The sequence below is a fragment of the Castellaniella denitrificans genome, from assembly GCF_042653765.1.
Lineage (GTDB): Bacteria > Pseudomonadota > Gammaproteobacteria > Burkholderiales > Burkholderiaceae_B > Castellaniella > Castellaniella denitrificans.
In genome coordinates this window covers 135,338-190,145 of the sequence record NZ_JBHSEZ010000029.1, presented here as the reverse complement: position 1 = coordinate 190,145, position 54,808 = coordinate 135,338, and the positions used below count along the sequence as shown (strand labels likewise).

Here is a 54,808-nt window from a genome sequence, read left to right as displayed (position 1 = left end):
CGGCGCGGCGATGGCGGCGGCGCTGAAAGCCGTCGAGCAAGGAGCGCGCGTCACCTTGATCGAGCGAGGCACCCTCGGCGGTACCTGCATCAATGTCGGCTGCGTACCGTCCAAGATCATGATCCGTGCCGCGCATATCGCCCATGTACGGCGCGAGAGTCCGTTCGACGACGGCATTGCGGCCGCTTCGCCGGCGATCCTGCGCGAGCGTTTGCTGGCGCAGCAGCAGGAGCGCGTCGACGAACTGCGTCACGCCAAGTACGAAGGTATTCTGGCCAGCACTCCCGCCATCACCGTGCTACGCGGCGACGCCCGCTTCCTGGACGACCGCCATCTGAACGTGCAACTGGCAGAAGGCGGCGAATGCGCAGTCGCCTTCGACCGCTGCCTGATCGCCACCGGCGCCAGCCCGGCGATTCCGCCGATCCCCGGCTTGCAGGGCACCCCCTACTGGACCTCCACCGAGGCGCTGGTCAGCGACCGTATTCCCGAGCGGCTGGCGGTGATAGGTTCGTCGGTGGTGGCGGTCGAACTCGCGCAGGCCTTTGCCCGACTCGGCAGCAAGGTGACTCTCCTGGCGCGCAACACGCTGTTCTTCCGCGAAGATCCCACTATAGGTGAAGCCGTCACGGCCGCGTTCCGCAACGAAGGCATCGAAGTGCTGGAGCACACGCAGGCCAGTGAGGTGGCCTTTGCAAGCGGAGCATTCGTGCTCACGACCGGGCGCGGCGAACTGCGCGCTGACCGACTGCTGGTCGCCACCGGCCGCACACCGAACACCCGCGCCTTGGATCTCGACGCGGCAGGTGTCGCGGTCAACGCGCAGGGCGCCATCATCATCGACAATGGGATGCGCACCGCCACACCGCACATCTACGCCGCGGGCGACTGCACCGACCAGCCGCAGTTCGTCTACGTCGCAGCGGCGGCCGGTACCCGCGCCGCGGTCAACATGACCGGCGGCGACACGGCGCTGGACCTGACGGCGATGCCGGCGGTCGTGTTCACCGATCCCCAGGTCGCCACCGTGGGCTATAGCGAAGCCGAAGCACACCATGCCGGCATCGAGACCGACAGCCGCACGCTGACACTCGACAACGTGCCCCGGGCGCTCGTCAACTTCGACACACGTGGCTTCATCAAGCTGGTCGCGGAAGCCGGCACTGGCCGGTTGCTCGGTGTGCAGGCGGTGACCCCCGAGGCGGGCGAACTGATTCAGACGGCCGCGCTCGCCATCCGGGCACGGATGACGGTGCAGGAGCTGGCCGACCAGTTGTTCCCTTACCTGACCATGGTCGAGGGACTGAAGCTCGCAGCGCAGACTTTCACCACGGATGTGAAGCAACTGTCCTGCTGCGCGGGGTAGTGCTGTGCTGAGCGTTCAGGCCCAAATGCTCAGCTTCATCCGTTGAGCCAAACACCCAGGTTGAAGCTTCGGGGCTTGTGCGATGGGTCAAGGTTTACTCGAAATACCCCTCTTCGAGCAGCCGCACCAACGTCGGAATGTAAGGTCCATATTCGACCACGCGTCTGACCTGCTTCTTGCGGATCGATGCCATCGTCATTCGCTGGAACTCGAAGTTCGTTGATACCTGGTCATCATCGACATCTACGGTCTCGACTACGGCCCCGTCCTTGCGCGCCTTCTCGTTGTAGAGCATCCGCGCCCGAATCACCTCGAAGCTGTAGCCCCTGCCCATGCGGTTCATGTCTTTGGCCAGTCGGTTGACGGATTCAGTATAGGCATTGGTAATGGGTTGTTCGAAGTAAGAGAAGATTTCGTCGTGCCAGTTGTGCACGGCGGTGGTCAGATCCTTGAACGTGGCCGCCAGCTCCGGCGGAATGTTGCCTAACCACGTCGCGCATGCCGCTTCAGCCTCCGGACGGCTCTTGTGATCCCAGATCGACAAGAAGCCTTCCTTGAGGGCGTGCGCCTCCCCGAGCTGGGGAAACTGGCGGAACCATTCCAGGGCCCGTGTCATGTCTGCGCCCTTCAGATCGTGCTGCCGCTTGAGCAACAGGAAGCGCTCATCCTTGAGCTTGAGGCGCTGCCGAGCCGGCAGATCCTTGCGAATGCGCTTGCGCAGCTTCTCCAGCGCGTCATTGGCCATCCGCTGGATATGGAAACGATCGACCACAATCCGCGCCTGCGGCAGCGTGGCACGCACCACCTGCTTGTAAACGTGGTACATGTCCATCGCCACCCACTCGATGGTGTCCTTGTCCCGCAGGTTGCGGAAATAGGGCAACAGGTCGGCCTTGGCCCGGCTCGGCCGGAGGTCGAATACCGTCTTGCGTTCGATGTTGGTGATCATCGCCCGGTACTGGCCGATGATCTTGAGCTCGTCGATCCCCAGGATGCGGGGCGTCCGGAACCGGACCTTGGCCTCGAACTCCTCGATGAAGTCGTCAAAGACGTGGCGGACCGTCTTCTCGTCCAAGTCCACTTCGCGCGCCAGCGCCGCGAAGGTCTTGGTGAAGCTCTCTTTACGGATATAACGCACCAGGCGGGCCGTGGCTTGACGCTTGCTGTCGAGATCGGCGACAGGCTCGAAGAGCGTCTTATTGCACGAGATGCAGCGATATCGCCTGCGCTGGATGAACACCACGACCGGCTTGCCGTGCGTCGGCGTATCCTGAAACGACTGCTCTTGTGAGCCGTGACCGTGCAAACGTCCGACCTTGCACAGCGGGCAGGTTGCCACTGGCGCAACGCCTTCAGCCTTGACGACATAGCGCTCGTCATCGCCTACGACTTCAAGTGTATTGAGGCTACGCAACTGCAGAAAATCGGTCACTCAACACCTGGGCGAGCCCACACTGAAATCCGGTTTCTAGCTTAGCATGCTCGTTCTCGGTTCCAACACTAGAATCCGTCTTTTGAAATGAGAGCTACAACAGCCATAAACCCTGAAACCCACACCAGATTCCGGATACCCATCAAATTGCAGTCGGTATCGACATCTCCAAGAAGACCATGGATGTAGCCATCGGGCATGAGCAGCCCACGGCCATATTCAGCAACGATGGTGCCGGGCACCAAGCGTTGATCGAAGAGCTGAAAAACCATCCGGTCTCGCTGATCGTGATGGAGGCGACCGGGCAGTACCAACTGGCCTGTGCCTGCGCGCTCCAGGCTGCGGGATTCGCTGTCGTCGTCATCAACCCTCGGCAGGCGCGGGACTTCGCCAAGGCCATGGGGCGCTTGGTCAAGACCGACAGCGTGGATGCCCGCATGCTGGCTGAACTGGCCCAGGTGCTGAATCTGCGGCCGGATCGAGATCGCTTCATCAAGCCGATGCCAGACCAGGCTCAGCAATACCTGCATGCGCTGGTGCTTCGGCGTCGGCAACTGGTGCGCCTGCTGGTCAGTGAACGCCAGCGCAAGCACATGGCGCATGCGGAGGTGGCGCAGGACATTGCACAACTGATGGATGTGCTGTCAAGGCAGCTTGAAGCGCTGGATCGGAGGATTGCGGAACACCTGGCGCAACATCAACCCAATCTGGCCGCCTTGCTCAAGAGCGTCAAAGGGGTTGGTCCGGCAACGGCTGCGACGCTGATGTCCGAGCTGCCAGAGCTTGGTCAGCTCAAGGCCAGGCAGATCTGTGCGCTGGTGGGCGTTGCTCCAATGAACCGGGACTCGGGCCAGGCCCGCGGCAAACGCTTCATCTGCGGCGGACGTGCCACGGTCAGGAGCGCCTTGTACATGGCCGCTATCGTCGCCATGCGTCACAACGCCGTGATACGGCGTTGCTACGAGCGCCTGCTGGCGGCAGGTAAGCCGAAGAAGGTCGCCATCGTGGCCTGCATGCGCAAGCTGCTGATCATCATGAATGCCATGGTCAAAAGCGGGCGGCCATGGAGTGATCAACTGGCACAGGCATGAAATGGTGATTCAGAATGCCCAATCGCCTGCGCGGGAGGAGTTCAGACCCTGCGGCCCTCAGAGTCCACGACCGCCTCGCCATCCTCTTTGTTGAACGCGCCGCGCTGAGGCTGCGGCAGGATGTCCAGCACGGCCTCTGAGGGCCGGCACAGGCGCGTGCCCAGCGGGGTCACCACGATGGGCCGGTTGATGAGGATGGGGTGCTGGAGCATGAAGTCGATCAACTGTTCGTCGCCCCACTTCGGGTCATCGAGGCCGAGTTCGGCATAGGGTGTGCCTTTCTCGCGCAGCACGGCGCGCACCGGCACGCCCATTGCTGCGATCAGCGCTTTCAGCGTCTCGCGGTCAGGCGGCGTCTTCAGGTACTCGATGACCGTGGGCTCTTCGCCGCTGTTGCGGATCAGAGCCAGCACATTGCGCGACGTGCCGCAGGCGGGGTTGTGATAGATCGTGATATTGCTCATGGGAAATGCTTTGCCTATCTCTGGCGGGGGTTCGGGCCGCACTCGTACCAGCCCTTGCTTTGGTTGACGATCCGCACGACCAGCAGCATCACCGGCACCTCGATCAGCACACCGACCACGGTGGCCAGCGCCGCGCCGGATTGGAAGCCGAACAGGCTGATGGCGGCGGCCACGGCCAGCTCGAAGAAGTTGCTGGCGCCGATCAGTGCCGAAGGACAGGCGATGCTGTGCTGCTCGCCCGCCTTGCGGTTGAGCCAATAGGCCAGGCCGGAGTTGAAGAACACCTGGATCAGGATCGGAACGGCCAGCATGGCGATGACCAGTGGCTGGCGGATGATGGCCTCGCCCTGGAAGGCGAACAGCAGCACCAGCGTGAGCAGCAGCGCCGCGATGGACAGCGGCCCGATGCGCTCCAGCGCCCGGTCGAAGGCGGCTTGGCCCTTGCTCAGCAGCGCGCGGCGCCAGAGCTGGGCCAGGATGACCGGAATCACGATGTACAGGCCGACCGATACCAGCAGCGTGGCCCACGGCACGGTGATGGCCGACAGGCCCAGCAGCAGGCCGACAATGGGCGCGAAGGCAAACACCATGATGGTGTCGTTCAGCGCCACCTGCGACAGCGTGAACACAGGATCGCCCCCGGTCAGCCGACTCCAGACGAAGACCATGGCCGTGCAGGGCGCTGCGGCCAGCAGGATCAGGCCAGCGACATAGCTGTCGAGCTGGTCGGCCGGCAGCCACTGCGCGAAGACCTGGCGGATGAAGATCCAGGCCAGCAGCGCCATTGAGAACGGCTTGACTGCCCAGTTGATGAACAGCGTCACGCCGATGCCGCGCCAGTGCTGCTTGACCTGCCCGAGCGCCCCGAAGTCCACCTTCAGTAGCATGGGAATGATCATCACCCAGATCAGCAGGCCCACGGGCAGGTTGACCTGAGCCACTTCCATGCGGCCGATGGCCTGGAAGACGCCCGGCGCGAACTGGCCGAGCGCGATACCGGCAACGATGCACAGCAGTACCCACACGCTCAGGTAGCGCTCGAAGACGCTCATGGTGGGGGCGGCCGGCACGCGGCCGGCCGTTTGGGTTCCAATACTCATCGCGCCAACCTCACTTTGTACCGATGCTGCGCAGCTCGTGCTGCAGCGACATGGCATCGAGCCGCTGCAATGGCAGCGACAGGAACAGCTCAATGCGTCGGCGCAAGGTCAGCGCCGCATCCGTGAATGCCTTGCGCTTTTGCTCGTCGGTGCCTTCAACGGCTGCAGGATCAGGCACACCCCAATGCGCTGACATCGGGCGCCCCGGCCACACCGGGCAGACCTCGCCGGCGGCGTTGTCGCAGACCGTGAAGATGAAATCCAGCTCCGGTGCACCGGGCGCCGCGAACTCATCCCAGTTCTTGCTGCGGTAGCCGGCGGTCGGCATATGCAGCCGTTCCAGCGTGGCAAGCGCCAGCGGGTGGACTTCGCCCTTGGGGTGGCTGCCCGCCGAGTAGGCGCGAAAGCGCCCCTGGCCCAATTCATTGAGGATGCCTTCGGCCAGGATGGAGCGGGCCGAGTTACCCGTGCAGATGAACAGGGCGTTGTAGGTCTTGTTGGTGGTCATGGATGTCTCACATCAGCAGCAGGACGAAGCCGGCTTCACCGCAACGCCCACCGGCTTGCCGCGCGCCGGGGCGCAGCAGGCTGCGGCAGAACCCGTTGCGGGCGCCGCTTCGTTGAAGACCGGGATGCTGCCCAGCGTATGAAAGTGTTCCCAGGCCACGCCCTGCGGATCGGTGATCCAGTGCTTCTCGCTGCGCGCGTAGCAGCAGGTGGTGGCGCCCTCGTCGAGCAGCGCCATGTCGGCCGCCTCGGCGCGTGCCTTCAGCACGGCTAATTCCTCCGCATCGTCGGTCTGGATGCCCAGATGGTCGATGCCCGGTTTGTTACCGCGTGTGGAGATGGCGAAATTGACCGGCGGATCGTCGAGCATCCACTTCGCGTAGTCGCCTTCGACGCGCGCGGGCTGGGCGGCGAACAACTGGGAATAGAAGTCGATGCTGCGGTTCAGGTCATCGACGTGTAGGTGGACGTGAAAGCGCTTCATGGGGAGATCCTTTCAGCAGGAGGTACAGGCAGAGGAGGATTCGGTGACCTCGCACGCGCCGCCCTGGCAGCAGTGCTCGGTCAGGTAGCCGAGCAGTCCGTTCATCTGGGTGAAGTCGGCGCGGTAGATCAGGTTTCGGCCCTGCTGCTCGATGGTGACCAGGCCCGCATGGGCCAGTTCCTTCAGGTGGAAGGACAGGGAGTTGCGGGCCACGTCGAGCTGGTCGGCCAGGACGCTGGGCGTCAGCCCTTCGGGCCCGGCGACCACCAGGGCGCGGAACACGCGCAGCCGCTGGGTATGGGCCAGGGCGCCGAGGGCGGAAACGGCTTGGGTCTCATTCATTGTTCGATAGTACAACATTTATTGAATCACTGACAAGACGCCTTCAATTGAATGGAGCCTGCGCACTTGCGAGGCTTGACTTTCAAGACAGTTGCTCACGCCTTCGCGCCTACGGCGCTGCGCGCTTCGCTTGCCTCCAGGGGAAAGCCCTGCGGGCTATCCCCGCCGCGCGCAGCTTGGCGCCCCTCGATGCGGCCGAACCGGCTACACCGGATCGGCCCGGCCAGCGCCCCGCCGCAATAGGCGGGGCGCTGGCGAACACGCTGGCGCTTGCTGCGGCAGGTTGTGCAGATACCAGCCGTCCTCAACGCTGGTGGTTCCTGCCCGTCACGTCACGAAGGACGGTTCACGGACAACCCGCCCGGCATCGCTATGGAGCTTCCACGTCACGCCTCAAGACCGGCGCCGCAAGGTGCGGCAGGGGCGTTCTGGCCTGTCGTCGGGTGGTTGACCTGGCCCGCGTCAGTGGGCGAGCCGGAGAAGCCTTCGAGCGGGGATGCCGAGCCGGCCCCATCTCCTTTCGGAGCGGTTCGGCCCAAGGCGTCCTTGTCTCGTTGTGAATCCTGGCGGGGGCACGGCTGCGCCTCGGGCTTCATGGCTGCAACCGTCCGGCGAAAACAATTTCCCCGCCGCTGCACGGCTTCCTCGCGCAGCAAATTCTTTTCGCCTCCCGGCTCTCCACTGCGTTTCGACCGCAAGCGGTGCAGCCAGCCCGTCCCCCGCCGGCCGGATCACAACAAGGACGCGATGGGCGCGAACCTTGTTCAACCGAAAGGAGAAAACATCATGGCCAACATCGGCACCTTCACCGCAGACAAAGACGGCTTCACCGGCACGCTTCGCACCCTGACACTCAACGTCAAGGTCAAGCTGGTTCCCAACGACAAGGGCAGCAGCGAGAACGCCCCCGACTTCCGCCTCCAGGCCGCCGGCCACGACATCGGCGCGGCGTGGAAGAAGACAAGCGAGGCCGGGCGCGATTACCTGTCCGTGACCCTCGACGATCCTTCGTTCCCGGCTCCGGTCTATGCCCGCCTGATCGAAGGTGAGGACGGCACGCACGACCTGATCTGGTCGCGCAGCAAGCCCCAGGCGGCGTGACCGCCGCAGCGCTCCGCCTATTGCGGCGGGGCGCTCCCTTTCCGGCCTACTTCTCGGCGACCGCGAGTTGGCCTTCCGTCGCGGTCATCAGCACTGCCGTACTGCAATCGAGCGCGCTTGCGATCTTGAAAATGATCGCAAGCGTGGGCATGTGCTCGCCGCGCTCGATCTTGCCCATGTGTGAACGCTCGATGCCGGCGAGGTTCGCCAGTGATTCCTGTGCGATCCCGCGCTCCGTCCGCAACGCGCGCACCGCTGCGCCGAAGGCTTGCGCCAGCTCGGCGTCGAAGGTGGTGGCGCCCGCTGGTCGGCCGCGCTGGATGGATCGCTTCTGCATAGACAGAAGCGTCAAGTCGCAACACAATTAAAACCACGTTATCTTTAACTCAATATCGCCTCCGACCCTTGTTTGTTCTTTTACGGAAATCCGCTTTCTCGGATTCCGTCAGACCCGGAGAATCGCCTTCGTGCCTTTCCTGACTTCCCCCATTGCGCTTCCGGGCTTTTACGCTTCTGCGGGTTCGTGGGCTTGCGCTTTCACGTCTATACGCAGAAGCGAGGATGCGGTTCGGCGGCATTGGACAGCGACGACGGGATTGCGGCCATGAACGCACTCACCACCGAGGGCGAGCGCGAGCAACTGCTCGCCAACGGCGAGGCCCGTGCCGCTGGCCGGGTCATCGACCCGGTGCCCGTGGTGCGGCTGTTCACGCCGGACGCGCATGTGACCTGGCTGTTGGCCGCACTCGATCCCGCCGATGGCGACACCGCCTGGGGACTCATCGACCTGGGAATCGGAATGCCGACGCCGGGAACCGTCAAGCTGTCCGAGCTAGCCGGCATCGTCGGGCCGCGCCAGCAGCCCGTGATGCGCGACCTCTATTTCCGCCCCACGCGCACGCTGTCGGAATACACCCGGCTGGCCGAGCGTGACGGAGCAATCCCGGACTGAATACGGCCTACTGTGACTTTTTCAGTCTGATGTCATACCGGATAGGTCTCAATCGAGATTCTTGCGGCGTAGCCGCACCAATCTGATCCAAATAGAGATGATGCCCGGCGCGGGCTGCGGCAGGCTGGCTTGTATGGCACCCCACATTGGGGCGCTGCCGCCGCAGCATTGAGACGAATACCGCAACGCATCGGAGCCAATCGGTCTTGACAGCCCCCATCCACTTTTTGACCCATGACGTTCTGACGATGGCGATGTAGCGCGTAGCCCTGCCGTGGCGGCGAGTCCTGTTCGCGGGAGGTTGCGTCATGGTCGATCCCCATCACGTCACGCATTGGTATCCAACTGCGGCATACCTCTACGTCTTGTGGCTGGATGCGCTCGCACTGGCCTGGGAATACCTGCGCAGGCATCCCGACTACCGGCTCGACTGGCTGCGCCGTCACCGCCGACCTGAAGCGCATCGCTGGGGTTTGCGCCTGCTGGAAGACCCCGCCCTGGATGCGCGCGACGCGCATCCGGCCTGGCTGCCCGGCCATGCCGCCGTGGTGCAGCTCTACCCCGATACTGATCCGCCGCAGGATGCCACCGCCTTCGCGTTCTGGCACATCCCAGGCCACAAACAGCTATTCCACGACGGCAAGAAGCTGGCGCTGATCGCACGCAGCCCAGGCCATTGCCTGCGCTTTGCCCTGGCGCCCGGTCTGGAAGACGGCATGGCCGTGGCCTATGCCCGGCGGGGCGGCACTGCCGCGGCTGTGCGCGGTCATGCGTCCGGCACGGCCTTCGCTGCCACCACGCCCAGGCCAACACCCTCCGCGCTGTTGGAGCTGCACACCTTGCAGGCGCTCGACGCGACTCTGGCGGGCGCGTCCTTGCGCGATGTGGGCGAAGGACTGTTCGGTGCCGACGCTGTGGCCGACTGGTACAGCGACGGTGGCCTGCGCTCGAAGGTGCGCCGCCTGGTGCGGCGCGGCGATGCGCTGATGCGCGGCGGCTATCGCCACCTAGCACAGCTTCCGCCGCTTGAGAAGGGTCGTTTTGAGGACGACGCAAAACGGCCCTGAGCAGGACAGCTTGGTTTTCTGAGACTGCCTCCATCCGGTCGCGCTGTGTGACCGGGCGCTTTCAACCGATGGAGGTTCACACCATGCGTCCCGCTCCCTTGCGGCCTGCCGCCACTGTCTCGACCGCTGCCGCACAGCCCCAACGCTACCTCACCAACGATGAAGCCGCCGAGTACCTGCGGCTGTCGCCGCGCACGCTGGAAAAGCAGCGCGTGATCGGCGGCGGCCCGCGCTTTCGCAAGTTCGGCCGGCGCGTCATGTACGCCGTGGCCGACCTCGATGCCTGGGCCGCCGACCGCAGCTTCGAGACGACCTCCGATCCCGAATACGCCGAGCACCACTCGGCTGACAGCCGTGCGCGCTGATCGGCGGTGCGCAGCAGGCCATCGCCATGTCCAGCACCGCGCTGCCGTCCCGGCAGCGGCCGTTGCAGGAGCGCGAACAGCTCGACCTGTTCCGCGCCCTGCCCGGCGACATGGCGCCGCGCGACAGCCAGGATTTGATGGCCTATCCGTTCTTCTCGCTCGGCAAGTCCAAGCGGGTCAAGCCCATCGACTTCCGCGCGGGCAATGTGACGATCCGCGTAGAGGGCACGCAGGAGCACGGCATCGCCACGATTTGGGATGCGGACGTGCTGATATGGGCGGCCTCGCAGATCGTGGAAGCGAAGGACGCGGGCTTGCGGCCGTCGCGGCTGATGCGCGCCACGCCCTACGAGATCCTGCGCTTCATCGGACGCGGCAAGTCGCTGCGCGACTACCAGCGCCTCAAGGCTGCGCTGGATCGCCTGCAATCGACCACGGTGGCCACGTCCATCCGCGAGACGACCGGGCGGCGCCTGCACCGTTTCTCGTGGATCAACGAATGGAAGGAACTGGCCGACGCCAGCGGCACACCGCTGGGCATCGAGCTGATTCTGCCGGACTGGTTCTATGCGGGCGTGCTCGACGCCGCCCTGGTGCTGACCATCGACCCGGCGTACTTCCGGCTCACGGGCGGCATCGAGCGGTGGCTGTACCGGCTGGTACGCAAGCACGGCGGCAAGCAGGAATACGGCTGGCAATTCGACTTCCGCTACCTGCACCAGAAGTCCGGCAGCACTGCGAAGCCCTACGACTTCGCCTGCGACCTGCGCGCGCTGGTCGCGCGGCAGTCGCTGCCCGGTTACGTCCTGGGCATCGAGAGGATGCCGGACAACGGCATGGAACTGCTGACGTTCCGGCCCGTGCCGCAGACGGCACGGGGATAACTCGGGGAAAACCTGTGAATGGTGTCGTGCTATCAGGCGTGCGGGGTATCGTGCTATCAGGCGTGGGACTATCGTGCTATCAGGCGTGCCGATCGGCCGCGAACCCGCGCCAGCACTGGGTTTGCGCGTCCTCTAACTTCCCTAACTTCATTTCTCTAACTTTTAGTAGGGAAGCGCCGCTGCGGTGGACAACCGCCACGCGGCCACAAACGCAGCAGCAACAGCCCGGCTTTCCAACACGGAGGGCCAGGCCATGATCGTCGCTCTGCTCAACCAGAAAGGCGGCGTGGGCAAGACCACGCTCGCCACCCACATCGCCGGCGAGCTGGCGATGCGCGGCCAACACGTCGTTCTGCTGGACGCCGACCCGCAGGGTTCATCGCTGGACTGGACACAGCGCAGAAGCCAGCAAGGCTTGCCACGGCTGTTCAGCGCCGTGGGTCTTGCGCGTGAAACGCTGCATCAGGAAGCGCCAGAACTCGCCAGGCGGGCCGATCACGTCGTCATCGACGGGCCGCCGCGCATCGCCGCCTTGGCACGCTCCGCGCTGCTGGCGGCTGAGCACGTGCTGATCCCCGTGCAGCCCAGCCCCTACGACCTGTGGGCCAGCGCCGAGATGGTGGCGCTGATTCGCGAGGCGCAGGTGTTCCGGCCTGCGCTGCGCGCGGCCTTCGTCATCAATCGGCGCGTCAGTACCACCGTGATCGGGCGCGAAGCGCGCCAGGCGCTGGCCGACCAGCCGCTTCCTGCGCTGCACGCGGAAGTGCATCAGCGCATCGTGTTCGCCGACAGCGTTGCCGCTGGCCGGCTTGCACGCGAGACGGCGCCGGACAGCGCCGCCGCGCGCGAAATCACCGCGCTGGTGGACGAACTGCTGTGGTGGCCGGCATGACAACGAAGCCGCCACCGAACAGCAAACGCACGGCCAAGCGCGTCGGCATCGGCGCGCGTCCGCCCGCGAATCCGCACGCCGAGGCGTGGATTCGCCAAGGCGACGCCGATGCGCTGGGCAAGGGCGACCTCTACACGGCTCGCCTGACCCTCGACATCACGCCCGCCATGCGGGCGCGCATCAAGGTGTCGGCCTTCACGCAAGGCGTGACCGTGGCCGATCTGCTGCGCGGCCTGCTGGAGCGCGAGTTTCCAGAACACCGCAGGGAGAACACTCCATGACCGCATCCGCTTCGCCTGCCGCTGGCGCGGCCACGGCTGCGCTCGCAGCACCTTCCGGCCGGCCGGCCAGCGCGCCGCTGACGCGCGTGGCGCTGGCCTACATCGAACCACGCTTCAAGCTCTACTTGCGCTTCGGCGAACCTGCGCGCACGCACCAGCTCGACCGCTGGCGGCGCTGCGCCGTGTTCCTGCCGGGCGCCATGTTCTGCCGCATCCGCTGGCAGGCCAACGACTACGGCACCGTGCGCTGGCAGCTCATGGTGATGCAGGCATGCACGCCGCTGGACGCGGCGCAGCGCATCCCCGGCGTCCAGCCGGGCGCGCGCCTGCTGCTGCACGCCGAGGGCGAGAACCAGGTGCGCGCCGTGCTGGAGCGCATCGACGCCATCGAGGTGCTGGGCATCGCACCCGCCGCTGTCTCGCCCGCGTACTGGCGCACGCTCGCCAACCGGCTCGCTGCGCGCTTGTCTCTGCCCGAATACACGGCCGAACGGCACGCCGCCTGGCTGACCGGGAGGGCGATGCCATGACCGCTGTTTCGACTGCCGGCACCGCGCCGCGTCCTCGCTCGCGCCTGCGCGCCCGCCTCGTACTGGCGGGTCTGTCCGCCTGTGGCCTCGCGGCGCTGGCCTGGGCGTCCTTCGTGCATCCGATGCCGCGTCTGATCTACAACCCGTCCGACAGCGTGGCGGTAGGCTGGTATCGCGTCGATCCACAGGAGCACGGCACCGGCTCGCTGCCACGTCCTTTGTCCGTAGGCAGCATCGTCCTGACCACGCTGCCGCCAGATGCCGCCGCGCTGGCTGCGCAGCGCGGCTACCTGCCGGCGCGCGTGCCGCTGCTCAAGCGTGTGGGCGCCGTCGCGCCGCAGGAGGTGTGCATCACTGGCCGCGTTGTCCGCATCGACAGCGTGCCTTCGGCCGCCGTGCTGCCCGCTGACCGCTGGCGCCGGCCGCTGCCATCCTGGCAGCAATGCCGCCGCCTTGAACCCGGCGAACTGTTCCTCTTGAGTGTGACCAACCCGGCGTCGTTCGACAGCCGGTATTTCGGGCCGGTCAGCGCATCCGCCGTGATCGGCGTGGCGCATCCGGTCTGGCTGGAGTCACGCCCATGATGGCCGCCGACTCGCTGCACGTTGCCGTGCATCTTGTCGTGCCATCGGGCGTGACGTTCTGCTGTTCGTCGGCGTGTCGTCGCGCGTGCAGTGCGGGTGCATTCTTACCGCACTTCACGCTGCCTCCGGCGCAGCCGTCCCATGTGCAGGCGTCTTGCCTCGAACGCGCCCGGCCTGCGGCCCTCATCGCGCTTGTTCGCGCGTTCGCCGGCGCGCTGGCTGCTCGCGCAGCGCCGCCGGGCCGCCGCTGCCCGGAGCGCCAGCGAAGGGCAAAAGCGGAAGGCAAGACAAAAGGACGCGGCACCGGGCCGCGTCGAAAGCCTGTCTGCACATGGGGGTGGCGCGGCACGGAGCGGCTTCGCCACCGTGCCGTGTGGGGCGCGAGGCCCGCGCCAATGCAGGCATATCCGCGTGCTTCGCACGACCGGGCGCGCCAGAGCTTGCAGGGAGCGCAGCCATGACCGACCGCCGCGACGACGATTTCCGCATCCGCCCCAATGCCCCGAAGAACCGAGGCCAGGGCTTCGTTTCCAAGGTGCTCCAGCAGGCAGGCAAGGCCAGCAGCGGCAAGTCCTCGGTGCGCCGTCCTGGGACGGCTGGGGGCACCGGGAGGGGCACTGGCCAGCGGCCCGGCTCGCGCCTGGGGCGCGGCCACACGGCGGCGCGCTTCGCCGGGGCGAAGCTGACGCCCATGTCGCGGCGCGTGACCATCAAGACCCTGCTGGTCAACCAGCGCCAGGTCAGCCCGCAGTCGCTCGCCAAGCACCTGCGCTACATCGAGCGCGATGGCGTGGGCCGCGATGGCGAGCCGGGCCAAGCCTACGGGCCGCAGACCGATGCCGCCGACCTCGACACCTTCAAGGAACGCTGCGCCGATGACCGACACCATTTCCGCTTCATCCTCTCGGCCGAGGATGGCGCGGAGCTGGAAGACCTGCGCACCTATACGCGGCACCTCATGGGCCGCATGGAGGCCGACTTGGGTACGGGCCTCGATTGGGTGGCCGTCAACCACTGGAACACCGACAACCCGCACACGCACATCGTCGTGCGCGGGCGCGACGACACCGGCAAAGACCTCATCATCGCGGGCGACTACATCGCCGATGGCTTCCGCCATCGCGCCGCCGAGCTGGCGACCGAATGGCTGGGGCCGCGTACCGAGCTGGAGATCCAGCAGACCTTGCAGCGCGAGGTAGAGCAGGAGCGATGGACAAGCCTGGATCGCACGCTGCAACGCGAAGCCGGCGAGGATGTCCGAGTGCAGATCGAACGGTTCAACGAACCGCGGCTGCAACGCCAGCGCCTGCTGCTGATCGGCCGGCTGCAACGCTTGCAGCGCCTGGGTCTGGCCGACGAGATGCAGCCCGGCACCTGGGCTGTCCATTCCGATGCCGAAAAGACGCTGCGCGCCCTGGGCGAGCGTGGCGACATCATCCGCACCATGCAGCGGGCCATGCGCGGCGAGCCGCGCGAGCTGGCGGTGTTCGAGCCGGGAGACGATGGCCGAACCATTCTCGGTCGCGTGGTCGCGAAGGGGCTGGCCGACGAGCTGCGCGACCGGGGCTATCTGGTCATCGACGGCGTGGACGGCAAGGCCCATTACGTTGCACTCAACGCCCGCGACGAGCTGGCGAACTATCCAACCGGTGCCGTGGTGGAGGTGAAGGGATCGGCTGACGTGCGCGCGGCCGACAAGAACATCACCGCACTGGCAAGCGATGGCCTGTACCGCACCGACCATCACCTCGCCATCGCGCAGGGGCAGGCCGCGCCGGGCCGCGACCCGCAGGAAGTCGTCGCAGCCCACGTCCGCCGGCTGGAAGCCCTGCGCCGGGCGGGCATCGTCGAGCGCGTGGCCGAAGGGCTATGGAAAGTGCCGGACGACCTGCCCGAGCAGGGCCGCCGCTACGACGCGCAGCGCCTGGGCGGCGTGGCTGTGGAGCTGAAATCGCACCTGCCCATCGAGCGGCAGGCCCGCGTCATCGGCGCGACCTGGCTGGATCAGCAGTTGATCGACGGCGGCTCGGGCTTGGGCGACCTGGGCTTTGGTGGTGAGGCCAAGCAGGCGATGCAGCAGCGCGCCGACTTCCTGGCCGAACAGGGGCTGGCCGAGCGGCGCGGGCAGCGCGTGATCCTGGCGCGCAACCTGCTGGGCACGCTGCGCAACCGGGAGCTGGCGCAGGCCGCGAAGGACATTGCCGCCGACACCGGCCTGGAGCATCGGCCCGTGTCCGACGGCCAGCGCGTGGCTGGCATCTACCGGCGCTCCGTCATGCTCGCCAGCGGACGCTACGCCATGCTCGATGACGGCATGGGGTTCAGCCTGGTGCCGTGGAAACCAATAATCGAACAAAGGCTGGGACAGCAACTCACCGCCACCGTGCGCAACGGTGGAGTGTCTTGGGGATTTGGCCGGGAGCGTGGTTTAGCGTGACGTAAGCATCAATCAGCATCTTCGCGCAGCGGATTTCTGATGGATCTAAGGGAGAACTGCTTCGGTGTGACGCCGAAAGTTGCACTGAATTTATCTATGAATCTGCTTGCTCCATCGTATCCGAGCGTATACGCGATGCTGGTCACGCTATGCCCCGCTGCCAACAATTGCACAGCCCGCTGCATGCGAGCGGCATCACGCCACTCCACGATTGACATCCCAGTCTCCGCCCGAAACTGGCGCGTGAGACTTCGCCTGGACATGAATGCTAGCGCGGCCATGTCGTCAAGAGAATTTGCTACTGCCAAGTCATCAATAATTTTTCTTGCGATATCCGCGAGCCTAGAAGTCTTAGGGTACGGCAAGCACATAGGCTGGGGCGGGAGCAAACCCAACTCATCGACGAGGGCCTCTAGCAGACGAAGCTCACGTTTGTCGCTCGCGGTGGACACTCCGCTCCCAGGCAATCTTTCAAGGATTGCGGCTGATAAGGCACTTTGCCTGAAGGCCGTCGGCCGGCCAGGGAGGTCCAAAGATAGCTCAGGGGCAAGATGGCCCACCCAGCCTGACATTGTCCCGTGAACACGTGCGCTGTGTGTCACCTCGGGTGGTATCCACCCAATTTGCCCAGGCGCTACTAGCCACGTTTCATGGGCTGTTGCGACAATCATTGAGCCTTCTGCCACCACGTAGAGTTGACCTTCGCGGTGAGTGTGCGGGGGCATCTCCACATCGGAGACCTGTGTTTGATGGCTTAGGGAAAACAAGACGTCCTCGCCAACGCGTGAACCACCAGTGGATAGCATCTTTTGGCCCGATACGCATACTTATTGACCCAGTGAGTGTATCAGGCAACATCGTTCGGAGCGATCATGGACGTCCTGCGAATAGTTGGAAAATGCTATGCAACTGGATATGGATTTGTGCAGCCAGCACCTAAAAACGGTTACTCAACTACTAAGAGAAAATCCAGCAGAAAGAAACCTTCGAGATGCAGGGGGAATGATTTCCTACGTCAAAGAAGCCAACTCTCGGGCGTGCTCTTTACTCAAGACCGCACTGGCAGAGGCATACCCGGATATTTCTTGGGGATATTCTGAGCGCACAGGTGCGTCGTTCAGCAACGGCTCGGGTTCCGGGGCGTCCTGGATCTATGATCCAATTGACGGCGCATACCATTATCTTATGGGTCTCCCGTTGTGGTCGTCGTCTCTCGCGCTGGTAGTGAATGGAGAAACCAGGGCTGCTTTTGTCTACGATCCTGTCCTGGACGAAATGTTCACAGCGGTCAAAGGCGAACAGGCGTCACTGAATGGAAGAGAAATTAGATCGTCAGATCGAAAGCTGCTTGAAGCCGCAGTTGTCGCTACGACGATGCCATCTTTTAAATTCGACGGAAGGGATGCAACCGACGCGACCATTGCGTCTATACAGAAGGTCGTCCCGGCTGTGTTTTCCTTACGGATTATGGCGTCGTCATCACTTCAGCTTGCATATGTTGCGGCGGGAAGACTCGACGCCTACTGGTCTATGGATGGTGACGTAGAGGACTGGCTGGCAGGTGCGCTTTTGGCTGAAGAGGCCGGCGCATTGGTCACTAATGCAGAATCAGGAAATTTCACGATTGGGGATAAATCAATTGTCGCGTCAGGGCAGAACCTATCCACACAAATTGCACATTTGCTAGAAAAAGAAACGGAACCCGATAATGGCGGATAGAAAATATGGAGAGCCTGCGCCCCCAACTAGCGAAAGGATTTCGGGCGCAGATTGGTATGGGCAAGAGTTGCTAAGAAAAGAATATAGCAATACGCTTTTTGTCGACATTGACTTAACTGAAGTGCAGTCCAGTGGCTGCGTCTTTAATGAATGTACCTTCCGGCGAGCACGCTTTAACGCATCGATCCACAAAGACAGCGCTTTTGTAAATTGCACGTTTGTGTCGTGCAATTTCTTCGACAGCAAGTTCTTGGAATGTAAACTCTTGGGCAGCATGTTTGATGACTGCCAATTTCACCACATGCAAGTCATCGGAGGCGATTGGGGCTTTGTGGGATTACCCGGTGCCGATTTGAGCCGAGCATCGCTCTTGGGTATCAGGTTGAGGGAGGCCGACCTCACAGGGGCAAGATGCCAAGGTGGAACAATTCGCGACACAGACTTATCGGGTGCTTGGCTGCATAGTGCGGATTTTTCCGAATGTGACCTTAGAGGAAGTGATCTGAGTTCTTTGGAGCCGGAAAACGTTCAGCTTAAAGGCGCAATTATTACGATCGACCAAACAATAATTGTTGCTCAAGCTCTTGGGTTTGAGGTTAGAGTTGATTAGGGTATTTTCATCCGCTGTGGAATTGGTTTTCGCAATTCTATGTTAGCTCTCCGCAAGAAGGTCACTCATTGCGTTAGCTAGACATCTGAATACCGCTGTTACTCGCGCTATATTTCGCGAGCTTTCAGGCATTGCAATCCACACATCTACATCCAGGTTGAAATCCTGCTCAAGCACACGGGTGAGCTGATAACGCTTGGCAAGCATGCTATGGCACGGCCCTATGCCAAGACCTGATCGAACCGCTGCCAACTGTGCTAAATGATTGTCAGCCCTGAGGACTACTTTCGGACTATGAGATGGATATCCGAGCTGCAAAAGAGTTGCCCAGTCGTCTGATGCTCTATCTGGCGTAATCAATGGGCACTCCCGGAGCTGCTCAAGGCTCCTTGGCTCTCCGTTTGCCTCAAGAAATTCAGGCTTAGCATAGAGGCCGACTTTGGAAACTCCAAGACGTCGAGCAATCAAAGAATCATGAGTCGGCTTTACGGTTCTAATGGCTATATCAGCCTCGTGCTCGATCAAATCCTCGACTCGATCAGAAAGTGCCAACTCGATCGACAGCATAGGGTGATCTGTCCGCAATGACTCCAGCATAGTGGGAAGAAGTTCGACACCCAACAGTTCGCTGGCTGCAAGGCGAACAGTGCCTGCAAGTGCATTGGCGTCTGCACTGACCCCACGTTGAAAAGCGGAAGACGCTCGTTCCATAGCCTCTAAATGGGGAACAAGGTCGAGTGCTGTCTGTGTGGGTACAACCGCGGCAGCGCAGCGAGTAAAAAGCGCTACCCCCAAGGCGATTTCTAGGGCTTCAATGCGCCTTCGAATTGTCGGCTGGCTTACGCCAAGAACGCGAGCAGCGCCCAGAAGGCTGCCCGCTCTTAGCACCGCAAGCAAGATGCGCTGGTCGTCCCAGTAGGGTACAGGCATGGTGAACAAAACTGTCTAGTAAGAGGTTCAATCTTAACAGTATCAATCTTCTGGTTTACCCGGCAACATAACTATTTTCGTGAGCAAACGTGCCATGTCTGTAATTGTCAATGTCTTCAATCTTGAGCCCGAACCTCTTCCGGCGCCCTACGCACCTACGGGCGCAGGCGCCGTTTGCTATGAGCCACGGTTGGCCCGCTTAGCCGGCACGCCTGGTAGCAGCAGACTCGGTGCCAACTTGCTCGTTCTTGCGCCCGGGAAATGCGCTTTTCCCTTTCATTCGCATAGAGGAAGCGACGAGCTTTTCTTCATTATTTCTGGTAGCGGAGTGCTCCGCTACGGGGAAAAGGCATATCCAATTCGCGAGGGCGATTTCATTTCATGTCATGCCGGCGGCCCAGAAACAGCGCATCAAATTCGCAACGACGGCACCGAAGAATTGCGTTACATAGCCATAGGCACTAACCCAACAATCGACATTGTGGAGTACCCGGATACAAATAAATTCAAATCACACACTCTTCCCGGCGAGGCGGCTGCATTTGATGAAATAGCTCGCGTCGGTCAGGGCGGAGATTATTGGGATGTAGCCAAGGAGTAGTTTTGTGTACTTATCAATTAAAACCATTCACGTCTTGATGGCGATAGTTTCTGTCGGGAGCATGATGGCGCTTCCGGTGCTGGCATATACGCGACCAAAAATGGCCTCGGCAGATTGGCAAAGGGCAACGACTCTAATTAGTCGAATGATATCCATCAGCGGAATCGCGCTGACCCTATCTGGCTTTGCGCTGGTGAGCGTGATTGGCTGGGAAATAATGGCGTCACCTTGGTTAATTGCGTCATTAACTCTCATTGCGCTTGGATTGGTAGCCGGCAAATCAAGAAGAAGTGAGTGGCTGGAAAGCCAAATGCGCCGACACGTACCAGGGCGGCTGGGCGGGATTTTGATATCCAGCGTAAAGCCGGCGCTCTTCTTGGCAGTAGCTGCCCTTATGACGATCAAGCCCGTGTGACGTGAAGCCTTGAGCGGCAAATAGAAGAGCAGGTTGCAAGGCTTGACTGATACGAATGACCTCAGGGCGCGATTCCCTACGGCGGGCTTGTATGGATCTTAGGCATTTTAGGTACTTTATTGCCGTAGCCGAAGAGCTGCATTTTGCCCGTGCCGCGGAAAGACTGCATATCGAGCAATCGCCGCTATCGCGAGCCATAAAAGAACTAGAAGAAGAGTTGGGGGTGACACTCTTCTCACGTACCACGCGCAGCACTAGATTGACTCGCGTGGGTCAACTTTTTTTGGAGAGCGCATACAGGGTGATGGCTGCCTTTCAACAAGCCCAGGACAGTGTCAAGGCTGTCGCCAACGGCTTCCAGGGACAACTGCGCATTGCGTTATCGGATGGCATCACACCGTCGCGTCTACCGATATTGCTTGCGCTCTGTCGGCAAGAAGAGCCGGAAATTGAACTCCGGTTTTTTGAGGTGACGCTTTCGCAACAGATAAAAGGCCTTCAAAATGATTTGTATGACGTCGGCTTCGCGCAGTCCGATGAAGTCGGCGATGGAATTGTGGCAATACCTGTGTGGAGCGATGCGCTTATGGTGGCAGTGCCGGCCCGACACCCACTTCTGGCTCACAAGCGAATACCTTTGGATGAGCTATTGCGCTATCCGTTGGTCCTCTGCGATCCGCAGATCTGCGAAGGTCACGCAAAGCACGTTGATAGAGTGTTACGTCAGGCAGACATGGAGCCGCTGATTGCTGAACGGGTTGCTACTGGCAATTTAATGATGGCGCTGGTATCGGCTGGCTTTGCGTTAGCACTGACGGGCGCGACTCATATTGCTGCGAGCCGTGAACCAGGTGTCGTAGCGCGACCACTGGCTTCGCGCGTGCCACCATTGACGACCTACCTGCTTCACACCGAAGGCGAACCCTCAGATGTATTGGCTCGCTTTATTGAGCGCGTGCAAGCCATCGAAGTACCTGATACCCCTCGATCCGCAATGGGCCACCGCCCCAATCCACCCGAGGAAGCTGTGCCATGAAGAAGATCGTTCCGCTGTTGCTAGGTGTCGCCTTGACTGCCTGCGGCCAATCTGAGGTGCCTCAGAAGGCCAATACGTCGGAGGCGGATATTGCAACGGTGGAAGAACTGGCGGCCAATCCCGAACGGCTTAAAGAACTGCGCCAGCAGTGCAAAACCGACCGCCCCAAGGTGGGAGACGTGCTCTGCAATCGAGTGGCGGAAGCCACGCGCAAGCGATTCTATGGGGACGGCGAAACGCCCTATACACCGCCGAAAGAGTCGCCAAAGTTCTGACTGTTGGTCGCTCGCCGATTCGCCTTCACTTTTTTTCTCGACACGCCGCAATGCGCCCGCGCTTGCGGCGTTTTTCTTTGGCTCGCCACCGCACTCATTCTTTCTTTTTCCTCGACCTTTCTGCTCTAAACGGTCTTTGACCGGCACTGACCCGGCACCGATTCTGACGCTTGCGGCACGTCCTTGTGCCGCGCTTTCCATGAGGAAAAAGCGCAGGAGAAATCGGAGGCTAGGTCATGCAAGGGACGAACGTGCTGTTCGGTCAGATTGCCGTGGTATTCGGCATCGTGATCGCCGGCGTGTGGGGCGCCACACAATGGACAGCAGCCGCCCTTGGCTATCAGCTACGCCTTGGCTCGCCCTGGTTCGATCTTCTTGGCAGGCCGATCTACCACCCGTGGAAGCTGTTTGAGTGGTGGTTCTTCTTCGGTGCCTATGCGCCGGAGGTCTTCGACACCGGCGGTGCCATTGCCGGCGCCAGCGGCATGGTCGCGGTGGTCGTCGCCATTGCCATGTCGGTATGGCGCTCGCGTCAAGCGCGCCTGGTCACGACCTACGGCTCTGCGCGCTGGGCGAACGCGCAGGACATTCGCCAGGCCGGCCTCACGCAGCCTGCCGGCGTGTTCCTGGGCCAGCATGATCGGCAGTACCTCCGTCACGAAGGCCCAGAACACGTCCTGACCTTCGCGCCCACGCGCTCGGGTAAAGGTGTCGGCCTGGTGGTGCCGACGCTCCTATCCTGGCCGGCCTCGGCCGTCATCCACGACATCAAGGGCGAGAACTGGCAGATCACCGCAGGCTGGCGCTCACGTTTCTCGCATTGCCTGCTGTTCAACCCAACCGATGCGAAGTCGGCAGCCTACAACCCGCTGCTGGAGGTGCGGCGCGGTGCGCATGAAGTGCGCGACGTGCAGAACATCGCGGACATTCTGGTCGATCCCGAAGGCGCGCTGGAGAAGCGCAACCATTGGGAGAAGACCTCGCACGCGCTGCTGGTCGGGGCCATCCTGCACGTGCTCTACGCGGGTGCAGACAAGACGCTGCGCGGCGTCGCCAACTTCCTCTCCGACCCGGCCAGCCCGTTCGAGCTGACCTTGCACCGGATGATGACCACGCCCCACCTGGGCGATGGGCCGCATCCGGTCGTGGCCTCGGCGGCGCGCGAAGTGCTCAACAAATCGGACAACGAGCGTTCCGGCGTGTTGAGCACCGCCATGTCGTTCCTCGGCCTCTACCGTGATCCCACGGTGGCCGAAGTCACGTCGCGCTGCGACTGGCGCATCGCTGACCTGATCGCGGCCGAGCATCCGGTATCGCTGTATCTGGTGGTGCCGCCTTCGGACATATCGCGGACGAAGCCGCTCATTCGTCTGATCCTCAACCAGATCGGGCGGCGCCTCACCGAATCGCTCGATGGTTCCGATGGCATCGCGCGCCGCCACAAGCTGCTGCTGATGCTCGACGAGTTCCCGGCGCTGGGGCGCCTGGACTTCTTCGAGACGGCGCTGGCCTTCATGGCGGGCTACGGCATCCGCAGCTTCCTGATCGCGCAGTCGCTCAACCAGATCGACAAGGCGTATGGGCAAAACCACTCCATCCTCGACAACTGCCATGTGCGCGTGACGTTCGCCACCAACGACGAGCGCACCGCCAAACGCATCTCCGAAACGCTGGGCACCGCCACCGAGCTGCGCGCGCAACGCAACTACGCCGGCCACAGATTGGCCCCGTGGCTCGGCCACTTGATGGTGTCGCGGCAGGAAACAGCGCGCCCGCTGCTGACGCCGGGTGAGGTGATGCAGCTTCCGCCTGACGAGGCGGTGGTGATGGTGTCCAGCGTCGCGCCGATCAAGGCGAAGAAGCTGCGCTACTACGCGGACGCCAATTTCAAGCGCCGCGTGCTGCCACCGCCCACGCCGGCGGATGGGCAGTACGCCGACGCGCCGCCGGCCCGCGCCGACGACTGGAGCGGGCTGGTGATTCCTGCTGCACCCCCTGCGCCGGCCACGGCATCCGCCGATGGCCTGGAGAACTTGGGTTCGGCCGACGACGGTGGCCCGCGCCGCCAGCCCGAACTAACTGAGGCCGTCGCCTACGACCCCGAATTGGCCGCGCCCACGGCCGACCTTGGGCTGCTCGATGACGACGACGACTTGCCGCTTCCCCTTCCGCGCCAGCTCGATCCAGCCATGCAGCGCACGGCCCGGCTGGCTTCCCTCGACCCCAACGACGGAATCGAGCTATGAGCCACTACCGCCTGAACCTCTTTATCCAGCCGGAGCACGCCAAGCGGCTCGATGAGCTGGCCGCCAAGAAAGGTGTGTCCAAGTCGTCCATCGTCGCGGCGGCGCTCGCCTCGTGGCTGTCGCCCGATGCCGCCGACCAGCGCGAGGCCGCCATCGCCAAGCGCCTTGATCGCCTGTCTCGCCAGGCCGAGCGCATGGAGCGCGACCAGAACATCGCCATCGAGACGCTGGCGCTGTTCATCCGCTACTACCTGACCGTCAGCACGCCGGTTCCCGAGGCGCACCAAGAAGCCGCCCGCGCCCAAGGCAAGGCACGCTTCGAGCAGTTCACCGAGCAGCTTGGCCGCCACCTGATGCGCGGGCGCAGCCTGGTGCGCGATGTGGTGGAGGAACTGCACCCCGACCCGATGCGGATGGAGGACGCGGCGGTAGTCGCCAAAGCGCAGGAGCGTGCGTCATGAGCGCCGTTCCCCAATCCATGTCCGCCACGTCGTTCGACCGCCGCATCCAGATGCTGCGCACGGCGATGGGGCCGCTGATCGCCGCCGCGCTCGAAGACCCGGACGTGGTGGAGGTGATGCTGAACCCCGATCGCACCCTTTGGGTGGATCGGCTTTCTAGTGGACGCGCGCCGATGGGCGTGGAACTGCCCGAGGCGGACGGCGAGCGAATCATCCGCCTCGTCGCGGCCCACGTCGGCGCGGAAGTCCATCGCGGCCAGCCGCTGCTATCCGCCGAGTTGCCCGAAACGGGCGAACGCTTCGAGGGCATCTTGCCGCCGGCAGCGCCGGGGCCGGCCTTCGCGCTGCGCAAGCGCGCCATCGGCGTGATCCCGCTGGAGCGGTACGTCATCGACAGAATGATGACCAGCGCGCAAGCGGGCTTTCTCGTTCGCGCCGTTCGCGAGCGGCAGAACGTGCTGATCGCCGGCGCCACCAGCAGCGGCAAGACCACGCTCGCCAATGCTTTGCTCGCCGAAATCGCCGCCACCGGCGACCGCGTACTGGTGCTCGAAGACACGGTGGAACTGCAATGCGCGGCCCGCGACCACGTTCCGCTGCGCACCCGCGCAGGCGTGGTGTCGATGACCGAACTGGTGCGCTCGTCCATGCGCCTGCGCCCTGATCGCGTCGTCGTCGGCGAGGTGCGCGGCGCCGAGGCGCTGGATCTCATCAAGGTGTGGGGCACGGGCCACCCCGGCGGCATCGCCACGATCCATGCCGGCTCCGCGCTCGGCGCGCTGCTGCGCCTGGAGCAACTGATTCTCGAAGTGGCGGTGAACCCGCCGCGTGCGCTGATCGCCGAGGCGGTCAACGTGGTGATCCACATCGCCGGGCGCGGGCGCAAGCGCCGCATCGAGAGCATCGCCCGCGTCGTCGGCTTCGACGGCGTGGGCTACCAACTGGCGGACGCGCTGGAAACGCCGTTTCCCGAGCTGCCGCCACTTCCCGATGCCGCACCCGCTGCGGCGACTTCCCCATCCCCTCACTCACTTGGAGAACTGCCATGACGCAGATGTACGTTCCTGCTTTCCGTTTTTCTGCACATCCGGCTTTGCGTCTTGCGCGGCTGCGCTGCCTGGCCCGCCCTGCGGGGCAAGGGCTGCTGCTGGCCGCGCTGCTGCTGTTCCTGGCCGGAACCGCGCAGGCCGCCGGTTCCTCGATGCCGTGGGAAGGCCCCTTGCAGTCGATCTTGGAGTCGATTCAAGGGCCGGTGGCGCGCATCGTCGCGGTCATCATCATCATCGCCACGGGCCTCGCGCTCGCCTTCGGCGACACGTCCGGCGGATTCCGCAAGCTGATCCAGATCGTCTTCGGTCTGTCCATCGCCTTCGCGGCTTCGAGCTTCTTCCTGTCGTTCTTCAGCTTCTCCGGCGGGGCCGTCGTATGAGTGCCCCCGACACCTTCGCGGACGGCTTCGAGGTACCGCTGCATCGCTCGCTGACCGAGCCGATTCTGCTGGGCGGTGCGCCGCGAACCGTGGCGATCGCCAACGGCACGCTGGCCGCCGCTGTCGGCCTGGGCCTGCAACTGTGGATTCCCGGCGTGGTGTTCTGGATCGTCGGCCATTCGCTGGCGGTGTGGGGTGCGCGCGTCGATCCGCAGTTCATGGCCGTGTTCGCCCGGCACATCAAGCATCGCCCGCTGCTGGACGTGTGAGGGGAGGACGCCGCGATGCTGAACCTCGCCGAATACCGCCAGCGGCCGGCCTTGCTTGCCGACTGGCTGCCCTGGGCCGGGCTGGTCGCGCCGGGCGTCGTCTTGAACAAGGACGGCAGTTTCCAGCGCACGGCCCGGTTTCGCGGGCCTGACCTCGACAGCGCGACGCAAGGCGAGCTGATCGCCACGTCGGCACGGTTGAACAACGCGCTGCGCCGCATGGGATCGGGCTGGGCGCTGTTCATCGAAGCCGAGCGTCGGCCTGCGGCCGATTATCCGCACTCGGAGTTTCCCGAGCCGCTTTCCTGGGTGGTGGAGGAAGAACGCCGGGCCGCCTTCGAGGAATCGGGCAATCACTTCGAGAGCGGCTATCACCTGACGCTGCTTTACCTGCCGCCGGAAGAATCCCGCGCCCGTGCAGCCAAGATGCTCTACGAGAACACGCCGACGAATGGCGTGGACTGGCGCGAGCGGCTGCAAGCCTTCGTCGCGGAAACGGATCGCGTCTTTGACCTGCTCGACGGCGTGATGCCGGAGATTGACTGGCTCGATGACGCGCAGACGCTGACCTACCTGCACGCGACCATCTCGACGCGGCGCTATCGCGTCGGCGTGCCCGAAGTGCCGTTCCACATCGACGCGCTGCTGACCGACTCGCCGCTGGTCGGTGGCCTGGCGCCCATGCTGGGCGACCAGCACCTGCGCGTGGTGTCGGTGCGGGGCTTCCCGACCTCGACCTGGCCGGGGATTCTGGACGACCTCAACCGCCTTGGCTTTGCGTACCGCTGGAGCACGCGCTTTCTCTGCCTCGACAAAGCCGAGGCGGAAAGAGAACTCGCCCGCCTGCGCCGCCAGTGGTTCGCCAAGCGCAAGAACGTCATCGCGCTGCTACGCGAAACGATCTTCCAGCAGGAAAGCCCGCTGGTCGATACCGACGCCAACAACAAGGCCGCCGACGCCGACGCTGCCTTGCAGGAGCTGGGCAGCGATCAAGTTGCCTTCGGCTATCTGACGGCGACCGTCACCGTCACGGACGAGGACGCCGCCGTCGCAGACGAGAAGCTGCGCATGGTGGAGCGCGCCATCCAGGGCCGGGGCTTCGTCACCATCCCCGAAACGCTCAATGCCGTGGATGCCTGGCTGTCTTCGATCCCTGGCAACGCCTATGCGAACGTGCGCCAGCCCATCGTCTCGACGCTGAACCTGGCGCACATGATGCCGGTGTCGGCGGTATGGGCCGGGCCAGAGAAGAACGACCACCTCGACGGCCCGCCGCTGATCGTCACGCGCACCGATGGCGCGACGCCGTTCCGGCTGGTGACGCACATCGGCGACGTGGGCCACACGCTGGTCGCAGGCCCGACCGGCATGGGCAAGTCGGTCTTGCTCGCCACGCTGGCGATGCAGTTCCGCCGCTATCGCGGCTCGCGCATCTTCGCCTTCGACATGGGCCGCTCCATGCGGGCCGCCATCCTCGGCCTGGGCGGCGAACACTACGACCTGGGCACGGATGGCGAAATCGCCTTCCAGCCGCTCGCGCGCATCGACCGCGAGGGCTACCGCACCTGGGCCGCTGAATGGATCGAAGGCCGCTTGCTGCACGAAGGCGTGGCGGTCGGCCCCGATGAGAAAGCGGCCATCTGGTCGGCGCTGGGAAGTCTCGCCGGTGCGCCGCTGGAGCAGCGCACGATGACGGGGCTTTCCGTGCTGCTGCAATCGAACGCGCTGCGGCAGGCGCTGTCGCCTTACGTGCTCGGCGGCGCCCACGGCAAGCTGCTGGACGCCGATCACGATCGGATGGGCATGGCCGACGTGCAGTGCTTCGAGATGGAAGAGGTGATGCACAGCAAGGCCGCCGTCATGGCCGTGCTGCATTACCTCTTTGCGCGTTTCGATGAACGCTTCGACGGTGCGCCCACGCTGCTGATCCTCGATGAAGCCTGGCTGTTCCTCGATGACCCGGCGTTTGCCGCGCGTATCCGCCAGTGGCTCAAGACGCTGCGCAAGAAGAACGTCAGCGTCATCTTCGCCACGCAGAGCCTCGCCGACATCAAGGATTCGAGCATCGCGCCCGCGATCATCGAGAGCTGCGCGAGTCGGATTTTCTTGCCCAACCCGCAGGCCACCGAACCGCAGATTCGCACGATCTACGAGGGCTTCGGCCTCAACAAGCGGCAGATCGAAATCGTCGCCACCGCGCAGCCCAAGCGCGACTACTACTACCAATCCCGCCTCGGCAACCGCCTGTTCGACCTCGACCTGGGGCCGGCGGCGCTGGCCTTCGCGGGCGCATCCACGCCGCAAGACCAGCGCGACATAGACCGCGTGCTGCTGGATGCCGGCGTACCCGGCTTCGCGGGCGCCTGGCTGCGCCATCGCGGCCTCGATTGGGCGGCCGACCTGCTGCCCTCGTTCCCCGGCCTCGCGCCGGGTTCCCTCGCTGACCAACCCCAGGAGAACCTGCCATGAAGAAGCGCCTTATCGCCGCCGCCATCGCGGCCATGCTTTGCACTGCCACCGCCCATGCGCAATGGGTGGTGATCGACCCCACGAACCTCGTGCAGAACACGCTGACTGCAATCCGCACGCTGGAGCAGATCAACAACCAGATCCAGCAGCTTCAGAACGAAGCGCAGATGCTGATGAACCAGGCGCGCAACCTCGCCAGCCTGCCGTCCAGCGTGGTCGGCCAGTTGCGCGCCAATCTGGCGACGACCGAGCGGCTGATCGCCCAGGCTCGCGGCTTGGCCTACGACGTGACGAATCTGGATCGGGAGTTCGCGCGCCTGTATCCCGAGCAGTACGCCGCCACGGTGAGCGGCGACCAGATGTACCGCGACGCGCAGGTGCGTTGGAAGAACACCCTCAACGGCTTGCAGACCACGATGCAGATGCAGGCCCAGGTGTCGCATAACCTGGGCGAAGACGAAAGCGTGCTGGCCGATCTCGTGGGCAAGAGCCAGTCGGCTCAAGGTGCGTTGCAAGCCATGCAGGCCATGAACCAGTTGCTGGCATTGCAGGCCAAGCAGTCGATCCAGTCGCAACGGCTCCAGATCACGCAGGATCGTGCGGCCTCGCTGGAACTGGCGCGGCAGGCGGCGGCCACCGAGCGCGCCCGCGAGGTGCGGCGACGTTTCCTGGGCGATGGCACGCAGTACACGCCGCAGCGCGTGGATTTCTACGGCAACTGACGGGAGGCCGCCATGCGATGCGTCCTCGCCCTTGGTGTCGTGCTGCTGGCCGCTTGCGGCGAGCAGCCGGCCGACCACCATGTCGATGCCCTGGCCGCCGATCCCATGCGGCTCAAGGCATTGCGCGCGCAATGCGCGGCCGACCGGCAGGCCACGGGCGAGGACGCTTGTCGCGCCGCCGCCGAAGCCTTCCGACGGCGCTTCTTTTCCGGCGAGGCCGGGCCAGATGAATACCAGACGCTGGCCGACCTGCCGTCGATCCCACCGAGCTTCGATGAGCCAGCCGATGGCGTAGCGCCGGCACCGCCGACCGAACCGGAGGGCACGCCATGAATGACGTGACCATCATCGACCAGTTCCTCAACACCTTCTCCGCCTACATCGACTCGGGTTTCGGGCTGCTGCGGGGCGAAGTGGCGTTCCTCACGGCCACGCTGATCGTCATCGACATGACGATCGCCGGCCTGTATTGGGCCATGAGCCACGCCACCGGCCAGGGCGAGGACGTGATCGCCAAGCTGCTGCGCAAGGTGCTGTACGTCGGCGCCTTCGCCTACATCATCAACAACTTCAACTGGCTGGCGAGCATCGTCTTCCGCTCGTTCGCGGGATTGGGCATCACCGCCACCGGCTCTGCCATCACGATGGAGAACTTCTTGCAGCCGGGCCGGCTGGCGAAAACCGGCCTTGACGCGGGCGGGCCGATCTTCCTCCAGCTCGACGACATGATGGGATTTCCCGAGGTGTTCTTGAACCTCGATGCCATCTTGGTGTTGTTCCTCGCCTGGCTGGTCGTGGTGCTCTGCTTCTTCGTGCTGGCGATCCAGCTATTCATCACGCTGATCGAGTTCAAGCTGACCACGCTCGCGGGCTTCGTGCTGGTGCCGTTCGCGCTTTGGAACAAGACCTCGTTCCTGGCCGAAAAGGTCTTGGGCAACGTGGTGGCCTCCGGCGTCAAGGTGCTGGTGCTGGCCGTGATCGTCGGTATCGGCTCGGGCCTGTTCACTCAGTTCCAAGTCCATCCCGATGAGCCGTCGCTCGACCACGCACTGGTCATCATGCTGGCCTCGCTCACCTTGCTGGCGCTGGGGATCTTCGGCCCTGGCATCGCCACGGGCCTTGTGTCCGGTGCGCCGCAGCTCGGCGCGGGTGCGATGGCAGGCGCTGCCATCGGCGCAGCCGGGACGGCGGTGGCTGTTGGTGCTGCCGCGACGGGCGTAGGCGGTGCCGTGGCCGCTGGCGCGCGCATGGCACCGGCTGCCGCCAAGCTGGCCGGCGCTGGTGCGCGTGCGGCCACGTCGGCGGCTGGCAGTGCGAAATCGGCGTTCCAGGCCGGCTCCGCCGCCGCTGGCGGCGGCGCAAAGGGCGCGATGGCGGGCTTGGGCAACGTCGCCAAGACCGGCGCGCAGTCCGCCGGACGTGCGGCTGCATCCCGTGCATCCGCTGCCGGGCAACGCATGGCCGCTCCCTTCCGCGCTGGCTGGAACGGCGCTGCCGCCGATGGCGGCGCGGGCGCGGCATCCGGTCAGGGTGCCGCAGGCGAGGCCGCATCCGGCGCCGCTACGGCGCAGACACAGGAACAGCCCGCTTGGGCCAAGCGCCTGCATCGCCGCCAGCAACTCACCCACGCCGCGACCACCACCGCCCACGCGCTGCGCGGTGGCGATGGCGGCGGCTCCGGCCAGGGGCCGAGCCTGCGCGATTCCGATTCATAAGGAGAACTGACCATGCGATTCAAGAAACCGCAGGTGCGCTACGCCGACACGCCGCAGCCTGCCACGCCGTACCAAGCTGCCGGCCAGGTGTGGGACGAGCGCATCGGCTCGCCGCGCGTCCAGGCGAAGAACTGGCGCCTGATGGCCTTCGGTTGCCTGACGCTTGCGCTGCTGATGGCCGGCGGACTGGTGTGGCGCTCGGCGCAATCCATCGTGACGCCCTACGTCGTGGAGGTGGACAACGCGGGCCAGGTACGCTCCGTGGGCGAAGCCGCCACGCCATACCGGCCCAACGATGCGCAGACCGCGCACCACATCGCGCGCTTCGTGACGCTGGTGCGCTCGCTGTCCATCGACTCCATCGTCGTCCGCCAGAACTGGCTCGACGCCTACGACTACACGACCGACAAGGGCGCGGCCGTGCTCAACGACTACGCGCGGGTCAACGACCCGTTCGCGCGCATCGGCAAGGAGTCTGTGACGGTACAGATCACCAGCGTCGTGCGCGCCAGCGACACCTCTTTCAACGTGCGCTGGACGGAACGCCGTTACGTCAACGGCGCCGCGGCTGGGCTGGAGCGATGGACGGCCGTGGTGTCCATCGTGCTCCAGCCGCCGCGCACCGAAGAACGCCTGCGCAAGAACCCCCTGGGCATCTACGTCAACGGCCTGTCGTGGAGCCTCGAACTGGATTCTTCCGAAGGAGCCAAGCCATGAATGATCTTTTCCGTAAATCCGCTTTGGTGGTGATCCTGCTTGCATCGACTGTTCTGTTCGCGGGCTGCGCCACGCAGGGCAAACCGCCGCCGACCATCTCGCTCGATGAGCCGGTGCAGGCCCAGTCGCTGCCCGAGCCGCCTGCGCCGGTGGAGGTGGTGGCCGTGCCCGAGGTGCTGCCGATGCCGGCGCAGTTGAAGCCGTTGCCCGAAGCCGGGGACGCCAAGCCCCCGGAACCGGCCGACGAAAAGGTGCGCGTCTCGCGCGCCAATGCCGAGGCCCGCGTCGCGCCCACGCGCGAAGGCTACGTCAACGCGATTCAGGTGTGGCCCTTCACCGATGGCGCGCTGTATCAAGTCTATGCGGCCGTGGGCCGCGTGACCGTGGTTTCGCTCCAGCCGGGCGAGGAACTGGTGACGGTCGCCGCCGGCGATACCGTGCGCTGGATCGTGGGCGACACATCGAGCGGCAGCGGAGCCGCGCTGCGCGTGAACGTGCTGGTCAAGCCGATCCGCTCGGGCCTCAAGACCAATCTCGTCATCACCACCAGTCGCAGGACGTACCTGCTGGAGCTGGCTTCGACGGAGAAGACGTGGATGGCGTCGGTGTCCTGGGAGTACCCGCGCGACCGGATGCTGGCATTGCAGCGCCAGGCGCAGGCGGCCAGCGCCGCCGCGCCGGTGGATTCTGGCTTGTCGTTGGAGAACCTGCGCTTCCGCTACGCGGTCAGTGGCAGCAATCCGCCGTGGAAGCCGCTGCGCGCCTTCGACGACGGGCAGAAGGTCTATATCCAGTTCCCCGCTGGCATCGCGCAAGGCGAGCTGCCGCCGCTGTTCGTGATCGGGGCGGAAGGCGACGGGCAACTGGTCAACTACCGCTTCCGCGCGCCGTACTACATCGTGGATCGGCTGTTCGGCGCCGCCGAACTGCGCTTGGGCGGTGACAAGGGCGATGTGGTGCGGATCGAGCGCACGGACGGCGTTGCGCGGAGGAACTGAGCATGAGCCAGGATGACACCCCCGACCTCGCCACGCCGCAGGCGGGCAAGGTTGCGCCGGAGGCGGTGGCGCTGCGCGCCCAGCCGCGCCCGGTCACGCGCCTGAATCGGCGCACGCTGGCCATCCTCGTCGGCGGCCTGTCGGTCACCGTGCTTGGGGCCACGATCTGGTCGCTGCAACCGCAGCGGCGCGGTACGGGCGAGCAAACCGAGCTTTACAACGTCGATCGCGTCTCGAAGTCCGAAGGACTGGATGCGCTGCCGACGGATTACTCGAAGCTGCCGCCAGCCTTGCCGCCCGATGTGCCCGAGCTGGGGCCGCCGTTGCCCGGCGACCTTGGCCCGGCCATCGTCGCTTCGCAGCAGCCGGTGACGCCGGGCTATTCGCCGCCAGGCCATGATCCCGAAGATGCCTTGCGCAAGGAGGCGGACGCGGCGGCGGCCTCGTCGGTGTTCTTCCGCTCGGGCGGCCAGGGCCAGGCCGCCACCACGGTCGCGCAAGCTGCGCCGGGTGCGCCTGGTGTTGCAAACACACTCGCGGCCTTCGATCCTCTCGCTGCCGGGCCTGCCTCGACGGCGGCCCAGCCCGCCGACCCGACGACCGTGCAGAACCGGCAAGACCAGAAAGAGGCGTTCCTGAAAGCCGGTTCTACGGAAACCCGCAACTCCGGCAATCTGGCGCTGCCGGCGTCGCCGTATCAGGTGATGGCCGGAACCGTGATCGCGGGCGCGCTGGTGACGGGCATCAAGTCGGACTTGCCGGGCGACGTGATCGCTACGGTGACGGAGCCGGTCTTTGACACGGCCACGGGCAAGTTCCTGCTGATCCCGCAGGGATCGCGCATCCTCGGGCGCTACAACAGCCAGGTCAGCTACGGACAGAGCCGCGTGCAGGTGGTGTGGAACCGGATCATCCTGCCCGACACGTCCTCGCTGACGCTCGACAACCTCGTGGGCACCGACCCGGCCGGCTACGCGGGCTTGGAAGATGACGTGGACTGGCATTGGAAGCGCATCGTCGCGGGTGCGGCGCTGACGACGCTACTGGGCGTGGGTGCCGAACTGGCCGCGCCGGAGAACCGGCAGGACGGCAACCGCATCGTCATCGCCGGGCGTGACAGCGCTCAGGACAGCATCAATCAGGTCGGCCAGGAGATCACCCGACGCAACATGAACATCCAGCCGACGCTGACCGAACGGCCGGGCCTGCCGGTGCGGATCATTGTCAACCGGGATCTGGTGCTGCGGCCGTACCAGCCTCTGTTCTTCAACCGGGGAGCTTCGCAATGAGTACGACCAAGAAGCTGCGGCTCGGGCCGCTGCCCAAGACCGAGAACGTCAAGCTGACCTTCGCGTGTCCTGCCAGCCTGAAAGCTGACCTCGATCGCTACGCCGCGCTGCACGCGCAGGCGTATGGTGAAGCAGTCGATGCAGAGAAGCTGATCCCGCACATGCTGGAGGCGTTCATGGCGGGGGATCGAGGCTTCAAGCGCACACAGCCCAAAAGCGGAAAAGCCGCCCCTGCGTGAACAGGGGCGGCTCTGGATTGGTGCCCGAGGCCGGAATCGAACCGGCACGCCTTTCGGCGAGGGATTTTCTTACCACTTCGACTTTCGCCGCCGCCCTGCTCAACGCAGGGCGTTCGTGGTCTGGAGCACGCCTTCACCATAGCCTTGCGACCGTAGGTGCCCGCCGTCTGCTCTCTACACCTTCCCAAACGGCAGCTTGGGCTTGGCTCGGCGTTGGCTCGGGTGCAAGAGCATCCAGGGCGTTCGCCGACTTTGACGGGCTTCACTTCGGGCGTTTCCCCCCGAAGGCTCAAATTGTTCAAGTCCCTTGTGTCTACCGATTTCACCACTCGGGCGTAGTGCTCAACGCACCGAAAACACCTACCTCCATCTACTGGCGCCTAGCTGGCCCCTGGCCGTCAAGCCTAGCTGCAAAGCTACGGCTCGGATGTCCGCAAACCGTTGTCACTATTGACCTTCTGGCTCAGTAGTTCTAGCAGAAAGGACTTGACAAAACAGATTTTAAGTCCCTTGTGTCTACCGATTTCACCACTCGGGCGTGATGTGATGCGGCATTGTACCGAAAAGGGCCGAACGCCCCGGCGGTGAAAGCGGCTCAGTCCAGCACGGTGGCGTGGATCCGGTTCCGCCCCGCCCGCTTGGCGGCGTACAGTTGCGCATCGGCGCCGGCCAGGAATTCCTGCACGCCGGCATGCCCGCCTTCCAGGGTGGCGATGCCAATGCTCACGCTCACATGGGGAACGCCCGCCCGCGGGTTCGGCAGTTCGAGCCGCGCCACCGACTCGCGGATGCGCTCGGCCACGGCCCGGGCGGCCTCGGACCCGGTGTCGGGCAGCAGGCAGGCGAACTCCTCGCCGCCGTAGCGCGCCATCAGGTCGGCGGGCCGGACCACGTTGCCGCGCATCGCCCGGGCGATGGCGGACAGGTAATCGTCGCCGGCCTGATGGCCGAAGTGATCGTTCACGCTCTTGAAATGATCCACGTCCAGCATCATCAGGCTCAGGGGCGATCCCGTGCGCCGCCAGCGCGCGTGCTCGCGCGCCAGCGTCTGGTCGAAATGGCGGCGATTGGCCAGGTGGGTCAGGCTGTCGGTCTGGTTCTGCTTTTCCAGTTCCAGGTTGGCGGCCTGCAAGGCCTCCTGCTGTTGCAGGATGTGCTGGTTGCGCTCGGCCAGCAGGCGGGACAGCCGGCGGTAGCGGCGCAGGGCCAGGAAGAACGCCAGGGCCAGAAGCGCGGCGGCTCCGCCGGCGACCTGCAGCAGGACCCGCTGGCTGCGCTGGGCCACATAGCGCTCGATGAGCTGGCCCTCGCCCTCTTCGTGCCGCGCGACGGACTCCGACACGTCCAGCGCCGCGAGGTAGCTGTCGAAGGCCCGCACCAGGCGGCGATGCACGGGCGTGTCGCTGACGTAGAACCGGTAGGCGCGCGGGTATTCCTGCAGGACCAGCACGATCTCGAGATCGAAGTATTCACGGCTGTAGCGCTTCTCCGTGAAAATGCTCTTGTTGAACACCGCCACGTCGATCTCGCCCTCGCGCAGGGCCTGGAACAGGCCGTCGCTGGAGGCCTGGTCGTAGGTCCGCAACTGCCCCGCCGGCACGAGATCCCGGAGGATGGGCTCGAACGCGACGCCATGCACGACGCCGACGCGGTAGTGCGCCAGGTCGGCCATCCGGTAGATCGGCGACTGCCACCCCTTGCGGGCGATGACGGCGTAGCGGCTCTCGTAATAAGGCCGGGTGAACAGGCCGTGCCGCGCGCGGTCCGGCCGCAGGCTGAGCGGAATCAGGACGTCGGCGCCGTCCGTCTGGACCTGGCCGATCTTCCCCGCCACGGTCAGGCCCCGCTCCGGCACGAGTTCATAGCGCAGCCCGAGCCGGCCGGCGATGAAGCACCAGACATCGATGCCGATGCCGGAATAGACGCCACGGTCCGCATCGCGGCGCACCATGGGCGGCGCGTCCAGGGCCAGCACGCGCAGGGGCGGCAAGGCGCGGAATTCGGCCAGTGCCTCGGGGGCGACGACGACGGGTTCATTCAGGCGCACGTACCGCGCGCCGGCGCAGTCCATGGCCTGGGCGGCCGGCGCGGGGCCCGGCGACAGGCCCCACATCAGCAGCCCCAGAATGGCGGCCGCCGATCGCCGGCTCACAGGAGGCTTCCCTCCCCGGTGTCCAGAAAGTGCTCGATCCGCTCGCGCCATCCGCCGATGTCCAGTCGCTGCGAACGCAGCCAGGTTTCATCATAATAGCTCGTCGCGTACCGGTCGCCGCTGTCGCAGATCAGGGTGACCAGGGATCCGGTCCGCCCCTGCCGCCGCATGAGCGACGCCATGCACAGCACGCCCATGAAATTCGTTCCCGTCGAACCGCCCACGCGGCGAAACAGCCGGTCGGACAGCACGTGCGCCGCCGCGATCGAGGCTTCGTCGGGGACGCGGATCATTTCGTCGATGACCGTCGGAATGAAGGAAGGCTCGACGCGCGGGCGCCCGATCCCTTCGATGCGCGAACCCGTCGCCGTGATGTTCATGTCGCCGCTCTGCCAGGCCTCGTAGAAGGCGGAGCCCTCGACGTCGACCACGCACAGCCGGGTGTCCAGGTTGCGGTAGCGGATGAAGCGCCCGAGCGTGGCGGAGGTTCCCCCGGTGCCGGCGCTCATGACCACCCACTCGGGGACGGCGTGGAATTCGCCCGACATCTGGCGGAAGATGCTTTCCGCGATGTTGTTGTTGCCGCGCCAGTCCGTGGCGCGCTCGGCGTGCGTGAACTGGTCCAGGTAGTAGCCGCCCGCCTCGTCGGCGATGGCCTGGGCCGCGCCGTAGACTTCCCGGGCATGATCGACGAAATGGCAGCGTCCGCCGAAGCGCTCGATCGCCTCGACCTTCTGCCGGCTGGTCGAACGCGTCATCACGGCGACGAAGGACAGGCCCAGCAGGCGGGCGAAATAGGCTTCCGACACGGCCGTCGAGCCGGACGAGGCCTCGACCAGAAGCGTGTTCTCGCGGATGCGGCCGTTGCAGATGCCGTACAGGAACAGGGAACGCGCCAGGCGGTGCTTGAGGCTGCCGGTCGGGTGCGTGCTCTCGTCCTTGAAATAGATGTCGATGCCGCGCAGCCCCGGAAAGTCCGGCTTCACCAGGTGCGTGTCGGCGGAGCGCCGGCCGTCGGCCTCGAGGATGCGGATGGCCTGGCGCGTCCAGTCCCGGTCTTCCGGCGTCAGCGCGCTGCGCCCCTTGATGCAGTGGTCCATGTCGTGGCTTCCCTGGCCCGTGGGGCGACGGGGCCGCCCGAACGCGGATGGCGGAAGCGGTGAGATTCGAACTCACGGATGGGTCGCCCCATCGCCGGTTTTCAAGACCGGTCCATTCAACCGCTCTGGCACGCTTCCGCATGAAGAACGAAAGTGTAGCGCATAATGCCGCTTGCACATCCGAAGGAGCGCCACATGCAAGCCATTGAAATCACTGCGCCGGGCGGCCCCGAAGTCCTGCGTCCGACGGACCGCCCCACCCCCGTGCCCGGCCCCGGCGAGGTCCTGATCGAAGTCGAGGCCGCCGGGGTCAACCGGCCCGACGTCTTCCAGCGCCAGGGCAGCTATCCGCCCCCCGCCGGCGCGTCCGACCTGCCCGGCCTGGAGGTCGCCGGCCGCATCGTCGGCGGCGAGCCGGAAGCCGCCGGATTCAAGCTGGGCGACACCGTCTGCGCCCTGGTGGCCGGCGGCGGCTACGCGCAATTCTGCGCGGCGCCCGCCGCGCAGTGCCTGCCCGTGCCGGCCGGCCTGTCCACGGTCGAGGCCGCCGCGCTGCCGGAAACCTATTTCACGGTCTGGAGCAACGTCTTCGACCGGGGCGCCCTGGCGCCCGGCGAGACCCTGCTGGTCCACGGCGGCGCCAGCGGTATCGGCACGACGGCGATCGCGCTGGCGCGCGCCTTCGGCCACACGGTCTACGCCACGGCCGGCAGCGCCGAGCGCGTTCGGGCCATCGAAGCGCTGGGCTGCACGCGCGGCATCGACTACCACGCGCAGGATTTCGTCGCGGAAATCAAGGCGCTGACGAACGGACGCGGCGTGGACGTGATCCTGGACATGGTCGCGGGCGGCTACCTGGAACGCAACATCGAAGCCCTGGCCGACGACGGCCGGCTGGTGATGATCGCCCTCCTGGGCGGCGCGCGCGGAACACTGAACTGCGGCCAGGTGATGCGCCGCCGCCTGACGGTGACGGGCTCGACGCTACGGACGCGCCCCGTGGAATTCAAGGCCCGCATCGCCCGGGCGCTGCGCGAGCGCGTCTGGCCGCTGCTGGAATCCGGCGCGGTGCGGCCCTCGATCCATGCGACCTTCCCGCTGTCCGAGGCCGCGCGCGCCCACGCCATGATGGACGCGGGCGAACAGATCGGCAAGATCGTGCTGACCGCCGGAGGCTGACGCAGCCCGGCCTGGCGCCGCCCGGCGGAAACATTCATTTACCATTGGATCACTGAACTTTTCCGCCGGGCGGCTGTCGTAGGGAAATCGCTCACCGGAGTTCATCATGGCCTTGTCCGCAATTTCAGCCGGTTCCTCTGATGTCTCCACGATTTCGTCGCTGGGCGTCGGCTCGGGCCTGCCGCTCGGCACCCTCCTCGAACAACTGGAAACCGGCGAAGACGCGGCCTTGCAGCCCATCCAGAACCAGGAAGACTCGCTCAACGCTACCCTGTCGGCCTACGGCAAGCTGCAAGGCGCCCTCGGCGGCCTGCAGACCGCCGCGCAGGCACTGGCCGACGCGTCCGCCTTCGACACGCTGCAGGCCAGCGTCAGCAGTCCCGCCTTCACGGCCAGCGTCGGCAGCGGAGCCATCGCCGGGCAATACAGCATCTCGGTCGACCAGCTGGCGAGCGCGCAGACACTGGTGAGCGCCGGACAAGCCAGCCGCACCGCCAGCAACGGCACGGGCGGCACGATCACCTTCACCCTGGCCGACGGCACGAGCCACGCGCTCGACCTCACGGGCAAGGACACTTCGCTCAGCGGCCTGGCCAGCGCCATCAACGCGGATGCTTCGCTCGGCGTATCGGCCACGATCATCAACGACGGCTCGGGCAGCCCCTATCACCTGCTGCTCATCGCCCGGCAGACCGGCACCCAGGCGGCGGTCGCCAGCATCGGCAGCGACAACGCCAGCCTGCAGGGCATCCTGGGCTTCACCCAGGGCGCCGGTTCGAGCGTCACCGAAAACCCGGCCAGCAACGCCCTGCTGCACATCGACGGGATCGCCATCACCAGCCAGAGCAACACGGTGGACAACGCGGTGACGGGCGTCACGCTCGACCTGGACGCGGTGGACACATCGCCTGCCACGCTCTCCCTCACCCACGACGACGCGCAGACGATACAGGCCGCGCAAGGCCTGGTGACGGCATACAACAGCGTGCTGTCGACCCTGCAGTCGCTGACCGCCTACGACACCACGACCCAGACCGGCAGCCCCCTCACGGGCGACCCGCTCGCCCTGGAAGTCCAGGAACGGCTGTTTGACGCGCTCGACACGCCCGTCCCGGGCGGCGCCATCGGCTCCCTGTTCAACCTCGGCCTGAGCACCGATCCCACCAGCGGGCAGCTATCGCTGAATGCCGACACCCTGTCCGGCCTGCTCGCCAGCGATCCCGCGGACGTCCAGAGCCTCCTGGGCGGATCGGCCGGCATCGGCGGCGCCTTCCAGACCCTGACGACCAATCTCCTGCAAAGCGGCGGGTCGTTTTCATCGGCCACTGCCGGCGCCAACGACATGCTGAATGACCTGAAGGCGCAGTACGACCAGACTTCCAGCCGCATCTCCGCCCAGATGGACACCTATCGCCAGCAGTTCACCGCGCTGGACGCCGCGATGGCGCAGATGAACTCGTTGAGCACCTACCTGACGCAGCAGCTGGCCGGTCTGGGATAGGCGGGCACAGGCGCTCCCGCCACGGCCAAGACACGAGGCGCACACTGGTCTTCCAGCGTGCGCCTCGTGTCTTTTCACTGGCCGGAACGAAAAAGACGCCGTATTCCGGCGTCTTTTTCGTTCGCTTCCGCGGCCCGGAGGCCGCGGAGACGGGGCAGGGTTACTGCGCGGCCGGGGCGGCGGGGCCGCCCTGGGCCTCGATCCCGCCGATCGCCTTGACCGACAGGCGCAGGCGGCCGCGTTCGTCGGCTTCCAGGATCTTGACGCGCAGCGTCTGGCCGACCTTCAGCACGTCGTTGATGTCGGCGATGCGGTAGTTGGCGATCTCCGAGATGTGCAGCAGGCCGTCGCGGCCGGGCAGGACCTGGACGATGGCGCCGAAATCCAGCAGGCGCTGGACGGTGCCCTGGTATTCCTGGCCCACTTCGACGTCGGCGGTCAGTTCCTTGATGCGGCGCTCGGCTTCGTGGGCGCGGTCCAGGTCGGCGCTGGCGATGGTGATGCTGCCGTCGTCGCTGATGTCGATCTGGCAGCCGGTTTCCTCGGTCAGCGCGCGGATGGTGGCGCCGCCCTTGCCGATCACGTCGCGGATCTTTTCCGGATTGATCTTGATGCTCAGCATGCGCGGCGCGAAGTCGGACAGTTCCTGGCGGGAGCCGTCGATGGCCTCGCGCATCTTGCCCAGGATGTGCAGGCGGCCTTCGCGGGCCTGGGCCAGCGCCACCTGCATGATTTCCTTGGTGATGCCCTGGATCTTGATGTCCATCTGCAGGGCGGTGATGCCGCCGACGGTGCCGGCCACCTTGAAGTCCATGTCGCCCAGGTGATCCTCGTCGCCCAGGATGTCGGTCAGGACGGCGAACTTGCCGCCTTCCTTGATCAGGCCCATGGCGACGCCCGCCACGTGGTCCTTGACCGGCACGCCGGCATCCATCATGGACAGGCTGCCGCCGCAGACCGAGGCCATGGACGATGAACCATTGGATTCGGTGATCTCGGACACCAGGCGCAGGGTGTACTGGAAGTCTTCCGCGGCGGGCAGCAGCGGCGACAGGGCGCGCTTGGCCAGGCGGCCGTGGCCGATCTCGCGGCGCTTGGGCACGCCGAAGCGGCCGGTCTCGCCGGTGGCGAACGGCGGCATGTTGTAGTGCATCATGAAGCGGTCGCGGTACTCGCCCATGATCGAGTCGATGATCTGCTCGTCCTGCTTGGTGCCCAGGGTGGTGACCACCAGCGCCTGGGTTTCGCCGCGCGTGAACAGCGCCGAACCGTGGGCGCGCGGCAGCACGCCCAGGCGGATGCTGATCGGGCGCACGGTGCGCGTGTCGCGTCCGTCGATGCGCGGCTCGCCGTTCAGGATCTGGCCGCGGACGATTTCCGATTCCAGGGCGAACAGCATGTTCTCGACTTCGACGTGGTCGGGCGCGACGTCGCCCCGGGCCGCCGCGTGTTCGGCCAGCTTGGACTTGACGTCGGCGTAGACCTGGCGCAGGCGCGCGGTGCGCTCCTGCTTGTCGCGCAGCTGATAGACGGCCTTCAGGGGATCGAAGGCGGCCGCGCGCACGGCGGTGGCCAGGACTTCGTTGCGCGGGGCGGGCTGCCAGTCCCATTCGGGCTTGCCGGCTTCGGCCACCAGTTCATGGATGGCGTTGATGCAGGCCTGCATCTGTTCATGGCCGAACACCACGGCACCCAGCATCACGTCTTCGGACAGCTGTTTGGCTTCGGATTCGACCATCAGCACGGCGGCTTCGGTCCCGGCGACCACCAGGTCCAGCTGGGACTCGCCGCGCACCTGCGAGGCGCTGGGGTTCAGGACGTACTGGCCGTCGATGTAGCCCACGCGGGCGGCGCCCACCGGACCGTTGAAGGGAATGCCGGAGATCGCCAGGGCGGCCGAGGCGCCGATCAGGGCGGGGATGTCGGGATCGACTTCCGGATTCACCGACACCGTGTGGATGATGATCTGGACGTCATTGTAGAAGCCTTCCGGGAACAGCGGACGCAGCGGACGGTCGATCAGGCGGGAGGTCAGGACTTCCTTTTCGGAGGGCTTGCCTTCGCGCTTGAAGAAGCCGCCGGGGATCTTGCCGGCCGCGTAGGTCTTTTCGACGTAATCGACGGTCAGCGGAAAGAAATCCTGGCCGGGCTTGGCGGTCTTGGCGGCCACCACCGTGGCCAGCACCACCGTGTCGTCGACGGACACCAGCACCGCGCCGCCGGCCTGGCGGGCGATTTCACCGGTTTCCAGAACGACGGTGTGCTGACCGTATTGGAACGACTTGCTCACTTTATTGAACATTTTCTGATCCTATAAAAGGGACGCCCGCGCGGCTCCTGCCCGCGACCCGCCCACCGGAGGCGGGGCTGATTGCGGCGACCCATGACAAAAAGCCGCGCACGCTGCGCAAAACGATGCAGCGTGCACGGCTCGTGCGAAGGGGAGCAAAGCCCCCGGGCATTACTTGCGCAGGCCGAGTTTTTCGATCAGCGCGCGATACGAATCCGGGTTGCGGCCCTTCAGGTAGTCCAGCAGCTTGCGGCGGCGGCTGACCATGCGCAGCAGGCCGCGACGCGAGTGGTGGTCTTTCTTGTGGGTCTTGAAGTGGCCGGTCAGTTCGTTGATGCGGGCCGTGAGCAGGGCCACCTGGACTTCGGGGGAGCCGGTGTCGCTGGCGGCGCGCTGGAATTGCGCGACGATGTCGGACTTGACGATATCTGCAACAGACATTTTATTCCTCAATGGACAAGCGGCAGCACCGAGGCGCGCTGCCGTGGGATCAAATGAAAGCGCCACGCAAATCGTGGCGCGGGAAAGATTATAGCGGATTACGGCCCCGGACGCGCAAACCCGGTCGGGATCGCCCGCCTCAGGCGTCGTCACCGCCGTCGGCGTTGCGCATGCGCTGCCCCAGGCGGCGCGCCCGGCGCACGCGCCACAGCCACAGCACCCAGCCCGACAGGCTGTAGAGCACGAACAGGGCGAACAGCACCACCGGCGGATCGCTGGAGACGAAGACGAAGACCGCCACGACCACCAGCATGACCCAGAACGGCACGCTGCGGCCCAGCGCGAAGGACTTGCCGCTGAAGAACGGCGCGTTGGACACCATGGCCACGCCGGCATAGACCGTCATCGCGAAGGCGGCCCAGGGGATGACGCCATCGGACAGGGACAGCTTGTTGTCCACCGACAGCCAGACGAAGCCGGCGACCAGCGCCGCCGCCGCCGGACTGGGCAGGCCCTGGAAGTACTGCTTGTCGACCTTGCCGATGTTGGCGTTGAAGCGCGCCAGGCGCAGGGCGGCCCCCACCACGTAGACGAAGGCGGCCAGCCAGCCCCAGCGGCCCAGGCCCTGCAGCGACCATTCGTACATCACCAGCGCGGGCGCCATGCCGAAGGACATCATGTCGGCCAGGGAGTCGTACTGCTCGCCGAAGGCGGACTGGGTGTTGGTCAGGCGGGCCACGCGCCCGTCCATGCTGTCGAACACCATTGCCAGGAAGATGGCGATGGCGGCCACCTCGAAGTGCTGGTTCATGGACTGGACGACGGCGTAGAAACCGGCGAACAGATTGGCGGTGGTGAAGGCGTTGGGCAGCAGATAGATGCTGCGGCGGCGCTGAGGTTCGTCAGGCATGGGTTCAGGCTGCGGAAGCGTCATCGCGGGGCGTAACGGGGAGTTCGGCCAGGACCGTGCGGGTGGCCTTGACCTTGTCGCCCAGGGCGACCCTGGGACGGGTCCCCACGGGCAAGTATACGTCCACCCGCGAGCCGAAGCGGATGAAACCATAGCGCTGCCCCGCGTACAGGGCCTGCCCGACCCGGGCATGGCACAGGATGCGCTTGGCCACCAGGCCCGCGACCTGGACGGCCGTGACCGTCTGCCCGTCGGCCGTGCGCAGCACCATGGCGTTGCGCTCGTTCTCCAGGGATGCCTTGTCCAGGGCCGCGTTGAAGAACTTGCCCGGGAAGTACTCGATGGACCGGACCTCGCCATCGACCGGGGCGCGGTTCGAGTGGACGTTGAAGACGTTCATGAAGACGCTGATCTTCAGCGCCGGGCGCCCGTCCGCGTAGGGATCGGCCGCGTCCTCGACGCAGACGATGCGGCCGTCGGCCGGGCACAGCACCAGGCCCTCGCCCTCGGGCGCCTCGCGCGCGGGATCGCGGAAGAACTGCAGGGCGAACAGCGTGAACACCCAGAACGGGACGGAAGCCCAGGGCGACCACCAGGTCACCAGCAGGGAGACGATCAGCGCGCCGGCCAGGATGGGCCAGCCCTCGCGGGCGATCGGCGGATGGGGATACGGGGGGATTTTCATGGTAGGCGCAAGAATAACCCAATTCAGCATGGGGAGACACGCGGGCGGACCGGCGGGCGCCAGCCGCTCTGGCCGCCCCCTCCCCCGCGCGGGCGGGTCCCGGCGGTGCCTGTTTGCTCCCGGAGCGGCCGGGCGCGCAACGAAAAACAGCCGGCGCCCCGACGAGGCGACCGGCTGCTCGCCGCATGGGAAAGGATCAGTTCTTGGACTGGTCCACCAGCTTGTTGGCCGCGATCCAGGGCATCATGGCGCGCAGCTTGGCGCCGACCTGTTCGATCTGCGATTCCGCGTTCAGGCGGCGGCGCGAGGTCAGTTCCGGCGCGCCGGCGGCGTTTTCCAGGATGAAGTTCTTGGCGTAGACGCCGGACTGGATGTCGGCCAGGCACTGGCGCATCGCGGCGCGCGTCTCGTCGGTCACCACGCGCGGGCCGGTGACGTATTCGCCGTATTCCGCGTTGTTGGAGATCGAGTAGTTCATGTTGGCGATGCCGCCCTCGTAGATCAGGTCCACGATCAGCTTCAGCTCGTGCAGGCACTCGAAGTAGGCCATTTCCGGCGCGTAGCCCGCGTCGACCAGGGTCTGGAAGCCGGCCTTGATCAGTTCGACGGTGCCGCCGCACAGCACGGCCTGCTCGCCGAACAGGTCGGTCTCGGTTTCCTCGCGGAAGTTGGTTTCGATGATGCCGGCGCGGCCGCCGCCGTTGGCCATGGCGTAGGACAGGGCCAGGTCGCGGGCCTTGCCCGAGACGTCCTGGTGCACGGCCACCAGGTGCGGCACGCCGCCGCCCTGGGTGTAGGTGCTGCGCACGGTGTGGCCCGGGGCCTTCGGGGCGATCATGATGACGTCCACGTCGGCGCGCGGCACGACCTGGCCGTAGTGCACGTTGAAGCCGTGGGCGAAGGCCAGCGCGGCGCCCGCCTTCAGGTTGGCGGCGACTTCGCCGCGGTAGACCTGGGCGATGTTCTCGTCGGGCAGCAGCATCATGACCAGGTCGGCGCCCTTGACGGCCTCGGCGACTTCCTTGACGGCCAGGCCGGCGTTCTCGGCCTTCTTCCAGGACGCGCCGCCCTTGCGCAGGCCGACGACGACCTTGACACCGGAATCATGCAGGTTCTGCGCGTGCGCGTGGCCCTGGGAGCCATAGCCGATGATGGCGACGGTCTTGCCCTTGATCAGGGACAGGTCGCAGTCTTTGTCGTAGAAAACTTTCATGTTGAATACTCCGATTTTTTAATTCTGAAACGAGAGGTTGCTACAGCCGGACGCCCCTGCAACGGGGCGCCCGCGGGGTTCAAAGCTTCAGTACACGTTCGCCGCGCCCCACGCCGGAGACGCCGGTGCGGACCGTCTCCAGGATGGCGGTGCGGTCCAGCGCCCCGATGAAGGCGGCGATCTTGTCCTGCACCCCGGTGAGCTCGATGGTGTAGGTCTTGTCGGTGACGTCGATGATGCGCCCGCGGAAGATCTCCGCCATGCGCTTCATTTCCTCGCGTTCCTTGCCGACCGCCCGGACCTTGATCAGCATGAGCTCGCGCTCGACGTGGGGGCCTTCGGACAGGTCGACGACCTTGACCACGTCCACCAGGCGGTTCAGGTGCTTGGTGATCTGCTCGATGATCTCGTCGGAGCCGACCGTGACGATGGTCATGCGCGACAGGGTGGCGTCCTCGGTGGGCGCGACGGTCAGCGTCTCGATGTTGTAGCCGCGCGCCGAAAACAGCCCCACCACGCGCGACAGGGCGCCGGGTTCGTTCTCCAGCAGGATGGAAATCACGTGTTTCATGTCTTATCCCCTCACAGATCCTCGGAACCCAGCAGCATCTCGGTCAGGCCGCGGCCCGCCTTCACCATGGGCCAGACGTTCTCGGTCTGATCGGTGATGAAATCCATGAACACCAGACGGTCCTTGTATTTCGTGAACGCCTCGCGCAGGGCGGGCTCGACGTCGGCCGGCTTGTCGATGCGCATGCCGACGTGGCCGTAGCTCTCGACCAGCTTGACGAAATCCGGCAGGGCGTCGACGTACGATTCCGAATAGCGCGAACCGTATTCGATCTGCTGCCACTGGCGCACCATGCCCAGGTAGCGGTTGTTCAGGCACAGGACCTTGGGCGTGAGGCGGTACTGGCTGCAGGTGGACAGTTCCTGGATGTTCATCTGGATCGAGCCTTCGCCGGTGATGACGGCGACGTCGCGGTCCGGATTGGCCATCTGCACCCCCATGGCGTAGGGCAGGCCCACGCCCATGGTGCCCAGGCCGCCGGAATTGATCCAGCGGCGCGGTTCCGGGAAGGGATAGTACTGGGCCGCCCACATCTGGTGCTGGCCCACGTCGGACGTGACGATGGCCTGGCCGCGCGTGACTTCCCACAGCTTCTGGACCACGAACTGCGGCTTGATCACCGTGTCGGACTGCTCGTAGTCCAGGCACTTGCGGCCACGCCAGGCGTCGATCTGCTTCCACCAGGGATCCAGGCGGTGTTCCGCCAGGCCCTGCTCGGCCATCGACTGGGCGTACAGGCCGATCAGGTCCTGCAGGACTTCCTTGACGTCGCCCACGATGGGCACGTCCACCCGCACCCGCTTGGAAATCGAGGACGGGTCGATGTCCACGTGCACGATCTTGCGCGGCACCTGGGCGAAATGCTTGGGATTGCCGATGACGCGGTCGTCGAAGCGCGCGCCGATGCCGATCAGCACGTCGCAATGCTGCATCGCCATGTTGGCTTCGTAGGTGCCGTGCATGCCGGGCATGCCGACGAAGCGCTCGTCCGTGCCGGGATAGGCGCCCAGGCCCATCAGGGTCGTGGTGCAGGGCGCGCCGGTCAGCCGGACCAGCTTGCGCAGTTCGTCGGCGGCGTCGGCCAGCACGACCCCGCCGCCGGCGTAGATCATCGGGCGCTCGGCGGCCAGCAGCATCTGCACGGCCTTCTTGATCTGGCCCTGGTGGCCCTTGGTGACCGGCGCGTAGGAACGCAGCTGGACCGGACTGCGCGGCGGCGTGTACTTGCACATGGCCACGGAGACGTCCTTGGGGATGTCCACCAGCACCGGGCCGGGACGGCCGGAGCGCGCGATGTAGAAGGCGCGGCGCATGGTTTCGGCCAGGTCCTTGACGTCGCGCACCAGGAAGTTGTGCTTGACGCAGGGCCGGGTGATGCCGACCGTGTCGCATTCCTGGAAGGCGTCCTGGCCGATGGCGTGCGTGGGGACCTGGCCGCTGATGATGACCATGGGGATCGAGTCCATGTAGGCCGTGGCGATGCCGGTGACGGCATTGGTCACGCCCGGCCCGCTGGTCACCAGGCAGACGCCGGTCTTGTCGGAGGATCGGGAATAGGCATCGGCGGCGTGGACGGCCGCCTGTTCGTGCCGCACGAGCACGTGCTGGAATTTGTCCTGCTTGTAGATCGCGTCGTAGATGTAGAGGACCGCGCCGCCGGGGTAGCCAAACACATGGTCTACGCCTTCCTCGATCAGACAACGCACGACGATGTCGGCGCCATTGAGTTCCATGATGATTCCTTTCTTGACCCGTGTCGTGCACCAAGCGGCCTGTCGGCAGCCCGGGCCAGTCCCGGCGATCCGCGACATGATCCGACGCTGGGCGATTCACGGAATCGCTTTGCCCGGACACATTGCGGGACCAGTCTGCGCCCCTTGGCACAAGACACTCGCGCCATCAGGCGCAACGTGGTGGAAATGGACGCCCCGGACCGCGCTTGTGACACATCCTGGGACATAAAGACGGAAGACGAAAAAAACCGGGTGTGTGACCCGGGAGCGTTCGCCACATCGGGCGGCCGCCATGGGGCCGGCCGATGGGCTAATTTACCGCGTTGCAACATGGGAAGCAAATCAGGCTTCGTCGAGCAGGCCGTGCTCGACGGCGTACACCGCCACCTGGACCCGGCTGCTCAGGTCGAGCTTCTTCAGGATGTTCTGCACGTGGATCTTGACCGTGCTCTCGGACAGGTCCAGGTTGCGGGCGATGAGCTTGTTGCTTTCGCCGCGCGCCAGGCACTGGACGATCTCGCGCTCGCGCTGGGTCAGGCGATCCCGCTGGCCCCGTCCGCCCGGCGCCGCCGGATCGGACCGGCGCCGGAACTGTTCGACCAGCTTGCCGGTCATCTCGTCGGCGATCGTGGCCTCGCCCGCCGCCACCTTGTGGATGGCGGCCACCAGCGCATCGCCATCGACGTTCTTCAGCAGATAGCCGCTGGCGCCCGCCTGGAGCGCCTGGCCCAGGTCCTCGGCATCCTCGGACACGGTGAGCACCAGCACGGCGCAGTCGGGTACGTCCTGGGCCAGCAGCTGCAGGGTCGCGAGCCCGGACAGCCCGGGCATGTTCAGGTCCAGCAGGATCACGTCGGGCGCCAGCGCGCGGGCCCGCTTGATGCCTTCCAGGCCGTCGGCCGCCTCGCCGACGATCTCGAATTCCGGGTACCGCTGCAGCAGCAGCCGGATGCCCGTGCGAAACAGGCTGTGATCGTCGATCAGCAGGATTCTGATCATGTTTCCACCCCTGGGCTCCGGGCCGCGCATGGTTTCATCAGGCCAGCCGGCGCTGGCCGGCCGGCAGTTCCAGCACGATCGAGACCCCCTGGCCGGGCGCGGTCGATACCGTCAGGGTGGCGCCCATGCGCCGCGCGCGTTCCTGCATGATGCGGCGGCCGAAATGTCCCTCGGGCCGATCGGCGAGACTGTCGGGATCATAGCCGATCCCGTCGTCCGTGATCTCCATGCGGAAATCCGTGCGGTTGCTCAGGTGGATGTCGACCTTGCCGGCCTCGGCATGCTTGCGCACGTTGGACAGGGCTTCCTGGAGGATGAACAGGGCCTCGAGCTGCTGCACCCGCGTCAGGGGCGCCCCGCCCGTCAGCCCGTCGGAACGCAGCGAAACCTCGATCCCGGTCTGGCGGCGGAACCGGGCCACGGCCTCTTCGGCCGCGTCGAGCAGCCCGCCTTCGCCCAGCTGGGTGCGGAAGTTGTTGAGCAGCTCGCGCACGTCCTGGTAGCTCTCGTCCACGCCGGTGCGCAGCAGCGGCACGATCTCGCGGATCTCGTCCAGGTCGGCGCGGTCGGCCGCGCGGTCCAGCAGCTGCAGCTGCAGGTTGAGGAAGTTCAGGCCCTGCGCGATGCTGTCGTGCAGCCCCTGCGCGACGAGATTGCGTTCCTGTTCCATGGCCAGCTGGCGCGCCTGGCCGCTCAGGCGCCGGTTCTGGACCGCCACGCCCAGGTGCAGCCCCAGGGTTTCCAGCAGATGGATCTGCTCCGCCCCCAGGGGATGCGGCTCACGGAAATACAGCGTGAATTCGCCCAGCACGTCCTCCTGGGTGTGAACCCGGAACGAGGCCGACTCGGGGAACGGCCCCGCGCCTTCCAGCCCGGAGGTCATGGAAATCCGCGCCCGGTCTCCCTGGGGGCCGCGCAGGCGGACCGCCGCGCCGTCGGGGCCGAAGCGCTGGATCACCCGGTCCAGGAAGCCCCGGCAGACCGCCTCGATGTCGTTGGGCCGGTTCAGGAAGGTCGCCATGTCGTAGAGTGCGGACAGGACCTCGTTCTGGCTGGCGAGCTGGGCGGTCTTTTCGGCCACCCGCGCCTCCAGGTCGCTGTAGAGGCCCTGCAGCTCGTCGGCCATGCGGTTGAATCCGCGGGCCAGCACGCCGAACTCGTCGCGCCGGTCCACCGGCAGGCGCACGCCGAACTCGCGCCGCGCCATGCGCTGGAGGCCGTCCTGCAGGCGGCGCACGGGATGGATGATCCACAGGTACAGGAGATACACCAGGGCGAGCGTCCCGGCGCAGGCCATGGCGATCAGCATCCCCTGGGAAAAGCGCAGGCGGCTGGTCTTGCGGGCGCTGTCGTCCTCGATCATGCGCACCAGGTGGTCGGCCTGGGCCACGAACTCGGGCAGGAGGTCCTGGTAGACGTCCTCCGGCTCGCCCGTCCGGACCGCCCGGGCGGCGGGCACCAGCCGTTCGTCCCAGAGCGCCGTGACCCGGTCCATCTGGGCACGGATCAGGGGATCGTGCGGCAGGGCCAGGGGCCGGGCCGCGTCCCCCTGGCGGATGCGGCCCAGGATCCGCGCCTGGACCGAGAGCAGGTCGTCCAGATCGGGCGGGCCGGACGCGCCGGCGGCGCCTTCCGGCCCGGAGCCGGGCGCGTGGCGCAGCAGGGCGATGGCGACCTGGTTGGCCCGCATCCGCAGGCTGCCGGTGTCGTTGATCGCCGCGCCGGCGCCTTCAAGCTGCCAGGACAGCCACAGGGTCCAGCCGATCATGCCCAGCACGACCATCAGCACCACCGCCGTGGTCGAGATGATGCGCGTCGAGAGGCGGTAGCGGAAGGCCGGCGAATCCAGGTAAGGAGAGTTCGTATGATCCATGCGGAACGGGAAGCGTCGGCCTGCGGCCGGGAATGGCGGGATGCGCGCCCGTGCGCGTCCCGCGCCGGATCAGTATAGCTGGAGCGCGAGGGACTCCCGGGGCGGGACGTGGTGTTCCGCCCAGGCCGGATCCGGGGCGGGCCCGGACAGGCACAGGGGCAGGAAGGCGTCCGCCTGCGGGGAATAGACTTCCAGTTCTCCGCGCGCCATGTCGAAGTGCCAGCCGTGCAGCGACAGCGCCCCCCGCTCCCGCCGCTCGCGCACGCAGGAGAAGCTTTCGAGGTTGCGCAGCGAGACCCGGATGGCCGCTTTCTCGCAGGCCCTGCAGCGCATCTCGAAGGCCGCGCCCGGCATGCGGTCCATCACTTCGCGCCGGGCCGTCTCGGCCACGGACACCCAGCGCCCCACGACGCCCGCCTCGTCCTGCGTGGTGAGGGATTGCTCCATCAGGGCCCGGATGCCGCCGCACTGGCTGTGTCCCAGGACGATGATGCGTTCGACGGCGAGCTGCTCGACCGCGAACTGGATGGCCGCCAGCACCCCCTGGTGGCTGTCGCCCCGGCCGTACGGCGGCACGAGATTGGCCACGTTGCGTACGACGAACAGCTCGCCCGGCTCGCACCCGAGCATCAGGGCGGGGTCCACCCGGGAATCGCAGCAGGCGATCAGCAGCGTGGCCGGCCGCTGGCCTGCGCACAGGCTCTGGTACAAGGAAGGGTCTTCCTGGTAGTAGCGTCGGCGGAACCCCTTGAAACCGCCCAGGAGTCGCTGGATGTCGTGCACGGCTGTCCTCCTTGCCGGACCGGTCCGCCCCGGAGGGCGGGCCCGGCCATTCGATGAAGTGAAGAACGCAGGAATCAGGCGGCGTCCGCGGCCAGTTTCGCCGCCCGGGACCGGGACTCGCGCAGCCCTTCGCCGCGGAAGCTGTAGTGCATCCAGACGAGGGAGACGCAGACCGTGCCGTACATCAGCATGAAGCAGCTGGAATTGACGCCCGTGAAGTCCAGCAGCGCGCCGAACAGGATCGGCAGGATGAAGCCGCCCAGGCCGCCGGCCAGGCCCACGATCCCGGAGACCGCGCCGATGTTGCCGTCGTAGTCGTTGGAGATGAACTTGAACACGGAGGCCTTGCCGATCGCCATCGCGATCCCCACGACGAACATCAGGATGGTGAACATCGTCGGGCTGAGCGCCAGGTGGAAGGACAGCGGGCCGGAAGCGGTCTGGATCGTGAAGTCGGTCTTCGGATAGCTGAGGATGAAGAACGCGACCCAGGCCACCCACATCACCCACCAGGTCGTGCGGTAGGCGCCGACACGGTCGGAAATCCAGCCGCCCAGGGCGCGCAGCACCCCGCCCGGCAGCGAGAAGCAGGCCGCGAGGAAGGCGGCCGTGCTCATGCTGAAGCCGTATTCATCGACGTAGTAGTGCACCATCCAGAGCGACAGGCCGACATAGCCGCCGAACACCACCGAGTAGTACTGGCTATAGCGCCAGACCCGGGGGTCGCGCAGCAGATGCAGCTGGGCCCGGAAGCCGCCGCTGGAGGCGGCCTGCAGGTGGGAAGGATCCGTGGCGGTGAACACCCAGAACAGGCAGGCCGTGATCAGCAGGCCGACGGCGTACACCTGCGGCACGATGGTCCAGGCGCCGCCGGCGGCCACGATCAGCGCGGGCGCCACGAACTTCGTGACCGCCGTGCCCGAGTTGCCGGCGCCGAACACGCCCATGGCGAAGCCCTGCCGGTCGCGCTTGAACCAGCGCGCCACGTAGGGCGTGCCCACCGAGAACGAGCCGCCCACCAGGCCGACGAACAGCGACAGGACCAGGAACTGCCAGTACTGGGTGGCGTAGGACATGAGCCAGATCGGCACCACGGCCACGATCATGGTCAGGAAGAACACGATGCGCCCGCCGTAGCGGTCGGTCCAGATGCCCAGCGGCACCCGCACCAGCGAGCCGGAGAGCACCGGCATGGCGGCCAGTAGGCCGAATTGGGTCTCGGACAGGCCGAGCTGGGTCTTGATGGGGATGCCGAGCACGGCGAACATCATCCAGACGGCGAAACAGATCGTGAATGCGAAAGTGCTGGCGATCAGCACGGACAGGGCTTTTCGGGAAGATGGAGTGGTCATGGTGACTTGGCCTTCTTGAGCGGGAAATCCGCATGGTGGAAGCATAAGGAATTCGCGCCTTTCCGGATATCGGTCTCATGACCAGCCCTCGCCCGCCGGAGTAACTAGATACTCCGGCCAGGTGTTCTCTATACTTGGGGACCTCTGAACAAGTCCCCGCGCCGCATGCATCCGCGGCATCAGACGCAGGCCGCATGATCTTGCCCACTTCGCAGCTGCAGCGATTCTTCTACAGCCACTACTTCTTCGGCGGGCTGCGCCAGGCCACGGGCGTGCTGCTGCCGGCCCTGGTGCTGTCCGGCGTCTTCGGCTGGCACGCCGGCGGCTTCGTGGCGGCGGTCGGCGCCGCTTGCGTGGCCATCCTGGACCAGCCCGGCGGCCCCCGGCGCTACGGCATCAACGGCATGTTCGCCGCCCTGTGCCTGGGCTCGGCCACCACGTTCCTGACCGGCCTGGCCTCCAGCCACGTCCTGGCGGTCTGGCTGACCGTGCCCGCCCTGTGCTTCGGCTTCTCGATGCTGACCGTCTACGGCAAGCACGGCGGCCTGCTGGGCTTCGCCTGCCTGCTGATCATGACCCTGACCCTGCGCACGCCGCTGACCCCGGCCGACGTGCTGGAGCACACGCTGACCTCGTTCCTGGGCGGGGCCTTCTACCTGCTCTACAGCGCCGCCGCCCACCGGCTGCTGTGGCACCGCGAGGAACAGCAGGCCCTGTCCGTGGCGCTGTTCGCCACGGCCGACTACATCGCGGCACGGGCCCGCTTCTACGACATCCACCAGGACCTGGACGACAGCTACCGCCACCTGATCCGCCGCCAGGCGCTCATGACCGAGGCCCACCAGGCCGCCCGCGACATGGTGCTGCGCGAACAGCCGCGCGGCACCGCCACCCACGCCGACCGCCTGCGCCAGGGGCTGCTGAACCTGTTCGTCGACATGATCAACCTGCTCGACAGCATGGTGGCCACCCACACGGACTACGCCACCCTGCGGCGCGCGCTGCCCGACAGCGACATCCTGCTGTTCGTGCGCGACGCCATGATGAAGCTCGCCGCCAACGTGGCCGGCCTGGCCCTGAACGTGGCGCGCAACCGCCGCCACCGCGTGCGCAACAGCGTCAAGGCCGAACTGCGCGCCCTGGAATTCGAGCTGCAGCAGCTGCGCGAGGGCGGCATGCCGCAGTCCGATCCGGAACTCTACGCCCTGCTGGTCCAGGTGCTGCGCCGGCTGCGCAACATGACCCGCCAGGTCGACCGCATGGCGGACCATTCCGTGAACCCGGTCCCGCCGGAAACCGATCCGGTCCGCGCGCGCCAGACCCTGGACCGCTTCCTGACGCGGCAGAAATGGCGCGCGGACCTGCTGACGCGCAACCTGAGCCGCCGCTCCGCGCACTTCCGCTACGCGCTGCGCGTGGCGGTCGCGGCGCTGCTGGCCATGGTGGTGGGCGCCCTGCTGGCCCGCACCCCGCTGGTGAGCGCGCTGGACCCGGGCATGGCGGGCCACAGCTACTGGATCGTCCTGACGGTGCTGATCATCATGAAGCCCGGCTTCGCGCTGACCCGGCAGCGCAACGGCTGGCGCCTGACGGGCACACTGATCGGCTGCGGCCTGTCGCTGCTGCTGTTCGCCCTGGTGCGCAATCCCCTCGCCTACCTGCTCATCCTGGTGGCCTGCAGCGTCCTGGGCTACAGCCTGGTCCAGGTGAACTACACCCTGTCGGCGGTGTTCAACACCCTGTTCGTGCTGCTGGTGTTCCATTTCCTGGCGCCGGGATCCAACGCGGTGGTGGGCGAGCGCCTGGCCGACACCGTGATCGGCAGCATCCTGGCGCTGACCTGCAGCTACATCCTGCCGTCCTGGGAACGCAACACCCTGGGCGAACTCGCGCGGGCGCTGCGCGCCGCCAACCAGGCGTTCCTGCAGGCCGGGCTGGACCACGTCCGCGCCTGCCGCGCCGCGCGGGCGGCGGGCGCGGCCGACGCCCCCGAACCCGGCGAAGCCG

56 protein-coding genes and 1 tRNA gene (2 of these 57 cut by a window edge) are annotated in these 54,808 nt (G+C 65.7%); 34 read left to right on the top strand and 23 right to left on the bottom strand.

The genetic code is table 11. The features are described from left to right. Positions 1-1,366, top strand: partial view of a mercury(II) reductase gene (gene merA, locus ACFO27_RS15950; protein ID WP_046621373.1) — the 3' portion only. 329 nt of this gene lie to the left of the window's left edge; the window shows 1,366 of its 1,695 coding nt (coding positions 330-1,695); its start codon lies beyond the left edge, outside the window; the stop codon is at positions 1,364-1,366. Positions 1,367-1,460: 94 nt separating this feature from the next. On the opposite strand, the gene ACFO27_RS15945 is transcribed toward merA, so the two are convergent. Then, positions 1,461-2,798, bottom strand: coding sequence for an ISL3 family transposase (locus ACFO27_RS15945; protein ID WP_062351793.1), 1,338 nt, complete (start codon positions 2,796-2,798; stop codon positions 1,461-1,463). Positions 2,799-2,926: 128 nt separating this feature from the next. On the opposite strand from ACFO27_RS15945, the gene ACFO27_RS15940 reads away from it, so the two are divergent. Then, positions 2,927-3,889, top strand: coding sequence for an IS110 family transposase (locus ACFO27_RS15940; RefSeq protein ID WP_376818297.1), 963 nt, complete (start codon positions 2,927-2,929; stop codon positions 3,887-3,889). A 41-nt stretch (positions 3,890-3,930) separates the two neighbouring features. On the opposite strand, the gene arsC is transcribed toward ACFO27_RS15940, so the two are convergent. Genes arsC through ACFO27_RS15915 form a run of 5 tightly spaced genes read right to left on the bottom strand, consistent with a single transcriptional unit; the run spans position 3,931 to position 6,786 of the window. Further along, complete coding sequence (gene arsC / locus ACFO27_RS15935; protein WP_376818206.1) at positions 3,931-4,353, bottom strand: arsenate reductase (glutaredoxin); 423 nt, start codon at positions 4,351-4,353, stop codon at positions 3,931-3,933. A 14-nt stretch (positions 4,354-4,367) separates the two neighbouring features. Further along, positions 4,368-5,453: an ACR3 family arsenite efflux transporter gene (gene arsB, locus ACFO27_RS15930; protein ID WP_376818205.1), complete on the bottom strand. Its 1,086-nt coding sequence runs from the start codon at positions 5,451-5,453 to the stop codon at positions 4,368-4,370. Between the two features lie 10 nt (positions 5,454-5,463). After that, positions 5,464-5,961, bottom strand: a complete 498-nt coding sequence (locus ACFO27_RS15925; RefSeq protein ID WP_293389218.1) for an arsenate reductase ArsC — start codon at positions 5,959-5,961, stop codon at positions 5,464-5,466. 12 nt (positions 5,962-5,973) lie between these two features. Continuing rightward, positions 5,974-6,444 carry an ArsI/CadI family heavy metal resistance metalloenzyme gene (locus tag ACFO27_RS15920; RefSeq protein WP_376818204.1) on the bottom strand — a complete coding sequence of 157 codons (471 nt, stop codon included), beginning with the start codon at positions 6,442-6,444 and terminating at the stop codon, positions 5,974-5,976. Positions 6,445-6,456: 12 nt separating this feature from the next. Next, a complete protein-coding gene (locus tag ACFO27_RS15915) occupies positions 6,457-6,786 on the bottom strand; it encodes an ArsR/SmtB family transcription factor (RefSeq protein ID WP_376818203.1) in 330 nt (109 codons plus the stop codon). Positions 6,787-7,572: 786 nt separating this feature from the next. Here ACFO27_RS15915 and ACFO27_RS15910 point away from each other — a divergent pair. Further along, the gene (locus tag ACFO27_RS15910; protein WP_023087441.1) at positions 7,573-7,887 is read left to right on the top strand and encodes a DUF736 domain-containing protein; all 315 of its coding nucleotides are present in this window, start codon (positions 7,573-7,575) and stop codon (positions 7,885-7,887) included. A gap of 46 nt (positions 7,888-7,933) precedes the next feature. Here the strand turns inward: ACFO27_RS15910 and ACFO27_RS15905 are convergent, their stop codons facing one another. Beyond that, a complete protein-coding gene (locus ACFO27_RS15905) occupies positions 7,934-8,224 on the bottom strand; it encodes a helix-turn-helix domain-containing protein (RefSeq protein WP_023087440.1) in 291 nt (96 codons plus the stop codon). A gap of 267 nt (positions 8,225-8,491) precedes the next feature. Between ACFO27_RS15905 and ACFO27_RS15900 the strand changes: the two genes are divergently transcribed. The 9 genes from ACFO27_RS15900 (at position 8,492) to ACFO27_RS15860 (ending at position 15,879) form a co-directional block, all read left to right on the top strand. Continuing rightward, a complete protein-coding gene (locus ACFO27_RS15900) occupies positions 8,492-8,839 on the top strand; it encodes a DUF2958 domain-containing protein (RefSeq protein ID WP_023087439.1) in 348 nt (115 codons plus the stop codon). Positions 8,840-9,147: 308 nt separating this feature from the next. Continuing rightward, positions 9,148-9,906 carry a DUF2285 domain-containing protein gene (locus ACFO27_RS15895; RefSeq protein WP_376818202.1) on the top strand — a complete coding sequence of 253 codons (759 nt, stop codon included), beginning with the start codon at positions 9,148-9,150 and terminating at the stop codon, positions 9,904-9,906. Between the two features lie 83 nt (positions 9,907-9,989). After that, on the top strand, positions 9,990-10,271 hold the full coding sequence (locus tag ACFO27_RS15890) for a helix-turn-helix transcriptional regulator (RefSeq protein ID WP_003107109.1): 282 nt from the start codon (positions 9,990-9,992) through the stop codon (positions 10,269-10,271). A gap of 26 nt (positions 10,272-10,297) precedes the next feature. Next, entirely contained in the window at positions 10,298-11,155 is an 858-nt protein-coding gene (locus ACFO27_RS15885) for a replication initiator protein A (protein WP_023087437.1), read from the top strand. Positions 11,156-11,408: 253 nt separating this feature from the next. Continuing rightward, positions 11,409-12,047 (top strand): ParA family partition ATPase, encoded by a 639-nt coding sequence (gene parA / locus ACFO27_RS15880; protein WP_056932621.1) that lies wholly within the window; start codon positions 11,409-11,411, stop codon positions 12,045-12,047. After that, positions 12,044-12,328: a chromosome partitioning protein ParB gene (locus tag ACFO27_RS15875; protein ID WP_066689961.1), complete on the top strand. Its 285-nt coding sequence runs from the start codon at positions 12,044-12,046 to the stop codon at positions 12,326-12,328. Before parA ends, ACFO27_RS15875 begins: the two co-directional genes overlap by 4 nt. Then, positions 12,325-12,858: a DUF2840 domain-containing protein gene (locus ACFO27_RS15870; protein WP_062832709.1), complete on the top strand. Its 534-nt coding sequence runs from the start codon at positions 12,325-12,327 to the stop codon at positions 12,856-12,858. Before ACFO27_RS15875 ends, ACFO27_RS15870 begins: the two co-directional genes overlap by 4 nt. Then, positions 12,855-13,442, top strand: coding sequence for a S26 family signal peptidase (locus ACFO27_RS15865; RefSeq protein WP_023087433.1), 588 nt, complete (start codon positions 12,855-12,857; stop codon positions 13,440-13,442). The genes ACFO27_RS15870 and ACFO27_RS15865 overlap by 4 nt, the downstream gene beginning before the upstream one ends. Before the next feature lie 457 nt (positions 13,443-13,899). Next, a complete protein-coding gene (locus tag ACFO27_RS15860) occupies positions 13,900-15,879 on the top strand; it encodes a relaxase/mobilization nuclease domain-containing protein (protein WP_376818201.1) in 1,980 nt (659 codons plus the stop codon). Between the two features lie 8 nt (positions 15,880-15,887). Here the strand turns inward: ACFO27_RS15860 and ACFO27_RS15855 are convergent, their stop codons facing one another. Further along, complete coding sequence (locus ACFO27_RS15855; protein WP_376818200.1) at positions 15,888-16,604, bottom strand: AraC family transcriptional regulator; 717 nt, start codon at positions 16,602-16,604, stop codon at positions 15,888-15,890. 178 nt (positions 16,605-16,782) lie between these two features. Here ACFO27_RS15855 and ACFO27_RS15850 point away from each other — a divergent pair, with 178 nt between their 5' ends. Next, positions 16,783-17,598 (top strand): inositol monophosphatase family protein, encoded by an 816-nt coding sequence (locus tag ACFO27_RS15850; RefSeq protein ID WP_376818199.1) that lies wholly within the window; start codon positions 16,783-16,785, stop codon positions 17,596-17,598. Continuing rightward, complete coding sequence (locus ACFO27_RS15845) at positions 17,588-18,208, top strand: pentapeptide repeat-containing protein (protein ID WP_023087429.1); 621 nt, start codon at positions 17,588-17,590, stop codon at positions 18,206-18,208. Before ACFO27_RS15850 ends, ACFO27_RS15845 begins: the two co-directional genes overlap by 11 nt. Before the next feature lie 42 nt (positions 18,209-18,250). On the opposite strand, the gene ACFO27_RS15840 is transcribed toward ACFO27_RS15845, so the two are convergent. Continuing rightward, positions 18,251-19,138: a LysR family transcriptional regulator gene (locus ACFO27_RS15840; RefSeq protein WP_343927017.1), complete on the bottom strand. Its 888-nt coding sequence runs from the start codon at positions 19,136-19,138 to the stop codon at positions 18,251-18,253. A gap of 94 nt (positions 19,139-19,232) precedes the next feature. On the opposite strand from ACFO27_RS15840, the gene ACFO27_RS15835 reads away from it, so the two are divergent. The 17 genes from ACFO27_RS15835 to ACFO27_RS15755 all read left to right on the top strand — a co-directional run bounded on the left by ACFO27_RS15835 (position 19,233) and on the right by ACFO27_RS15755 (position 34,019). Next, positions 19,233-19,739 (top strand): cupin domain-containing protein, encoded by a 507-nt coding sequence (locus ACFO27_RS15835; protein WP_079767690.1) that lies wholly within the window; start codon positions 19,233-19,235, stop codon positions 19,737-19,739. A 61-nt stretch (positions 19,740-19,800) separates the two neighbouring features. Further along, positions 19,801-20,154, top strand: coding sequence for a hypothetical protein (locus ACFO27_RS15830; RefSeq protein ID WP_376818198.1), 354 nt, complete (start codon positions 19,801-19,803; stop codon positions 20,152-20,154). A 91-nt stretch (positions 20,155-20,245) separates the two neighbouring features. Continuing rightward, positions 20,246-21,190, top strand: coding sequence for a LysR family transcriptional regulator (locus tag ACFO27_RS15825; RefSeq protein ID WP_079767689.1), 945 nt, complete (start codon positions 20,246-20,248; stop codon positions 21,188-21,190). Then, a complete protein-coding gene (locus ACFO27_RS15820) occupies positions 21,187-21,465 on the top strand; it encodes an EexN family lipoprotein (RefSeq protein WP_011516286.1) in 279 nt (92 codons plus the stop codon). The genes ACFO27_RS15825 and ACFO27_RS15820 overlap by 4 nt, the downstream gene beginning before the upstream one ends. Before the next feature lie 236 nt (positions 21,466-21,701). Continuing rightward, positions 21,702-23,711 (top strand): conjugal transfer protein TraG, encoded by a 2,010-nt coding sequence (locus ACFO27_RS15815; protein WP_062832706.1) that lies wholly within the window; start codon positions 21,702-21,704, stop codon positions 23,709-23,711. Then, positions 23,708-24,172 (top strand): ribbon-helix-helix protein, CopG family, encoded by a 465-nt coding sequence (locus ACFO27_RS15810; RefSeq protein WP_043088277.1) that lies wholly within the window; start codon positions 23,708-23,710, stop codon positions 24,170-24,172. The genes ACFO27_RS15815 and ACFO27_RS15810 overlap by 4 nt, the downstream gene beginning before the upstream one ends. Continuing rightward, entirely contained in the window at positions 24,169-25,221 is a 1,053-nt protein-coding gene (gene trbB, locus ACFO27_RS15805; protein ID WP_376818197.1) for a P-type conjugative transfer ATPase TrbB, read from the top strand. Before ACFO27_RS15810 ends, trbB begins: the two co-directional genes overlap by 4 nt. After that, the gene (locus ACFO27_RS15800; protein WP_376818196.1) at positions 25,218-25,601 is read left to right on the top strand and encodes a TrbC/VirB2 family type IV secretion system protein; all 384 of its coding nucleotides are present in this window, start codon (positions 25,218-25,220) and stop codon (positions 25,599-25,601) included. Before trbB ends, ACFO27_RS15800 begins: the two co-directional genes overlap by 4 nt. Continuing rightward, positions 25,598-25,870 carry a VirB3 family type IV secretion system protein gene (locus ACFO27_RS15795; RefSeq protein WP_376818195.1) on the top strand — a complete coding sequence of 91 codons (273 nt, stop codon included), beginning with the start codon at positions 25,598-25,600 and terminating at the stop codon, positions 25,868-25,870. The genes ACFO27_RS15800 and ACFO27_RS15795 overlap by 4 nt, the downstream gene beginning before the upstream one ends. A gap of 15 nt (positions 25,871-25,885) precedes the next feature. After that, a complete protein-coding gene (trbE, locus tag ACFO27_RS15790; RefSeq protein ID WP_376818194.1) occupies positions 25,886-28,339 on the top strand; it encodes a conjugal transfer protein TrbE in 2,454 nt (817 codons plus the stop codon). Continuing rightward, positions 28,336-29,061 carry a P-type conjugative transfer protein TrbJ gene (gene trbJ / locus ACFO27_RS15785; RefSeq protein WP_376818193.1) on the top strand — a complete coding sequence of 242 codons (726 nt, stop codon included), beginning with the start codon at positions 28,336-28,338 and terminating at the stop codon, positions 29,059-29,061. The genes trbE and trbJ overlap by 4 nt, the downstream gene beginning before the upstream one ends. 12 nt (positions 29,062-29,073) lie before the next feature. Beyond that, positions 29,074-29,394, top strand: a complete 321-nt coding sequence (locus ACFO27_RS15780; protein ID WP_041110920.1) for an EexN family lipoprotein — start codon at positions 29,074-29,076, stop codon at positions 29,392-29,394. Continuing rightward, on the top strand, positions 29,391-30,776 hold the full coding sequence (gene trbL, locus ACFO27_RS15775) for a P-type conjugative transfer protein TrbL (RefSeq protein ID WP_043088274.1): 1,386 nt from the start codon (positions 29,391-29,393) through the stop codon (positions 30,774-30,776). The genes ACFO27_RS15780 and trbL overlap by 4 nt, the downstream gene beginning before the upstream one ends. Before the next feature lie 12 nt (positions 30,777-30,788). Then, complete coding sequence (gene trbF / locus ACFO27_RS15770; RefSeq protein WP_376818192.1) at positions 30,789-31,493, top strand: conjugal transfer protein TrbF; 705 nt, start codon at positions 30,789-30,791, stop codon at positions 31,491-31,493. After that, the gene (gene trbG / locus ACFO27_RS15765; RefSeq protein WP_376818191.1) at positions 31,490-32,491 is read left to right on the top strand and encodes a P-type conjugative transfer protein TrbG; all 1,002 of its coding nucleotides are present in this window, start codon (positions 31,490-31,492) and stop codon (positions 32,489-32,491) included. The genes trbF and trbG overlap by 4 nt, the downstream gene beginning before the upstream one ends. A 2-nt stretch (positions 32,492-32,493) precedes the next feature. Continuing rightward, entirely contained in the window at positions 32,494-33,780 is a 1,287-nt protein-coding gene (locus ACFO27_RS15760; protein WP_376818190.1) for a TraB/TrbI/VirB10 family type IV secretion system protein, read from the top strand. Continuing rightward, on the top strand, positions 33,777-34,019 hold the full coding sequence (locus ACFO27_RS15755) for a DUF2274 domain-containing protein (protein ID WP_031656893.1): 243 nt from the start codon (positions 33,777-33,779) through the stop codon (positions 34,017-34,019). Before ACFO27_RS15760 ends, ACFO27_RS15755 begins: the two co-directional genes overlap by 4 nt. A gap of 595 nt (positions 34,020-34,614) precedes the next feature. Here ACFO27_RS15755 and ACFO27_RS15750 read toward each other — a convergent pair. The 3 genes from ACFO27_RS15750 to ACFO27_RS15740 all read right to left on the bottom strand — a co-directional run bounded on the left by ACFO27_RS15750 (position 34,615) and on the right by ACFO27_RS15740 (position 37,409). Continuing rightward, positions 34,615-36,171 carry a diguanylate cyclase gene (locus ACFO27_RS15750; RefSeq protein ID WP_376818189.1) on the bottom strand — a complete coding sequence of 519 codons (1,557 nt, stop codon included), beginning with the start codon at positions 36,169-36,171 and terminating at the stop codon, positions 34,615-34,617. Continuing rightward, positions 36,168-37,271 (bottom strand): PLP-dependent cysteine synthase family protein, encoded by a 1,104-nt coding sequence (locus ACFO27_RS15745; RefSeq protein WP_376818188.1) that lies wholly within the window; start codon positions 37,269-37,271, stop codon positions 36,168-36,170. Before ACFO27_RS15745 ends, ACFO27_RS15750 begins: the two co-directional genes overlap by 4 nt. Before the next feature lie 48 nt (positions 37,272-37,319). Beyond that, positions 37,320-37,409, bottom strand: a tRNA-Ser gene (locus ACFO27_RS15740). A 57-nt stretch (positions 37,410-37,466) separates the two neighbouring features. On the opposite strand from ACFO27_RS15740, the gene ACFO27_RS15735 reads away from it, so the two are divergent. Then, on the top strand, positions 37,467-38,450 hold the full coding sequence (locus ACFO27_RS15735; RefSeq protein WP_376818187.1) for an NAD(P)H-quinone oxidoreductase: 984 nt from the start codon (positions 37,467-37,469) through the stop codon (positions 38,448-38,450). A gap of 106 nt (positions 38,451-38,556) precedes the next feature. Then, positions 38,557-39,951 carry a flagellar filament capping protein FliD gene (gene fliD, locus ACFO27_RS15730; RefSeq protein WP_376818186.1) on the top strand — a complete coding sequence of 465 codons (1,395 nt, stop codon included), beginning with the start codon at positions 38,557-38,559 and terminating at the stop codon, positions 39,949-39,951. A gap of 160 nt (positions 39,952-40,111) precedes the next feature. On the opposite strand, the gene pnp is transcribed toward fliD, so the two are convergent. The 11 genes from pnp to ACFO27_RS15675 form a co-directional block, all read right to left on the bottom strand. Further along, positions 40,112-42,253 carry a polyribonucleotide nucleotidyltransferase gene (gene pnp / locus ACFO27_RS15725; RefSeq protein ID WP_376818185.1) on the bottom strand — a complete coding sequence of 714 codons (2,142 nt, stop codon included), beginning with the start codon at positions 42,251-42,253 and terminating at the stop codon, positions 40,112-40,114. A gap of 159 nt (positions 42,254-42,412) precedes the next feature. Then, positions 42,413-42,682, bottom strand: coding sequence for a 30S ribosomal protein S15 (rpsO, locus tag ACFO27_RS15720; protein WP_043683847.1), 270 nt, complete (start codon positions 42,680-42,682; stop codon positions 42,413-42,415). A gap of 139 nt (positions 42,683-42,821) precedes the next feature. Continuing rightward, positions 42,822-43,616 carry a CDP-diacylglycerol--serine O-phosphatidyltransferase gene (gene pssA / locus ACFO27_RS15715; protein ID WP_376818184.1) on the bottom strand — a complete coding sequence of 265 codons (795 nt, stop codon included), beginning with the start codon at positions 43,614-43,616 and terminating at the stop codon, positions 42,822-42,824. Next, positions 43,597-44,277, bottom strand: coding sequence for a phosphatidylserine decarboxylase (locus tag ACFO27_RS15710; RefSeq protein ID WP_376818183.1), 681 nt, complete (start codon positions 44,275-44,277; stop codon positions 43,597-43,599). Before ACFO27_RS15710 ends, pssA begins: the two co-directional genes overlap by 20 nt. Before the next feature lie 196 nt (positions 44,278-44,473). Beyond that, positions 44,474-45,490 (bottom strand): ketol-acid reductoisomerase, encoded by a 1,017-nt coding sequence (gene ilvC, locus ACFO27_RS15705; RefSeq protein WP_323025019.1) that lies wholly within the window; start codon positions 45,488-45,490, stop codon positions 44,474-44,476. A 79-nt stretch (positions 45,491-45,569) separates the two neighbouring features. Beyond that, entirely contained in the window at positions 45,570-46,061 is a 492-nt protein-coding gene (gene ilvN / locus ACFO27_RS15700) for an acetolactate synthase small subunit (RefSeq protein WP_323025020.1), read from the bottom strand. A gap of 11 nt (positions 46,062-46,072) precedes the next feature. Continuing rightward, on the bottom strand, positions 46,073-47,797 hold the full coding sequence (locus tag ACFO27_RS15695) for an acetolactate synthase 3 catalytic subunit (protein ID WP_376818296.1): 1,725 nt from the start codon (positions 47,795-47,797) through the stop codon (positions 46,073-46,075). A 339-nt stretch (positions 47,798-48,136) separates the two neighbouring features. Beyond that, the gene (locus ACFO27_RS15690) at positions 48,137-48,793 is read right to left on the bottom strand and encodes a response regulator (protein WP_376818182.1); all 657 of its coding nucleotides are present in this window, start codon (positions 48,791-48,793) and stop codon (positions 48,137-48,139) included. Between the two features lie 37 nt (positions 48,794-48,830). After that, positions 48,831-50,666: a type IV pili methyl-accepting chemotaxis transducer N-terminal domain-containing protein gene (locus ACFO27_RS15685; RefSeq protein WP_376818181.1), complete on the bottom strand. Its 1,836-nt coding sequence runs from the start codon at positions 50,664-50,666 to the stop codon at positions 48,831-48,833. A 69-nt stretch (positions 50,667-50,735) separates the two neighbouring features. Next, positions 50,736-51,449: a carbonic anhydrase gene (locus ACFO27_RS15680; RefSeq protein ID WP_376818180.1), complete on the bottom strand. Its 714-nt coding sequence runs from the start codon at positions 51,447-51,449 to the stop codon at positions 50,736-50,738. 74 nt (positions 51,450-51,523) lie between these two features. Further along, on the bottom strand, positions 51,524-52,801 hold the full coding sequence (locus ACFO27_RS15675; RefSeq protein ID WP_376818179.1) for an MFS transporter: 1,278 nt from the start codon (positions 52,799-52,801) through the stop codon (positions 51,524-51,526). A 194-nt stretch (positions 52,802-52,995) separates the two neighbouring features. Between ACFO27_RS15675 and ACFO27_RS15670 the strand changes: the two genes are divergently transcribed. Then, positions 52,996-54,808, top strand: partial view of an FUSC family protein gene (locus tag ACFO27_RS15670; RefSeq protein WP_376818178.1) — the 5' portion only. The gene runs 416 nt beyond the window's last position; the window shows 1,813 of its 2,229 coding nt (coding positions 1-1,813); the start codon lies at positions 52,996-52,998; the stop codon falls past the right edge of the window.

What these genes read in the sequence shown, in the direction of transcription:
- ACFO27_RS15815 (WP_062832706.1), top strand. Translation starts at nt 21,702, where the DNA reads ATGCAAGGGACGAACGTGCTGTTCGGTCAGATTGCCGTGGTATTCGGC.
- ACFO27_RS15895 (WP_376818202.1), top strand. Translation starts at nt 9,148, where the DNA reads ATGGTCGATCCCCATCACGTCACGCATTGGTATCCAACTGCGGCATAC.
- trbL (WP_043088274.1), top strand. Translation starts at nt 29,391, where the DNA reads ATGAATGACGTGACCATCATCGACCAGTTCCTCAACACCTTCTCCGCC.
- ACFO27_RS15830 (WP_376818198.1), top strand. Translation starts at nt 19,801, where the DNA reads ATGATGGCGCTTCCGGTGCTGGCATATACGCGACCAAAAATGGCCTCG.
- trbG (WP_376818191.1), top strand. Translation starts at nt 31,490, where the DNA reads ATGAATGATCTTTTCCGTAAATCCGCTTTGGTGGTGATCCTGCTTGCA.
- ACFO27_RS15780 (WP_041110920.1), top strand. Translation starts at nt 29,074, where the DNA reads ATGCGATGCGTCCTCGCCCTTGGTGTCGTGCTGCTGGCCGCTTGCGGC.
- ACFO27_RS15900 (WP_023087439.1), top strand. Translation starts at nt 8,492, where the DNA reads ATGAACGCACTCACCACCGAGGGCGAGCGCGAGCAACTGCTCGCCAAC.
- pnp (WP_376818185.1), bottom strand. Translation starts at nt 42,253, where the DNA reads ATGTTCAATAAAGTGAGCAAGTCGTTCCAATACGGTCAGCACACCGTC.
- ilvC (WP_323025019.1), bottom strand. Translation starts at nt 45,490, where the DNA reads ATGAAAGTTTTCTACGACAAAGACTGCGACCTGTCCCTGATCAAGGGC.
- arsB (WP_376818205.1), bottom strand. Translation starts at nt 5,453, where the DNA reads ATGAGTATTGGAACCCAAACGGCCGGCCGCGTGCCGGCCGCCCCCACC.
- fliD (WP_376818186.1), top strand. Translation starts at nt 38,557, where the DNA reads ATGGCCTTGTCCGCAATTTCAGCCGGTTCCTCTGATGTCTCCACGATT.
- ACFO27_RS15915 (WP_376818203.1), bottom strand. Translation starts at nt 6,786, where the DNA reads ATGAATGAGACCCAAGCCGTTTCCGCCCTCGGCGCCCTGGCCCATACC.
- ACFO27_RS15835 (WP_079767690.1), top strand. Translation starts at nt 19,233, where the DNA reads ATGTCTGTAATTGTCAATGTCTTCAATCTTGAGCCCGAACCTCTTCCG.
- ACFO27_RS15745 (WP_376818188.1), bottom strand. Translation starts at nt 37,271, where the DNA reads ATGGACCACTGCATCAAGGGGCGCAGCGCGCTGACGCCGGAAGACCGG.
- ACFO27_RS15845 (WP_023087429.1), top strand. Translation starts at nt 17,588, where the DNA reads ATGGCGGATAGAAAATATGGAGAGCCTGCGCCCCCAACTAGCGAAAGG.
- pssA (WP_376818184.1), bottom strand. Translation starts at nt 43,616, where the DNA reads ATGACGCTTCCGCAGCCTGAACCCATGCCTGACGAACCTCAGCGCCGC.
- ACFO27_RS15800 (WP_376818196.1), top strand. Translation starts at nt 25,218, where the DNA reads ATGACGCAGATGTACGTTCCTGCTTTCCGTTTTTCTGCACATCCGGCT.
- ACFO27_RS15820 (WP_011516286.1), top strand. Translation starts at nt 21,187, where the DNA reads ATGAAGAAGATCGTTCCGCTGTTGCTAGGTGTCGCCTTGACTGCCTGC.
- ACFO27_RS15760 (WP_376818190.1), top strand. Translation starts at nt 32,494, where the DNA reads ATGAGCCAGGATGACACCCCCGACCTCGCCACGCCGCAGGCGGGCAAG.
- trbF (WP_376818192.1), top strand. Translation starts at nt 30,789, where the DNA reads ATGCGATTCAAGAAACCGCAGGTGCGCTACGCCGACACGCCGCAGCCT.
- ACFO27_RS15850 (WP_376818199.1), top strand. Translation starts at nt 16,783, where the DNA reads ATGCAACTGGATATGGATTTGTGCAGCCAGCACCTAAAAACGGTTACT.
- ACFO27_RS15690 (WP_376818182.1), bottom strand. Translation starts at nt 48,793, where the DNA reads ATGATCAGAATCCTGCTGATCGACGATCACAGCCTGTTTCGCACGGGC.
- ACFO27_RS15735 (WP_376818187.1), top strand. Translation starts at nt 37,467, where the DNA reads ATGCAAGCCATTGAAATCACTGCGCCGGGCGGCCCCGAAGTCCTGCGT.
- ACFO27_RS15840 (WP_343927017.1), bottom strand. Translation starts at nt 19,138, where the DNA reads ATGCCTGTACCCTACTGGGACGACCAGCGCATCTTGCTTGCGGTGCTA.
- ACFO27_RS15910 (WP_023087441.1), top strand. Translation starts at nt 7,573, where the DNA reads ATGGCCAACATCGGCACCTTCACCGCAGACAAAGACGGCTTCACCGGC.
- arsC (WP_376818206.1), bottom strand. Translation starts at nt 4,353, where the DNA reads ATGAGCAATATCACGATCTATCACAACCCCGCCTGCGGCACGTCGCGC.
- trbE (WP_376818194.1), top strand. Translation starts at nt 25,886, where the DNA reads ATGCTGAACCTCGCCGAATACCGCCAGCGGCCGGCCTTGCTTGCCGAC.
- ACFO27_RS15870 (WP_062832709.1), top strand. Translation starts at nt 12,325, where the DNA reads ATGACCGCATCCGCTTCGCCTGCCGCTGGCGCGGCCACGGCTGCGCTC.
- ACFO27_RS15890 (WP_003107109.1), top strand. Translation starts at nt 9,990, where the DNA reads ATGCGTCCCGCTCCCTTGCGGCCTGCCGCCACTGTCTCGACCGCTGCC.
- ACFO27_RS15685 (WP_376818181.1), bottom strand. Translation starts at nt 50,666, where the DNA reads ATGGATCATACGAACTCTCCTTACCTGGATTCGCCGGCCTTCCGCTAC.
- ACFO27_RS15710 (WP_376818183.1), bottom strand. Translation starts at nt 44,277, where the DNA reads ATGAAAATCCCCCCGTATCCCCATCCGCCGATCGCCCGCGAGGGCTGG.
- ACFO27_RS15865 (WP_023087433.1), top strand. Translation starts at nt 12,855, where the DNA reads ATGACCGCTGTTTCGACTGCCGGCACCGCGCCGCGTCCTCGCTCGCGC.
- ACFO27_RS15860 (WP_376818201.1), top strand. Translation starts at nt 13,900, where the DNA reads ATGACCGACCGCCGCGACGACGATTTCCGCATCCGCCCCAATGCCCCG.
- ACFO27_RS15920 (WP_376818204.1), bottom strand. Translation starts at nt 6,444, where the DNA reads ATGAAGCGCTTTCACGTCCACCTACACGTCGATGACCTGAACCGCAGC.
- ACFO27_RS15675 (WP_376818179.1), bottom strand. Translation starts at nt 52,801, where the DNA reads ATGACCACTCCATCTTCCCGAAAAGCCCTGTCCGTGCTGATCGCCAGC.
- trbJ (WP_376818193.1), top strand. Translation starts at nt 28,336, where the DNA reads ATGAAGAAGCGCCTTATCGCCGCCGCCATCGCGGCCATGCTTTGCACT.
- ACFO27_RS15875 (WP_066689961.1), top strand. Translation starts at nt 12,044, where the DNA reads ATGACAACGAAGCCGCCACCGAACAGCAAACGCACGGCCAAGCGCGTC.
- ACFO27_RS15925 (WP_293389218.1), bottom strand. Translation starts at nt 5,961, where the DNA reads ATGACCACCAACAAGACCTACAACGCCCTGTTCATCTGCACGGGTAAC.
- ilvN (WP_323025020.1), bottom strand. Translation starts at nt 46,061, where the DNA reads ATGAAACACGTGATTTCCATCCTGCTGGAGAACGAACCCGGCGCCCTG.
- ACFO27_RS15855 (WP_376818200.1), bottom strand. Translation starts at nt 16,604, where the DNA reads ATGCCCCCGCACACTCACCGCGAAGGTCAACTCTACGTGGTGGCAGAA.
- trbB (WP_376818197.1), top strand. Translation starts at nt 24,169, where the DNA reads ATGAGCGCCGTTCCCCAATCCATGTCCGCCACGTCGTTCGACCGCCGC.
- ACFO27_RS15810 (WP_043088277.1), top strand. Translation starts at nt 23,708, where the DNA reads ATGAGCCACTACCGCCTGAACCTCTTTATCCAGCCGGAGCACGCCAAG.
- ACFO27_RS15755 (WP_031656893.1), top strand. Translation starts at nt 33,777, where the DNA reads ATGAGTACGACCAAGAAGCTGCGGCTCGGGCCGCTGCCCAAGACCGAG.
- parA (WP_056932621.1), top strand. Translation starts at nt 11,409, where the DNA reads ATGATCGTCGCTCTGCTCAACCAGAAAGGCGGCGTGGGCAAGACCACG.
- ACFO27_RS15885 (WP_023087437.1), top strand. Translation starts at nt 10,298, where the DNA reads ATGTCCAGCACCGCGCTGCCGTCCCGGCAGCGGCCGTTGCAGGAGCGC.
- ACFO27_RS15795 (WP_376818195.1), top strand. Translation starts at nt 25,598, where the DNA reads ATGAGTGCCCCCGACACCTTCGCGGACGGCTTCGAGGTACCGCTGCAT.
- ACFO27_RS15825 (WP_079767689.1), top strand. Translation starts at nt 20,246, where the DNA reads ATGGATCTTAGGCATTTTAGGTACTTTATTGCCGTAGCCGAAGAGCTG.
- rpsO (WP_043683847.1), bottom strand. Translation starts at nt 42,682, where the DNA reads ATGTCTGTTGCAGATATCGTCAAGTCCGACATCGTCGCGCAATTCCAG.
- ACFO27_RS15905 (WP_023087440.1), bottom strand. Translation starts at nt 8,224, where the DNA reads ATGCAGAAGCGATCCATCCAGCGCGGCCGACCAGCGGGCGCCACCACC.